Here is a 56,965-nt window from a genome sequence, read left to right as displayed (position 1 = left end):
GCCGAGGGCGTCCCCCGCGGCCTTGTAGTTGAAGTTCCAGCTGAGCTGGATGGGGCCGCGTCCGTAGTAGGCGGCCTGGCCGGCGGGGCAGCCGTACGGCCGGCTCCAGTCGCAGTAGTGGGGATAGTTGGCCTGGTTCTGCTCGACGATGTGGACCAGGCCGCCCGTCTCGTGGTTGACGTTGGCGAGGAAGGCGGCCGCCTCCTGCTTCTTGACCGTGTCGCTGCCGGTGTTGGCGAAGCCGGGGTAGGCGCTGAGGGCGGCGGTGAGGCCGCTGTACGTGTAGAAGGAATTCCGGTTCGGGAACATCTGGTTGAACTGCGACTCGCTGACGACGAAGCCGGCGGCGGACGCGCTCGGGGCCGGCTGGAGCAGCAGCGCGGCGCTTCCCAGGACGAGTGAGGACAGCAGTGCGGCTATGCGGCGCCTCGACACAGGATCAACTCCTTTGCGGAGCACGGCCGCACCCGGACAAGGGCAGGGCGAAGCAGAGCCTTGTGCGCACGCGCCGAACCAGGTCGGCCACGGCGTGGGGGCGGCCGTGGTGGGGGGTGTGGAGACACACTCAACCGCTTTGGTCTGCACCAGTCAATGGTCCGGACCAATCAACTCGGGTAGCTGTGCGAGGGAGTTGATGAGTGGCGGGGTCAGGTCGGGCTCTCCACTGCCGCTTGCTCCAGCGTGTCGACCAGCCGCCCGAGCAGGCCCCGCAGCAGCTCCTCGTCACCCTCGCTCAGCACCGGCCGGCCTGCGCGGACCTCGTGGCTGAGCCGCCGCCAGTAGGTCTCGCCGCGCGGGGTGAGGTGGGCGAGGATGCGGCGCCGGTCCAGCGGGTCGACGCGGCGGTAGACGAGGTTCTGGTCGACGAGCTGGTCGACCAGCTTGGTGAGGGTGGCCGGCGGCAGGAAGGCCGCTTCGGCCACCGCCGACATGTGGTGGCCCGCGCCGTCGGAGAGCAGGGAGAGCACCCGCCATGCGTCGAGCGAGCAGCCGTCCTCGTCGAGCACGCCCTGCAACCGGCGCGCGGCCAGGCGTTCGGCGCGCGTCAGCAACTGCATCAGATCCTGCGGCCGGCGCGGAGGTGGGGTAGGCATCCTGCTCCCTGGGTCCCGGGGTGCCGTCAATCGTACAAGTGACGCTTCACCCCATGGGTCGGCCACGTCGTCCAGGTCTCCACAACCCGTCGTGGAAGCCCGCCACTTCCACACCGACCGGCCCACGCGACGGACTGGAGTTCACCGTTCGGACCCGGAATCATGACCGCATGTTCCAGCTCGACCCCCATCCGCTCGACTGGTTCACCGTCGACGCCTCCGTGCTCAGCGTCGCTCTCGTGTTCCCCATGCAGGGCGCCGCCGGCATCTTCGGCCCGACCTGCGAGCTGTGCGCCCAGCTCGCCGCCGAGGAGGTCAACCAGGCGGGCGGTGTGCTCGGCAAGGAGCTGCGGCTGTTGCCGGTGGACGGCGGCGCCGAGCCCCATGAGATCGCCGACCGCATCGAGGCGCTGGTGGATCTGGGAGTCGTGCAGGGCGTCACCGGCTGGCACATCTCCTCGGTGCGCCAGACACTGGCCCCGCGCATCGCGCACCGGGTGCCGTATGTGTACACGGCGCTGTACGAGGGCGGGGAGCACACCACGGGCGTCTTCCTGACCAGCGAGACCCCGGACGACCAACTGCGGCCCGCGATGCGCCTGTTGGCGGCCGAGCGCAAGGTGCGCCGGTGGTTCGTCGTCGGCAACGACTATGTGTGGCCACGCCACACCGCGCGGGCCGCGCGCGCGTATGCGCACGAGTCGGGGGGCGGCATCTGCGGGCAGGCGTATCTGCCGCTCGGCGCCCATGACTTCGACGGGGTGCTGCGCCGGATCGAGCGGTCCGAGGCCGACGCCGTGCTGATGCTCCTGGTGGGCAACGACGCCGTCCGCTTCAACCGGGCGTTCGCCGCGGCCGGCCTCGACCAGCGGTGCCTGCGGCTGAGCACGCTCATGGACGAGAACATGCTGATGGCCAGCGGCCCCACGGCGACCGCCGGTCTCTACAGCACCGCCGGGTTCTTCGCCTCGCTCGCCAACCAGGACACCCTCGACTTCCACGGCCGGTACGCCGGGCGGTACGGCATCGAGGCGCCGGCACCCGGGAGTCTCGGCGAATCGTGTTACGAGGGCGTGCTGTTGCTCGCCGCGCTCATCGCCCGGGCCGGGACGCTGGACGTGACGGCGATCGGCGCGAGCGCCGAGTCGGTGTCGTACGAAGGACCGCGCGGCTTGCTGCGGCTCAGGGACAGCCATGTCAAGCAGCGCATCTACCTCGCGCAGGCGAACGGCGTGGACTTCGACGTGCTCACCCAGCTCGCCCTCGACGGCGCCCACTCTTGACATGCGCCTCACCACACCCAGATACTTCCCACAGGAAGTATCTAGAATGCCTCGGGCGAAGTGTGAATTCCGGTGCGGAATTCGTCCCGGGGCTTTTTTGTTTCCCGATTCGTTGCCTGCGGCGAGCCGGAAGATACAACCGGGAAAGTAACTCGAAACGCCTTGGAAACAGGGTGACTTGAGGCTGTGGACCGCACTTCAGGGACCCTGAAGGGCTGCTGATTCCTTCCTTCCTTTCAGGTGTCCTCGTCATGGGGACAAGGAGGTTCAATTGTCCAGCCTTCCCCACATCCACCGGCGCCGGTTCCTGGCCGGCACCGCGGCGCTCGCCGCCGTCGTCGCGCTCTCGGCGTGCGGCGCGAAGACCGACGCGGCCGGCTCGTCCGACAAGGCCGCCAAGATCGACGTCAGCGGTGACACGGTCAAGGTCGGCCTGCTCAACTCGCTGTCCGGCACGATGGCGATCAGCGAGGTCACCGTACGCAACTCGCTGACCCTCGCCATCGACGAGATCAACGCCTCCGGCGGCGTGCTCGGCAAGAAGATCAAGCCGATCAGCGAGGACGGCGCCTCCGACTGGCCGACGTTCGCCGAGAAGGCGACCAAGCTCATCAAGGAGGACGGCGTCGCGGCCACCTTCGGCTGCTGGACCTCCGCCAGCCGCAAGGCGGTCAAGCCGGTGTTCGAGAAGAACAAGTCGCTGCTCTTCTACCCCGTTCAGTACGAGGGCCTGGAGGAGTCGCCGTACATCTTCTACACGGGCGCGACCACCAACCAGCAGATCGTCCCGGCCCTCGACTACCTCAAGAGCCAGGGGCTGAAGAAGCTCTACCTGGTCGGCAGCGACTACGTCTTCCCGCGTACCGCCAACAAGGAGATCCGGGCGTACGCCAAGGCCAACGGCATGACGATCCTCGGCGAGGACTACGCGCCGCTGGGGTCCACGGAATTCAGCACCATCGCCAACAAGGTGAAGGCGTCCAAGGCGGACGCGGTCTTCAACACCCTCAACGGCGACTCGAACGTGGCCTTCTTCAAGGAGTACAAGTCGGCGGGCCTGACCGCGAAGAGCATGCCGGTCGTCTCGGTGTCGATCGCCGAGGAGGAGGTCAAGTCGATCGGCACGCAGTACCTGGACGGGCAGCTGACGGCCTGGAACTACTACCAGACCACGCCGGGCGCCGCGAACGAGAAGTTCGTGAAGGCGTACAAGGCCAAGTACGGCCAGGACAAGCCGACCAGTGACCCGATGGAGGCCGCGTACGTCTCGGTCTACCTGTGGAAGGCGATGGTCGAGAAGGCGAAGTCCTTCGACCCGGAGAAGGTGAAGGCCGCCTCGGACGGCATCACCTTCGACGCACCCGAGGGCAAGGTCACGATCGACGGTGCCTCGCAGCACATCTACAAGACGGCCCGGATCGGCAAGGTCGGCTCCGACGGTCTGATCGAGCAGGTGTGGGACTCCGGCAAGCCCATCAAGCCGGACCCCTTCCTCAAGGGCTACTCCTGGGCCTCCGGCCTGTCCTGACCGCTCGCTGCCTCGTGGGGCCCGGCACCCCCGCCGGGCCCCGCTCCCCCGCCTCCCCGGAGCCGCCGTATGACCGTGATCCTCGGTCAGACCTTCACCGGCATCAGCATCGGTGCCGTTCTGCTGCTCATCGCGCTCGGTCTCTCGCTCACCTTCGGCCAGATGAACGTCATCAACATGGCCCACGGCGAGTTCATCATGGCCGGCGCCTACACGACGTATGTCCTGCAGAAGTCCATTGCCGGCGCCGGAATTTCACTTCTGGTCGCTCTTCCCGTCGCATTTCTCGTCTCGGGTGCCCTGGGCGCACTTCTCGAATGGCTGCTGATACGACGTCTGTATCTACGGCCACTTGACACACTGCTCGTCACCTGGGGCGTCTCCCTGATGCTCCAGCAACTCGCCCGGGACGTTTTCGGCGCGCCGAACGTGCAGACCCGCGCGCCTGACATCCTCACCGGGAACATCACCCTCATCGGCGGCGACGACCCGCTCACCGTCGCCAACAGCCGCCTGTTCATTCTCGGGTTGGCGGTCGCGGCGGTCGTCGTCCTCTCCCTCACTCTGCGGCTGACGCCGCTGGGCCGCCGGATCCGGGCCGTGGTGCAGAACCGCGACCTCGCGGAGGTGTCCGGCATCTCGACGTCGACCGTGGACCGTACGGCCTTCTTCATCGGGTCGGGGCTCGCGGGCGTGGCCGGGGTGGCCCTGACCCTGGTCGGTCCGATCGGGCCGACGATGGGCACCAACGTCATCATCGACGCCTTCCTGGTGATCGTGGTCGGCGGCATCGGACAGCTCAAGGGCACGGTCATCGTCGCCTTCGTGCTGGGCGTGCTCCAGTCGGTGCTGGAGTACTCCACCACGGTCAGCGTCGCCAAGGTGCTGGTGCTCGTCGGCATCGTCGCGTTCCTCCAGTGGCGGCCCCAGGGGCTGTACACGCTGCGTACGAGGAGTCTCGTATGAACCTGCTCAAGGGGCCCTCGGCCCGGACCGCGGCCGGTTTCGCCGGGTCGGCCGTCCTGCTGTTCGCCCTCGCCCCGCTGCTGCTGTCCGACTTCCGCCTCGGGCTGCTCGCCAAGTACCTGTGCATCGCGATGGTCGCGGTCGGTGTCTGTCTGGCCTGGGGCCGCGGCGGTCTGCTGACGCTCGGTCAGGGCGTGTTCTTCGGGCTCGGCGGCTACGCCATGGCGATGCACCTGAAGATCGCCGACGCGGGGCCCGGCAACCTGCCCGACTTCATGCAGCTGTACGGCACCGCCACCGAACTCCCCTGGTGGTGGCAGCCGTTCGCCAATCCGCTGTTCGCCCTCGCGGCGACCGTGCTCCTCCCGATGGCCGTGGCCGCGCTGCTCGGCTCCTTCATCTTCCGGCGCCGGGTCAAGGGCGCGTACTTCGCGATCCTCAGCCAGGCCCTTGCGGCGGCCTTCGCCATCTGGCTGATCGGCCAGCAGGCCACGACCGGCGGCACCAACGGGCTCACCGACATCCAGGGCTTCTTCGGCTACGACCTCGACGACCCGGTCAACCAGCGGATGGTGTACTTCATCATCGCCGCCGCCCTGCTGCTGCTCATCGCCCTCGCCCGCCAGCTGATCCACAGCCGCTACGGCGAACTCCTCGTCGCCGTACGGGACTCCGAGGAGCGGGTGCGTTTCCTCGGCTACGACCCGGCGAACGTCAAGCTCGTCGCGTACGTGGTGGCGGCCGGCATGGCGGGCCTCGCGGGCGCGCTGTTCGTGCCGGCGGTCGGCATCATCTCGCCGGCGCTGATCGGCATCGTGCCGTCGATCGAGTTCGTCATCGGCGCGGCGGTGGGCGGCCGGGCCAGCCTGGTCGGCGCGGTGCTCGGCGCGGTCGCGGTGGCCTGGGCGAAGACCGCGCTGTCGGAGGAGTTCCCGGGAGCCTGGACCTACTTCCAGGGACTGCTGTTCATCGTGGCACTCGCCTTCCTGCCCGGCGGTCTCGCCTCGCTGGCGGGCATCGTACGGCGCCGCAGGGCCGCGGCGGAGAAGAAGGCGGCCGTCATCCCCGTAGGAGAGGCAGCATGAGCGGGCTGGAGATACGCCGACTGCGCGTGTCCTTCGACGGGTTCACCGCGGTCGACGGAGTGGACCTCGATGTCCACCCGGGCGATCTGCGCTTCCTCATCGGCCCCAACGGCGCGGGCAAGACGACCCTCGTCGACGCCGTGACCGGACTGGTGCGGGCGGAGGGCTCGGTGCGGTTCGGCGGTGAGGAGCTGCTCGGGCGGAGCGTGCACAGGATCGCTCGGTCGGGCATCGGGCGGACGTTCCAGACCGCCACTGTCTTCGAGGAGTTGACCGTCCTTCAGAACCTGGACATCGCGGCGGGGGCGGGGCGGAGCATGTGGACCATGCTGCGGCGACGCAAGGACGTCCCCGAGCCGGTCGCGAGGGCGTTGGAGACGGTCGGGCTCACCGAGCTCGCCGACTCCCCCGCCGGGACGCTCGCGCACGGTCAGAAGCAGTGGCTGGAGATCGGCATGCTGCTCGTGCAGGACGTGCGGCTGCTGCTGCTCGACGAGCCGGTGGCCGGGATGAGCCACGACGAGCGTCAGGCGACCGGCGAGCTGCTGCAACGCATCAGCGAGGAGCGGACCGTGGTCGTCATCGAGCACGACATGGACTTCATGCGGTCCTTCGCCCGCAGCGTCAGCGTGCTGCACGCCGGCAAGGTGCTCAGCGAGGGCACCGTCGCCGAGGTGCAGGCGGACCCGAAGGTGCAGGAGGTGTACCTCGGGCACGCGGCCGCCGAGGCCACCGCCGACGTGGCCGTACAGGAGGCGTGATGCTCCAGATCGACGACGTACGCGTCGGCTACCACCGCAGCTCCGTCCTGCACGGCGTCACCGTCGAGGTGCCCAAGGACGGCGTGGCGGCCGTGCTGGGGCACAACGGCGCGGGCAAGAGCACGCTGCTGCGGGCGGCCGTGGGACTGCTCACGCCGACCAGTGGCACGATCCGTCTGGACGGCGAGGACATCACCCGCCGCAAGCCGCACGAACGGGTCGCGCGTGGGATGGCGTACGTCCCGCAGGGCCAGCAGTCCTTCCCGCACCTGACCACCGCCGAGAACCTTCAGCTCGTCGCGGACGGGCGCAGGCGCGGCAAGGAGGCGGTCGCCGAGGCGCTGGACCTGTTCCCGGCGCTGCGGGCACTGTCCAACCGCCGCGCGGGTCTGCTCTCCGGCGGCCAGCGGCAGCAACTCGCCATCGCCCGCGCCCTGGTGACGGAGCCTCGGCTGCTGCTCCTCGACGAGCCGACCGAGGGCATCCAGCCGTCGGTGGTCGCCGAGATCGAGGAGACGATCCTCGCGCTGGCCGCGCGGGGCGGGCTGTCCGTGCTGCTGGTCGAGCAGCACGTCGGGTTCGCGATGCGGGCGGCGCAGCGGTACTACGTCCTGGAGGCCGGGCGGGTCACGTCCTCCGGTGAGGGCGGCGCGGAGGCCGAGGTGGCGGTGCGGGAGGCGCTCAGCGTGTGAGGTCGCGGCACCGGCGTTCGAGCCAGGCACGCTCTGCCGCCCCGCGGCGAGAGAGGCGAGGCGGGCCACGCGGTCGTACTCCCCGCGCAGCGGGGCGAGTTGGCGTACGGCGGTGGTCGCGCACGTGGACAGCCGGTCGAGCTCGGTGCAGCGTCGGGCCGCCGCGTCGCGCGCGGAGGCGGCGTCGCGGACGGCTCCCGGTGAGGGCGAGCGCGGCGTCGTACGCCCGAACCGCCTCCGCGTCCCGGCGAAGGCGGCGCAGCAGGTCGGCGCGGACCGCGTGGAAGACGTGGTAGCCGTCCAGGTCGAGGACGTCCACGAGGTCGAGGGCCATTCGCGCGCCCTCGACCTCGGCCACGGCCACCGCCCGGTTCAGGGCGACGACGGGACTGGGGGCGAGTGCCATCAGCTGGTCGTACAGCTGGAGAACCTGCCCCCAGTCCGTGGGCTCGACGGTGGGCGCGTCGCTGTGCACGGCCTGGATGGCGGCCTGGATCTGGTACGGCCCCGGCTGGTTCCGGCGCAGGCACCGCCGTACGAGGGCCTGTCCCTCCGCGACGAGGTCGCGGTCCCAGCGCTCCCGGTGCTGCTCGGGCAGCGGCACGAGCGCCCCGTCGGCGTCCTCCCGGGCGGGCCGACGGGACCCGACGAGAAGCATCAGCGCCAGCAGGCCGGTGACCTCGGGCTCGTCCGGCATCAGCTCGGACAGCAGCCGGCCCAGGCGTACGGCTTCCGCGCACAGCTCGGGCGAGCCGCCGTACCCCTCGTTGAAGATCAGGTAGACGACCGCGAGGACGCCGTTCAGCCGGTCCGGGAGGTCGGCGTCACGGGGCACGCGATACGGGATGCGCGCGTCGCGGATCTTCGCCTTGGCCCACCAGGCTCCCCCATAGCCCTGAACGGGCATGGGCGGTACCCCCACGGCCATGGTCGCCTCGGGGACCAGAAAGGCGCGGGCGATGCCGGCGGCGGTGAGTCCCCCGAGGAGACGCAGGGTGAGGGCGACCTGGGCCTGGGTGGCGAGGGCGGGGTGGCAGCAGGTGAAGATGAGCCGGAGCCGTTCGTCGCGCACGGGGCCCTCCTCGGGCGGTGCGTCGGGGGCGTGCAGCAGGGCGGCCTCGGCGTGCCGTTCGTGCCGCTTGGCCTCGCGGCGCAGCCGGTCGATCGCCCGGTTTCGGGCGGTCGTGATGATCCACCCGGCCGGGCTCGGCGGCACACCGGTCTCCGGCCGGCGCCGCACGGCCGTGGTGAAGGCGTCCTGGACCGCTTCCTCGGCGAGGTCGATGTCGCCGAGGAAGCGGACGAGGACGGCGACCGCCCGGCCGTACTCGGCACGGAAGACGTCCTCGATGTCCGGGGCCGTCATCAGTCCTCGGCCTCGCCCATGAACGGCCGCACCTCGATGGGCAGCGTGGTCGCCGGCGCCGCCTTGCGCCCCCACCCCAGGGCCGCATCCAGGTCGGGCGCCTTGATCAGGCAGATCCCGCCGAGCATCTCCTTGCCCTCGGCGTACGGTCCGTCGGTGATCAGGACGTCGCCGCCCCGGGGCCGCAGCACGGTGGACGACTCCGGTCCGTGCAGCCCCCCGGCGAAGACCCAGGCACCGGCCTGCCTCAGCTCCTGGTGGAAGACATCGAGGTCCTTTCCGATCTCGGCGAGCACCTCCGGCGGGGGCAGCTCGTCACCCACGGGCTGCATCACGCTGAGCAGGTAGTACTTCATGGCGGCCTCCTTGACCTCGGAGCATCCCTCTGTGGCGCTCTCTCACCTCCTACACGAACGGCCCGCCCTCGGATCGACACCCCGCAGGCCGGCACGGGCACGGGAGAGTTTTACGGACGGCGACCGCGCCCACATCGTCATGAACCCGACGAGCTCTACACATAAAGAAGAAATAAGCGCAGAATATGAACTAGGCGGCGCTAACCGCATACCGCACCAGACGCGGTCAGGCCTGCAAGTCAAAGGAGACGAGTCATGGCCAACGTGCAGCCCACCAGAGGCGACATAACCGCCCACCCCGACGCATCCGAAATGCGGGAACGCTACGACCGCGTGCTCGGAGGTCGTGACGTGGCGCTCGTGGACGGACCAGTGTTCCTGCTCGGTCTGTACTGTGCGGTGTCCCCCTGGATACTCCACTACACGACCAGCCAGCCTCCGCTCGTGGCCCACAACCTGATCGTGGGCATCGCGATCGGCCTGCTGGCCCTCGGGTTCACCCGGGCCCCGGAGCGTATGTACGGCCTCAGCTGGGCCTGCAGCGCGATGGGCGTCTGGATGATCATCGCGCCGTGGATCGTCGGCGACAGCCCGGACGCAGGGGTCGTCGTCAACAACATCATCATCGGCGCGCTGGCCGTGATACTGGGGCTGATCTGCGCCGGTACGGCGGCCAAGAGCACCACCAGGCCGTAAGGGCTCACCGGAGAGGAAGCCATGCCGGCCGGTCCGCACCCACGGACCGGCCTTCTCTCGCCCCCCACCCCCGCGAAGCAGCCTCGTTCAACGAGCCGGCATCAGCCACGGCTCCTGCGGCAGCACATGGCCGGTCTCCAGGAGCGACTTGAGGTTGGACAGCACCGCCGGCCAGCCGGACGACACATCGGCGCGCGCGCTCTCGTCCGGGAGGTCCTCGTGGGTCACGGTGAGGCGGACGATCTCGGCGTGCTGCTGGATGTCGAAGGTGACCCGGGAGTACTTGTCCTCCTGCCCCTCCTCGTCCGGCGCCGCCCAGGTGGTGACCAGGCGGCTCGGGCGCTCGCTCTCCACGACGGTGCCGACGACGTCGGCGATGCCGGAGCCGTCCGTACGCACGTGTTCCCAGCGGGATCCGGGCCGCCAGTCCGAGATGTTGCTGTGGCCCCAGTAGGCGGCGGTCAGGTCCGCGTCGGTGAGCGCGTCCCAGACCTTCTCGGGCGTGCTCTCGATGTAGGTGACGTACACGAAGGTGGGCTTGTCGGTCATGGCTTCCTCGGCTCGTCGTTTCACGGCGCCGAGCACGCGCAGGCGTGGGCGCTCGAACTTGTCGATCCACCGCTCCTGGATCTCCTGGAGCGGGACCGGATTGAGGTAGTGCAGCTTCTCCCGCCCCCGCCGCACCGTACCGACCAGGTTGGCGGCCTCCAGGACGGCCAGATGCTGGGTCACCGACTGGCGCGTCATGTCGATCCGCGCGCACAGCTCCCCCAAGGTCTGCCCGTTGTCCTCGTGCAGCCGGTCCAAAAGCCGTCTGCGCGTGTCGTCGGCCAGCGCCTTGAAGACCTTGTCCATCCCGGGGTCGCTCTCTGATCGCACACTCAACGTTATGCAGGCAAGTACCTGCATGTCAATCGGACGGGCCCCCACTGGCTCACGAGCAACCAGCATCAGGACAGGAACGCCCCCAGCTCGCGCCGGTGTCCAGCCACCCAGGCGTACGCGTTCCGCACCTCGTCCACGGCCCCGCGCTCCCGCAGCGCCGCCATGGCCGGTTCACCACGCTCCGCGCCGGCCTCGATGCCCCTCCAGCAGCGGTCCTGCCACCAAAGGATCACGTCGACGACGCCCTCACCGCCGCCACCCGGCCCGTACGCGTCACAGACGAGCGCGATGCGCCGGGCCGCTTCGGACACATCGGGGATGCGCGGTCCCAGATCCAGGTACTGCCAGCACACATGGGCGAGGTCATGAACGCGCTCGCCGGGCGCGGCGAGGTCCCAGTCGATGAAGGCGGTGGGCCACCACTCGGCGCCGTCCACCGCGTACACCGTGTTCTTCGGGGCGAGGTCGTTGTGGCATACGACGTCCCGCCCGCCCGCCCATGGCGTTCCGTGCGTCAAGTCATGGAAGCGACGGACGAGTTGAGCGACGCGCACCAGCGCCGCGTCGGTGCACGCCGCCGCCCGCTCCTGGGAAGTGACGGCCGCCCGGCCCTCGAGATACCCGAACACCTCCCGGCCCCGCCCGTCCGTCCCGAGGTGGCGCGGCGCTCCGTGCCAGCCATGGCTCTCGAAGAAGGCGAGCAACTCCCGCACATACCCGGACCGTTCGTGCGAGGTACGTCGTACGGTCGCCCCCACCCGTACGACCTCGTTGACGGCCCCGCCACCGAGCACCCACTCCTCCATCCACGCCTCCACCCATCAGCGTCAGCACCGGCCCGAGCCAAAACCACTCGCGAAGGGTGCCCGCTCCCGGGCACCCTGCCCGCATGGATCACGCGGAAGTACTGCTCATCGGAGGGCGGGCCGGGGTCGGCAAGACCACGGTGGGCTGGGAGGCCTCGGCTCGGCTGCGGGCCGCGCAGGTCGCGCATGCCGTGATCGACGGAGACTTCATGGGCTCCGTCCATCCGGCGCCGGCCGGGGACGCGCGCCGGGCCGGCATCACGGAGCGGAACCTGGCTGCCGTGTGGGCGAACTACGCGGAGCTCGGACACCGCCGTCTGGTCTACACGAACACCGTCAGCGTGCTCGACGAGGCGGCACCCATGTTCCGCCGGGCCATGGGTGACGGCGTACGGCTCGTACGGGTTCTGCTCACCGCCACCGACGAGACGGCCGAACAGCGGCTGGCCGGGCGCGAGCTCGGCTCCGAGCTGGAGCACGAGGTGAGGGGCAGCGCCCGCAAGGCACGGCTCCTGGACGAGCGGGCACCGGCGGACGTGGTGCGCGTGGTGACCGACGGCCGTTCGGTGATCGACATCGCCGCGGAGGCGGTGGCCGCCACCGGGTGGGGCACCACTGGTTGAAGCGGAACGGACTGTCCCTCCCTCCAGGGGGAACTCGCCTTACCGCGGGGGACAGGAGGAAGAGGGGCGAAATGGAGATCTCGGGCATCATCAGTGCCATCGTGATCGGCATCATCGTTGGTGTGCTGGGGCGGCTCGTGGTGCCGGGCCGTCAGCGCATCGGGGTCCTGTGGACCATCCTCGTCGGCATCGTGGCCGCGCTGCTCGGCTCCGCGCTCGCGGCCGGCCTCGACGTGGCCGACACCGACGGCGTCGACTGGGTCGAGTGGCTCATCCAGATCGGCCTCGCCGCACTGGGCGTCGCCGCACTGGACCGGACGAAGGCGCGCCGCTGACGCAGTACGCGGACAGCCGGACGCGTTGAGACGCAAAGAATCATGAAGACACGCAACCGCGAGGGAACGGCGCGCCGACGGCATGCGGCGCGCCGTTCACGTGAGTGCCGCGGCCCGCATCGCGGCGAGGCCGTCGCGGACCCCCGGGTGGACGGGCGTCCAGCCGAGTTCCCGCTCGGCCTTCGCCGTGGACACCCGGAGCGTCGTCGACATCACCGTGTGCGCGTACGGCATGGGCCTCATCAGCCACAGCGGTACGGTCAGCGGTTTCGGCTGCCCGAACTCCTCGGCCACGCAACGGACATGGGTCCCGAAGCCCATCGGGGTGCGGTCGGCGATGTTGTACGCCTGGCCGGGGCGCCCGCGCTCGACGGCGGCGGCCACCGCTCGGGCCGCGTCGGTGAGGTCGATCCAGGGCAGGACCCGGCCGTGATCGGCGGGGACGGGAAGTTGCCGCTTGCGGAGCATGGGCAGGAGGGCGTCGGTGCCGCCGGGGCCGTAGAACAGGCCGAAGCGCAGCGCGATGCCGTCCAATCCCGGGGTGCCGAAGGCGAGTTGTTCCTTGATGCGCATCGCCGCGATGTGCCGTTCCAGCTCCGGGGAGCGGCCGCGCGGGCCGAAGGGGTCGTCCTCGACGAGCACACGGTCGCCGTGGTCGCCGTAGCCGTATCCGAAGACCATGGACTCCGCCACGAAGCGTCGGGCGCCGGTGGCCTGCGCGGCCTCGATCAGATGGGCGGTTCCGTCGGTGCGCAGCGCGTTGGTGGCGTGCATGTCGCGGTGGCGCATGGGCGGCTCGCGCAGCGCGGTCGCGGCGTGGATCACGGTGTCGAAGTGGTGGCCGTCGACGGCACGCAGCAGGGCGTCGCGGTTCGTCAGGTCGGCCTGGATGCCGTTGCGTCCGCCACGGCCGAGGCCGGTGACCTTGTGCCCCGCCTGTGTCAGGGCGCGGGTGATGTGTCTGCCCAGGACGCCGCCGGCGCCCGCGAGGAGGATGCTCCGGCTGTGGCGGCTGTCGTGGCTCTGGTTCGTCGTCATGACCTTGCGACGGATCGAACGGGCGCGGATGTGACATGCCGGTGGGTGTGACATGCCGGTGGGTGTGACATGCCGACGGACGCGACATTCCGGTGGATGTGACTTTCCGGTGGCTGTGACACTCCGCCCGAGGTGACCACGCGGCGTGACCGGCCCCGCGTGTCCCTACGGCGTGTACACGTACGGCGTCGTCGTGGTCAGCGGTTCGAAGCCGAGCCGTTCCAGGATGGGCCGGCTCGTGCTCATGGCGTCGACCTGGAGGTAACGGTAGCCACGGTCCACGGCCGCGCGTGCCCGGTGTGCGACCAGCGCGCGGTAGATGCCCCGGCCCCGCCAGGCCTCGACGGTCCCGCCGCCCCACAGCCCGGCGAACCGCGCCCCCGGCACGAGCTCCATCCGGGCCGCGCTCACCGGAGTGTCACCGGCCAGCGCGACGACCGCGACCACGGTGTCCGGGTCGGCCGTGAGCTGGGCGAGCAGCTGATGGCGGAGCCGGGAGCCGTCGGTGCCGAAGGCCTTCGCGTGCACCTCCGCGACGAGGTCGACGCCCGCCCGGTCGGTCACGGTGAGCATGCGGATGCCTTCCGGCGGCTCCGCGTCCAGGTCCAGATCGGCGGCCTCGCCGATCATCAGCGTCTCCTCGGGCCCGGACGTGAACCCGGCGGCCCTGAGCCGCTGAGCGAGGTCGGCCGGGCGGTCATGACCGTAGACCTTCCACTCGAACTCGTGCCCGAGCCCGGAGAAGTGGGCGATGTGTGCGGCGACCGCCTCGTCGGCGCTCGCCTCGTCGAGGTCGGACCACACGACGCCGTTCCAGCCGAGTGCGGACGACACCTGGCGGATCACCCCGCCGACCCTCTCTACCAGCGCGTCGGGACCGTCCGGCCGCGCACCTTCACGCATGTCCCGGTCGAAGAGGGCGAGCACCGCAGCATGATCCATGGGATCACTCCAGCACCCGGGCACCGCCACGGCAACGCCTTTTCGACCCGACCGCACGCAAGCCGGGCGGCTATAGGGTGCGCAAGGCAAGCCTCATCGCGAGGAGGACCCAAGTCATGGTCGTGAAGTCATGGTCGTGAAGGACGACGAACTGCCGTACCTGCGCCGCTGCGTCGCACTCGCGGCGCAGGCGCTGGAGGCCGGGGACGAGCCGTTCGGTTCGGTTCTGGTGGGGGCGGACGGCGTCATGCTCGCCGAGGACCACAACCGGGTGGCCTCGGGCGACCGCACCCGGCACCCCGAGTTCGAGCTGGCACGCTGGTCCGCCGCCCATATGACGCCCGAGGAGCGGGCGGCCGCCACGGTGTACACCTCCGGCGAGCACTGCCCGATGTGCGCGGCCGCGCATGCGTGGGTGGGCCTGGGACGCATCGTGTACGTCGCCTCGTCGGAGCAACTCGCCGGGTGGCTGGGCGAGTTGGGGGCACCTGCCCCGCCCGTGCGAACCCTTGCGGTCCAGGAGGTCGCGCCCGGCGTGGTCGTGGACGGCCCGGTGCCCGAGCTGACGGACGAAATCCGGGCGCTGCACTTCCGCTTCCACCGGCGAACGGGCTGACGGGCCGGCGTCACGAGAGCGGGACGCCGAATCGGCGTAGTCGCTAACCGAGTTCCAGCGTGGTGACGCCGAAGACGCGTTCCCCGGCGTACGGCCGCACCGGGCCCGTGTACATGCGAGCCGTCTCGAAAGAGGGAGTGAATCCGGCCTCCTCGGCGAGAGCCACGCCCGCCGCGTTGGGCTCGGGCACGTCGATGGCGACCTCACGGCCGGCCGCCTCGGTGGTCAGGGCGGCGAACAGGGCCCGCGCGTCCTCGGCGGTGTCGGCGAAGAGCGGCCCGATACGCGGGCAGTCGTGGCCGGGGCGGATCACGCCGTAGCCGGTGACGCGGTCGCCGCTGCGGCGGACCACGGCGTGGTGTCCGGTGCCGGTGAGCCAGTGCGCGAGGAAGCGGGGGCGGTCGGCGGGGGTGCAGGTGCCGTCGTACGCGGTGATGTCCGCGATGTCCTCGGACCGTACGACCCGCACATCCGCCGGCACCTCGGAGGCGGGCGCGGTTCCGGTGAAGCGGACCGTGCGGTGGGCGAGTTCGAAGCCGGAGCGGCGGTAGTTGTCCTGCTGGGCGACGACGCCGTCGAGTCCGATCGTGCGGCTTCCGGCGTGCGCCAGCGCGGTCTTCCAGGTGGTGAGGCCGTGGCCGTGGCCGCGCAGGTCGGGGCGGACCAGGTAGCAGCCGAGGAAGGCGTAGTCCGTGCCGTAGTTGACGACCGAGATCGCCGAGACGGGCTCGCCGTCGATCCGGCCGAGGAAGAAGCCGTCGGGGTCCTCGGCGAAGAAGGCCGGTCCGTCGGCGAGCCCCGGGTTCCAGCCCTCGTCGGCGGCCCATCCGCTGATGACCGGCCAGTCGTCGAGGCCGGCACGGGTGACGACGAGGTCTTCGGGGGCCGAAGAGGCCATGGGTGCGCTCCAATCCTTGGGGGCTTCGCATGCGCACGGTGATCGACCATGCGCGCAGCATCCTTGCGGATCGTCCGGGAGGGCGCCACGGCGTGATCAAGCCGTTGACGCGTTCCAAAGCGCCATGGCCGTCCGGGTGTTCGGAGCTTCGGCACGACGAAGGCCCCACCGCTCGCCAGCCCGGTGGGGCCTTCCGTGCCGCGCGCGAACGCGGGGTCAGCGCACCGCCTGGGGACGGAAACGCCGGTACAGGATGGCCCCGCTCAGAACGAGAACCGTGCCGCCCGCCACGGCGGCGAGGGTCTGGTCCGCTCCCGTGTCAGCGAGGGCGGCCTCGGGCCCGTGCGGAACGAACGCGGACGGCACCGGACGCGGCTGGTGCCTCGTCGGCGGTACGGACGGCTTCGGCGCCGGCCTCGTGGTGTGCGGAGGCTGGTCGCCGGGGGTGTTCACGGACTCGTTGCCGGTCGCCGGGTTGCCGACGCCGACCACGTTCACCGTGTTGCCGCTGACGTTCACGGGGAGGTGGACCGGCAGTTGGATGGTGTTGCCGGAGACGACGCCCGGCGAATCCTTTCCGCGTCCCTCGGCCGAGGCCCCGCCGTTCGACGCGGCGCCCTTCTTGCTCCCACCGCCCTCGTTGGAGCAGCTGTTGCCCACGGCGGGGTTGAGCAGCCCCACCACGTTCACGGTGTTCCCGCACACGTTCACCGGGACGTGCACCGGGAGCTGGATGGTGTTGCCGGAGATCAGCCCGGGTGAGTCGGCCGCGGCACCGTCCGCCGCGGAGTCGGCAAACGCCGGCATCGTCACAGCCATCGCGCCGGTGGCGGCGAAGGCGATCACACCGTTTCGGGTAACCCGTCTCATAGGTTCCCTGCCTTCCAGACATGGTCGCGAGCACTCGCCCGCACCGGATAAAACGCCGATGAACCATTCGAGTTATGGCTTATCGGTCTTTCACCCCATCGAGCGGCATGGTTGTCGAACTGAGTAATGACTCCCCGTTCATCCGACTTGTTGTGCTCGCCCCGCCGCGCCACCAATGGTGAGCGCGCTCACCGCATCGCCGACGTCTGCCAGGCCGAAGTCACCGCGTCCACGCCTCGGGGCCGCCGCCGCGCCACTCGATCAGCCTGGACCGCCTCACGTACTCCTCGTCGGCGTCCTCGATCCCCGCCCGCCGCAGGAACTCGGCAATGTCCAGCAGCCCGTACGCCATGCCCAGGAAATGGTCACCGGCACGGACCCGCCGGCCGCCGTCCTCGGCGGGCGGGTAGATCGCGATGGGCTGCTCGCCGTCCATGGCACCAGGGTGCGGCCTGCGTCGGCTGCTCGCATGCGGGGCTGCTGCGCCGCCCGCGGGCGGACGCGCTCCGCGGGGCGCGTCGACGTCGTGGCCGGGCGCGGCACACACGGCCCGCACACACGGTCCGCTCGCAAGGCCCGCAGCATCCCGCACCCAAGCCGTCCCGCTCGTCCGGAGGCGTGCGTTCCGGGGCCCCCTTATCGTGATCGAGGACGCCGTATCCCGGTCCGCGACGGGCGTCCCTGGAGGCATTGATGCTGGCCAAGCTGTCAACGCGGCCCTCGCTGCGGCGCTGCGCGGTCACCGGCGCCGTCGGACTGGTCCTGCTCGGCACGGGGCTGCCGACGGCCACGGACGGTGCCGGGCCCGACCTCACCCGCTTCTACCGGCAGAAGGTCACCTGGGCCAAGTGCCCGGGCGAGGGCCTGCCGAAGGATCTGCAGTGCGGCAAGGTCACCGTCCCCCTCGACTACGCCCGCCCCCGGGCGGGAACGCTGGATCTGGCACTCGCCCGTTACCGGGCCACGGGCAAGAAGCAGGGCTCGGTGCTGCTCAACTTCGGCGGACCGGGCGGCGCCGGTATCCCCGAGTTCGCCGCCGGCGGCAAGGACTTCATGGAGCTGACGGACGGCTACGACATCGTGACCTTCGATCCGCGGGGCGTCGGCAGGTCCTCGCCGGTCAGCTGCGGGGACGGCGAGGAGGACATCTCCGTGGCGGACGACGGCACGGAGATCGGCCGCGATCCGCAGTCCGTCCTCAAGCAGTTGAGGAAGGCGGCCGACGCGTGCGCCCGGCACTCCGGGCCCGTGCTCCCCCACATCGGCACGGTCAACGCCTCGCGCGACATGGACGTGATGCGCCAGGCCCTCGGCGACAAGAAGCTCAACTACCTGGGCTTCTCCTACGGAACGCGGCTCGGCGCGGTGTACGCCGCCCAATTCCCGGAGAAGGTCGGCCGGTTGGTGCTCGACGGCGTGGACACGCTGACCGAACCGCTGACCGAGCAGGGGGTGGCGGGCGCCAAGGGACAGCAGGAGGCGCTGGAGGAGTTCATCAACTGGTGCGTGAAGGACATCGCCTGCCCCTTCGGACAGGACCCACGCGAGGCCCGCAAGCAGGTCGTACGACTCGTCGACTCGCTGGACGAGGACCCGGTGCCGTCGGCGTTCGGTGAGCCGTTCACCGGGCAGGACCTGGTCGGCGCCATCGGACAGGCGCTCTACAGCGAGGAGTTGTGGCCCTCCCTGGAGCGGGCCCTCGCCTCGCTGGTCGAGGACGGCGACACGCACGCCATCGAGACCTTCGCCACCGGCGGAGCCGCACCCACGGGCCGGGAGGAGACCGAGAAGACCCAGGACCCCAGCGGCGGTCTCGTCGACGAGGAGGAGGTCCCGCTCGACAACCTCCCCGCGGCACTGATGGCGATCAACTGCGCGGACGATCCGGACCGCCCGACGGACGAGCAGATCATCGGCAATCTCGACCGGCTGCGCGCCGAGTACGAGCAGGCGTCACCGGTGTTCGGCCCGTACCGGCTCACCGGAGTGCTGATGTGCTACGGCCGCCCCAAGGGCACGGACTTCATCCGCGACGACGTGAAGGACGTGCGCACGCCGAAGATGCTGCTCGTGGGTACCCGCGGCGACCCGGCGACGCCGTACCGCTGGACCGTGGAGACGGCGAAGCGACTCGGCCCCTCGGCCGTGGTCCTGGACAACAAGGGCAGCGGTCACACCGGGTACGCCTCCTCCAAGTGCGTGCACCGCAAGGTCGACACCTTCCTGCTGTACGGCACGCTGCCGGCCGACGGCAGCTCCTGCGGCCCGGAGGACGACGCAGAGTAGGCACGCGAGGGCGAGGGGATTGCCCCTAATGCCCGATCGGTGAATCGGTCCTATCGTGCTGTTATGGAGCACGCACTCAGTCCCACGACCCTCATCGAGCTGCGGCGCCCGCGCCCCTATCCGGCCGTGTCCGTGCTGACGCCCACGCATCCCCGAGAGCCCTATCGGGCCCAGGACCAGGTTCGGCTGCGCAATGTCGTGGCCAAGGCCAAGAAGCAGCTGGAGGCCGATCCCTCGGTCACCCGCGAGCGGCGGGCGGATGTCGAGCGACAGCTCGACCAGGCTCTCGCCGAGATCGATCTCACCTACGCCGAGGACGGCCTGGTGATCTTCGCCGCCCCGGGCGAGCACCAGGTGTGGTCGCTCGCCCGCACAGTGCCCGAGCGCGTGGTGCTCTCGGACACCTTCCTGACCCGCAACCTCGTCTCCGCGGAGGCCGCCGAGCGACCGTTCTGGGTGCTCTCGGTCTCCCCCGACCGTGTCACGCTGTGGGCCGGCAGCCTGGACCGCGTCACCGAGGCCCGCATCGGCGGCTTCCCGCTGACCAGGGCTTTCGACAACTTCGACGCCGAGCGCCAGGAACGGATCGGCGATATGCCGAGCACGTTCCGCGACGAGGGCACCCGCCACTTCCTCAAGGACGCGGACTCCGCCATGAGCGCGATCCTGCGGGACAACCCGCGGCCGCTGTACGTCACCGGCGAGCAGGCGGCGCTGTCCCTGCTGGACGAGATCGGCGGCGTCGCCAAGGACGCGGTGCACGTCCCGCACGGCGGGCTCGCGCACGGCACGCACGAGGCGGTGTGGCAGGCGATCCGTCCGCTGGTCACCGCCGAGGACCGCAGGAACGCCGTCACCGTGGCGCGGGAACTCGAGTCCGCCCGTGGCCGCAAGGCGTTCGCGGCCGGTGTCGACGAGGTCTGGCGCAGCGCCCGCGAAGGCCGGATCCGGCTGCTGGCCGTCGAGGAGAACTACCGGGTGACGGTGCGCGGCGAGGACGGCGACCATCTCATCCCGGCCGAGAGCGGCGACCTCGACGCCCGCGAGGACATCGTGGACGAGATCGTCGAGCAGTGCCTGGAGACCGGCGCCGAGGTCCGTTTCGTACCGGACGGCACACTGAGCGACGCCCAGGGGATCGCCGGGGTGCTGCGGTACTGACGCCGGGGCGATGAGGGGGCACAGCGGCGGCGGCCCGGTGGCCTCCTCATTCGGCCGGCTCCATCGGGTCGGCCTCATTCGGCCGGCCTCCTCTTCCGCCCGCCTTCCTCACACGCCGCCGAAGAGCGAGCTCAGGCCGCGCTCCACGACCGCCCCGAGGTCCTCCTCACCGGTCGCGACCACCGCGTACGTCCGCAGCAGGAAGCGGTTCAGGGCGGAGGTGTCGAACTGGAGCAGCGCCATGCCGTACGGCGAGTGCAACTCCACGACCGTACGCTCCGGGCCGCACGGCCAGATGTGCACGTCACCGTCCCCGGCCGGCCCGCGCAGGCCCCCCTCCAGCAGGCTCCGGGCGAAGGTCCAGGTGGCCCCATGGCCATCGAGGGAGACCTCGCCCGGGAAGTCCAGGTGCACCGCCAGCGGGTCCGTGGAGGCGTACCGCAGCTGGGCGAGCACGAGGAGTTCACGCTCCTCGCCGGTGATGAGACGGGCGCGGGCGGGCTGCTCGATGGCGATGTCCATGGGCGGTCTCCCCTGCGGGTCGGAGGTAGGACGGTTTTTGCCGCTGTGCTTTTACGACCCCACAGATGCCGTTTGCATTACGCCGGAGCGCCTATCATTTATGTGACCTGCATCACCCCCGAAGAGTGCATCGCCCCGACCGACGGCCACTGCCGCTCCACCCCTAGAACATTCGACCGTCGAACACTCGATTGAGCGACGCACAACTACCTCGACAGGACGCCAAATCACGTACGCCCCATACGACTTGACCCCTTCGCCGACCTACGGCAATCGCATGGCACGAGCCCGCTGTGAAGACTCTGGCATATGCCAGACGCACCACCGTATCGGGTGTTGCCAAATCCCTTACAGGGCGTCGCGGGCTGTGCAACAGTCGTAATGGTCCTTCCGTCAGCCTTGGTCGTACCGTCCTCGCATCGGAGTGCGTCATGCCGCCCCATCTCTCCGCGGACCGCCCCGCCGCTCAGCCGCCCGGACGCGGCTCGGTCGAAGCGCTCATATCGCAGACGCGGCGACTCAAGGGCGACGTCGACGCCGTACGCCGGGACACGGGCGGCGACGACGGTTCGGACCCGCAGGAGCGGTGGCAGCGGGCGCTGTACGACCTCGCCCTGCACCAACTCAACGACCTCGACGAGCACCTGGCGCAACTGCGGGACGGCCCGGCCCTGGTGGCCGCGGCTCCCACGGCCACGCCCGACGCCGCGCCCCCGCGCGACTCGCTGCTCAGCCGGGTCGGCAGCGCGGAGTGGAACCTGCTGACGGACGAGGCCAGTTGGTCCGGCGAGCTCTACCAGATCCTGGGTCGTGACCCCGCCGCTCCACCGCTCACCCTCGACGAGCTGCCGTCCCTGGTGCTCGACGAGGACCGTCCGAAACTGACGGCGATGGTCACGAACTGCCTCGTCGACGCCAAGCCCATCGACGGCGAGTTCCGCGTCGTCCGGCCGGACGGCGAGGTCCGCACCCTGCACATGATGGGCGAGCCCGTACTCGACGCCGACGGCAGCACCGCCTCCATGTGGGCCGTACTGCGGGACGTCAGCGAACTGCGCCTGAGCCAGCGGACGGTGAGCGAGACCCGTGACTCGCTCCAACGCCGGCAGCACCAGGCGCAGACCGAGCACCGGCTCGCGGTCGAGCTTCAGGAAGCCGTGCTGCCGCCGTGGCGCGGCTCCCTGCGGCTCCCGCACCGGGGCCCGGAGACCCTGGACCTCGCGGCTCACCGTCTGCCGTCGCCGACGAGCGCGATGATCGGCGGCGACTGGTACGACGCCCTCGAACTGGCCGACGGCGAAACGCTGTTGAGCATCGGCGATCTCACCGGGCACGGCGTCGCCGTGGCGTCGGGCATGGCGACCCTGCTGGGCGCCGTACGCGGCATGGCCATGGCGGGCACCCAGCCGGGACAACTGATGTCCTGGCTGAACCAGTTACTCGACGCCACCGTCCAGCCGGCCCTCGGCAGCGCCGTCTGCTGCCGCTACCGCCCCGACACCCGCACCCTGACCTGGGCGCAGGCCGGACACCCCGCCCCGCTGCTGTTCCGCGACGGGACGGGGCGCAGGCTGCACGCGCCGGACGGCGTCCTGCTCGGCGCCACCTCGGGTGCCGTCTACGCACAGGCCGAAGAGACCCTCGAGGTGGGCGACCTGCTCCTGCTGCACACGGACGGACTGGTGCCGGGGCACAGCGGCGCGGACCCCGTGCAGCGCCTCCTCGACCTCGGTCCCCGCGTCGGCGAGGCACGCACCGCACAGGACTGCGCACGGCTGGTCGTCGAGGAGTTCGGTGAGAGTGAGCGCGCGGACCATGCCTGCGTGCTCGTGGCCAGGGTGACGTCCTAGTAGATGCCTGTCCCTATGCCTGTGCGCTGTTGCCACCGCCCGGCTTCTTCACCTTGGGCAGCGCCAACCGGATCTCCTCCCGCAGTTCGTGGATCTTCGGGTAGCTGGAGTACTCGGCGGTGAGCCGGTACATCTGGCGCAGCCGGTCCCAGGTGCGGCCGGAGGAGTTCGAGCCCATCGACATCAGGGCCAGTCGCGCGTACCGGTCCGCCTGTTCGGGGTCGTCCGCGATGAAGCAGGCGGACGCCATGGACAGATGGTCGAAGATCTTCGACCGTTCGCGGCCGTCGACGCGCAGGGCCAGGGCCTTCTCCGCGTAGTGCTGGGCGTGCGCGGCCGCGCCGGGTTCGAACTCGGCCAGCGTGCGATAGGCCAGGGCCTGCATGCCGTACAGGTCCTCGTCCTTGAAGGTCTGCATCCAGCTCGGTGGCGGCACGTCGCTCTTGTCGGAGACGAAGAGGTCCTCCGCCTGTCCGAGGGTGCGGCGCATGGCCTGGCCCTTGCCCATGGACGCCTGTGCCCAGGCCTCGATGGTGTGGAACATGGCCCTGGTACGCGGCAGCACCTCGTCGCCGGAGCCGGACTGGGCGAGTTTCATCAGGTCGAGTGCGTCGTCGGGCCGGCCGAGGTGCACCATCTGGCGAGCCGCTCGGGAGAGCGCCTCCCCGGCGCGGGGCCGGTCACCGCCTTCTCTGGCCGCGTGGGCGGCGATGACGAAGTACTTCTGGGCCGTGGGCTCCAGGCCGACGTCGTGCGACATCCAGCCAGCGAGGACGGCGAGGTTGGCGGCGACGCCCCACAGGCGCCGCTGCAGATGTTCGGGGTGTCGGTAGGCGAGCATGCCGCCCACCTCGTTGAGTTGGCCTACGACCGCCTTGCGCTGGAGCCCGCCGCCGCGGGCCGCGTCCCAGGCCCGGAACACCTCGACCGAGCGCTCCAGTTCCTCGATCTCCTGCGATCCGATGGGGGCGGCCTCGTAGCGGTCGAACCCAGCGGGGTCGACATGCAACGGGTCGTCGAACTGGGGGGCGTCGGCCTTGAGGGCCGGGTCGGTGTGCAGCCAGTCGTGCATGGCGCTGCTGAGTGCGGATCCCGCGGCGAGCGCGGCACCCGCGCCCACCAAGCCGCGTCGGTTGAGCATGAGGTCCATTCCCGTGAATTCGGTGAGGACCGCAGCCGTCCGCTCGGGCGCCCACGGCACACCGTCGGGATGCTCCACACTCCCGCCGTCCTGCCGTTTCCCCGCACGCCCGTGCCGGACCAGACCGAGGTCCTCGATGGTCACGACACGGCCGAGACGCTCGGTGAACAGGGCCGCCAGCACCCGCGGCACGGGATCGCGCGGGATCTCTCCCATGTCGATCCACCGCCGCACCCGCGAGGTGTCGGTCGCCAGCTGGGGGTGGCCCATGGCCGCCGCCTGCCGGTTGACCAGCCTCGCGAGTTCGCCCTTGGACCAGCCGGCCAGGCCGAACAGGTCCGCCAGGCGGGTGTTGGGTTCTCCGCTCACGTCAAGCCCCCAGGTTCTCGGCTGAGTTGACAGTAGCCCGGTGAGGGTTGCCCCAGGACTATTCGCCAGGGTTCGCCAGGGTGCGCCAGATGGTGTGCCACTGGGCATCGGGTGTCAGGTAGGAACGCGCCACCCCGACCCGGTCGCCCTCCAGCTACGGCTGGTGCATTCCCCAGGGTGTACCCGGGCGGCCGGCTCGGGCGGCGCTTTGACTTCGCAGGCACACGAAGGGATCTGTTTCTCCCATGTACGCAGCATCGTCCTCCGTGTCCGCCCCGCCCAGGTCGCTGCGCCCCCGCCCGGCGGGCGGCGGCCCCTACCTCGACCCCGCGCGGCCGGCGGTCCCCCCGTACTCGGTGCGGGCCGACCGCGGCGCCCCGCGGGGCTCGGCACCCAACCGCTCAGCGGGAGACTCGACTTGTCCGGCCCCCAGGGCGCCCAGCTGCGCACGGCGATCGCGTCGGTGCACCGGATCTGCCCGGAGTTCGCTCCGGTGCAGGTGCTGCGCCGCAATGGGCGGTCCGTGCTCCTGGTCGGCACGACCGGACGCAGCACGGCCGTCGCCAAGTGTTTACTCGACCACTCGCCGGCGTGGGCCGAGCGGATCCGGCACGAAATAGCGGCATACCGCTCGTTCGTCCGGCACCGCCCACCGGTGCGCGTGCCGAGACTGATCGCAGCGGATCCGGACAACTGCACACTCGTCATCGAGCGGATGCCGGGCCGGGTGGCGGCACTGCAGCGGCACCCGTTGGAGGCGCCGCCGCGTGCGGACATCAGGGCGGCACTCGGAGCGATCTGCCGGCTCAACGCGTGGCGGCCACCGGCGGGCACGTTCGACGCTCCGCTGGACTACGCGACCCGGATCTCCCGGTTCCATGAGCTGGGGCTGCTCACCGACCGGGACATGGGCGATCTGCAGAAGCTGCTGCACGGCATCGCGGCGACCGCGGGCCGACAGGGCATGGGCCAGTTCTGCCACGGCGACGCACTGCTCTCGAACATCCTGCTCTCACCGGCCGGTCCAGTGCTGGTGGACTGGGAGCACGCGGGCTGGTACCTGCCGGGTTACGACCTGGCGACGCTGTGGTCGGTGCTCGGGGACGCACCGGCGGCCCGACGGCAGATCAGCCAGATCGCGCAGTCGGCGGGCCCGGCTTCACGGGACGCGTTCCTGGTGAACCTGATGCTCGTGCTGACCCGGGAGATCCGTACCTATGAGACGGCCGTGCAGCGTTCGATGCACGACGCTCCGACCCCGGCGGCACCGGGAATGGCCCACCCGGGTGCTGCGCCGTCCGGCGAGGAACAGCGGCTGTTGCTGAGGCGGCTGCACGACGACTGCCAGCTGGCCCGGAGGGCCGTGCGCGCGGCGGTCGGCACTCGTTGACGGGGACGGCAGTCCGCGGTGCGCGCTGGACAGCGGCGCACCGCGGACTGCCGTGTGTACGGCCACGAAGTCTTCCTCCCGCAGGCCGCGCCGCGAAACTCCCGGGACCCTCGATTTGCAGGGCTACTCACCTGCCGGTCGGCATGATTGGCGGATCGTCGGACAGCCGGTACCACAAACACACTCCCGGCCCCGCACGGCTCATCGCGCCCGACCGTCCCTGGAGGCTGCATTGCGAGGATCCGTCACCGCCATGGCCGCTGCGGCACTGCTGTTCCCGCTGCTGGGCGCGGCCCCGTCCGATGCCCGGAACTCGGAGGGCCGTCTGCAGTCGGCCTTCGCCTCCGCGGCCGCCGAGTACCACGTGCCGCAGAGCGTGCTGCTCGGCGTCTCCTATCTGCAGTCCCGCTGGGACGCGCATGCCGGGGCGCCCAGTGCGACCGGCGGTTACGGCCCGATGCACCTCACCGACGCCCGCACCGCGCTCGCCGAGGGGCCGCCGCACCACAGCGACGGCTCGGAGGACGCACGCGGCGACAGCGCCCGCGCGCCCCTGCTCCCCGAGGCGAAGCCGCCGAAGACCTCGGAGATCCCGGCCCGCCTCCGGACGTTGCCGAAGGCGGCCGAACTGACCGGACTGAGCGCCCAGCAGCTGCGTACGGACCCGGCCGCCAATGTGGCCGGCGGTGCCGCCCTGCTCGCCGCCGCGCAGAAGGAGCTGGGTGCACCGCTGAGTTCCGACCCGGCGGACTGGTACGGCGCGGTGGCCCGCTTCTCCGGCGCCGAGGACACGGCGACGGCGCGGGCGTACGCCGACGACGTCTACGACGTGCTGCGCACCGGCCAGAAGCGCGCCACGGACGCGGGCCAGCTGGTCGCCCTGGCCGCTCAGCCGCGCCTCTCCCCCGACACCGGGCAGCTGCGGCGGGCGGGGTTGCGGACGCTCGATTCCGCGGGGACGGAATGCCCGACGACGGTGTCCTGCGAGTGGATCCCGGCGCCCTACAAGCAGTTCGGGGACGGCGACTACGGCAACCACGACCTGGCCGATCGTCCGGCCTCCCCCGGCATCGACTACATCGTCATCCACGACACGGAGGGCGCCTGGGAGGGAGTCCTCACCATGGTGCAGGACCCGACCTATGTGTCGTGGCAATACACACTGCGCTCCACGGACGGGCACATCGCCCAGCATGTGAAGGCCAAGGACGTCGCCTGGCACGCGGGCAACTGGTACGTCAACGCCAAGTCGATCGGTCTGGAGCACGAGGGTTTCCTGGCGCGGCCGGACGCCTGGTACACGGAGGCGATGTACCGGTCCTCGGCACGCCTGGTGACGTACCTGGCGAAGAAGTACGGCATCCCGCTGGACCGGCAGCACATCCTCGGCCACGACAACGTGCCGGGTCCGACCGCGTCGACGGTCAGCGGCATGCACACCGACCCGGGCCCGTACTGGGACTGGCGGCACTACTTCGAACTGCTCGGCCGCCCCTTCGCGGCCACCGCGGGCCCGAACGGCGGCCTGGTGACGATCCGCCCCGACTACACCACCAACCGGCCCCGGTACACCGGCTGCGTCTCTGCGGGGCAGCCCTGCGCGGACCACGGTTCGAGCGCGGTGCGGCTGTACTCGGGGCCCGGCGAGTCGTATCCGCTGATCAAGGACGTCGGCCTGGGCTCGACCCCGACCACCGGGGTGAACGACCTGTCCTCGCGGGTTTCGACCGGTCAGCAGTACGCGGTCGCCGGCCGGGACGGCGACTGGACGGCGATCTGGTACCTGGGCCAGAAGGCATGGTTCAGGAACCCGAAGCAGAACCCGACCGCGGTGAACGCCACCGGCCTCGTGGCGACGCCCAAGGACGGCCTCAGGAGCGTCCCGGTGTACGGGCGCGCCTACCCCGAGGCCTCCGCCTATCCGGCGGACGTACCCGCCCAGGCGGTGTCGCCGCTGCCGTACACCTTGCCCGCGGGCCAGCGGTACGCGGTGGGCGACAGAGTGCCGGGCGAGTACTACTACGCCGTGACCTTCGCCGGGCCCCACCGGGTCGTGGTGGGCAAGGACCTCTACTACGAGATCCAGTTCGGCCACCGGGTGGGGTTCGTGCGGGCGGCGGATGTGCGGGTGGTGTCGTCGGGTTCCTAGCCGGGGTCAGTCCTCCTTCTTCCAGGTGTACCGTCGGCCGGCGACCGCCTTGAAGGTCAGTTCCCCGTTCTTGAACAGGTCGCTGCGTACGGTGAGTTCACGGGTCCGGGACGCCTTCAGGGCGATGCGGGTCGCCCGGCCGGCCGCCCACTCGATGTCGAGGGTGGCGCCGCCGCGCGCTCGCAGGCCGTGCACCGCGCCGGTCGGCCAGGAGGAGGGCAGGGCGGGCAGCACCTCGATGGCGTCGTACTGGCTCTGCAGGAGCATCTCCACGATGCCGGAGGTGGCGCCGAAGTTGCCGTCGATCTGGAACGGCGGGTGGGTGTCCCAGAGGTTGGGCAGCGTCGAGGACTTGAGCTGTTCGCCGAGCATCTTGTGGGCGTGGTCGCCGTCGCGCAGCCGCGCCCAGAAGTTGATCTTCCACGCCTTGGACCAGCCGGTGCCGCCGTCCCCGCGCGCGGTCAGGGAGACCTTGGCGGCCTCGGCCCACTCGCTGCCGGGTCCGATCTGCCGTCCGGGGTGGAGGGCGAACAGGTGCGAGACGTGCCGGTGGGTGTCGGTGGGGTCGTCCAAGTCCTCCTTCCACTCCTGGAGTTGGCCCCAGGAGCCGATGCGCAGACCGGGATCGAGCCGGTTCAGCGCGTCTTCGACACGGCGGCGGAAGTCGGGCGTGTCGCCCAGGATGCGGGCCGCTTCGAGGGTGTTGGTGAACAGGTCGTGGACGATCTGCTGCGACATGGCCGCGCCGGCGGTGAAGTCGCCGTGCTCGGGCGAGTAGCTGGGAGTGACGACGAGGGTTCCGTCGCGGGGGTCGGTGCACAGGGTGTCCAGCCAGAACTCGGCGGCCTCCTTCATCACGGGGTACGCGGTGCTGCGGAGGTAGGCGGTGGAGCCGCCGAATCTGTAGTGCTCGTACATCTGTTGGGTGAGCCAGGCCGCCGCCTCGGGGAACCAGAACGCGGTGGCCCAGTCGTGCACGCCGGTGAAGCCGTACGGGTTGGTCTCGTTGTGCACGACCCAGCCGCGCGAGCCGAACATCTCCTTGGCCGTACGGCGTCCGGGCGCGCGCAGGGCCTCGACGAAACGGTCGTACGGCGCCGTCGTCTCGGCGAGGTTCGCGGCCTCGGCGGGCCAGTAGTTCATCTGCATGTTGATGTTGGTGTGGTAGTCCGCCGACCACGGGGGTGTGGTGCTGTTGTTCCAGACGCCCTGGAGGTTGGCGGGCAGGGAGCCGGGGCGTGAGGAGGCGATGAGCAGATAGCGGCCGTACTGGAAGTAGAGGGCTTCCAGGGCGCGGTCGGCGGCGCTCGTGCCGCCGGTGTACGCGGCCAGGAGCGCGTCGGTGGGCACGTCTGCCGACAGTGACTGGCCGATGTCGAGGGCGACTCGGCGGAACAGGGCTCGGTGGTCGCGGGTGTGCCGGACGAGCAGTGCCTCGTAGTGGTCGCCCGCCTGCTGCACGGCACGGGCGACGGCGGCGTGCGGGTCCGGGCCACGGTGGTCGGGGTAGGTGTCGGCGTAGTCCGTGCCCGCGGCCAGCACGAACCATGCGCTGTCGGCCCCGGTCACGGTGATCGTGCCGTCGGCGTCGGACGTGACGGTGCCGCCCCGGCTGTGCACCCGGACCTGTGCCTCGAAGCGCAGTCCGTTGTCGGCGAGCGCGCCCCGCACGGTCAGGGTTCCGTCGGCCGCGGTCGTCGTGAAGTCGGCGCGTGGCGAGGTGTGGCGCAGGGTGAAGCTGACGTTGCCGGGGCGGTCGGCGCCGAGCCGGCCCACGATCGCGCCGTCGGGGTGGGAGGCGAAGAACTCCCTTTGGTGGCGGACGCCTTGGTGGGTGTAGGAGACCGAGGCGACGGCGTTGTCGAGGTCGAGTTCGCGGCGGTAGTCCTTCGGGGGCGTCGTCGGCGCACCGGGCAGGTCGAGGTGGAGGTCGCCGAACGTCTGGTGGGCGCCGTAGCCGATCCGTGGCTGGCCGAGCCGGTCGGCCACCGACTCGGGGGCGAGGGTGGTCCGCGCGTCGAGGTCGTCCTGGACGGCGGTGATCGCGTCGGGGCGGGGTGCGCGCCAGTTGCCGTGGTCGTAGCCCTGGGTGGAGCCGGGGCCGCCGGTCCAGAGGGTCTTCTCGTTGAACTGAAGCCGTTCGGAGGCGAGGGTGCCGAATACGGTGGCGCCGAGTGCGCCATTGCCGATGGGCAGGGCCTCGCGCTCCCAGTCGGCGGCGGGAGTGGCGTACCAGAGCACGGACGACTCCCTCGATACATCGGAGGAATCAGCGGCGACAGCTCCGGTGGTGCCGACCCCCAGAGCCAGTGCGCCGACCCCGCTGACCGCAGCCTTTAACGTGGTCCTTCGAGTGATCTCATGCGGCTCATGCGACATGACCCCGGACGCTAGAGGTCCGATGACTCTGCGACAAGGGTCATGACGATATGTGTGGTACCCCGAAGAGGGGGCTTTGAGGTGGGAGGACTCAGCCCTGCTGGAAGAGCTCCGCGGGCAGCGGCTTCAGGAGGGCGTACAGATCGTCGGTGATGGGGCGGTCCCACGCGGCGATAGTGACCAGGACGTTGTCACTGCGGTCGAACTGTACGCAGGAGATCCGGCTCTCGGAGAGCTTCAGACGGCGCACGATCAGGAGGTTGTCGCCCTGCATCACGGGCACGTCCTCGCTGCCGACGACGGTGACCTCCTCGTCGTTCTCCAGGGCCAGCAGCAGTTGCGCGACCTCGAACGGGATCTCGCCCTCGTCGACCTCGCGGGCCGGGGAGCCCTCGGGCAGATTGCCGATGATCATCGCGGGGCCGCGGCCGCCGAAGAGGTCGTAGCGCAGGAAGACGCCCTGGCAGCTGCCGTCGGGGGCGGGCAGCAGCCCGGCGCCCAGATTGCCGGGCCAGTCGCCCGGGTCCATGGCCAGTACGTCGAAGTCGGGCCCGGCGGGCGTGGCGCTGCGGCGGCGGAGGAACGACATGTCGCCATGGTACGTGGCCGGGCCTGCTCCGTGACGTGCGGGCATGGGTTCGGACGCTCCTCCCTGGCCCGCGGGCGGGACTTCCCGGCTGCTCCGCGAAACCGTCGCCGGCCGCGTAATTCCGTTGCCTGCCGGCAGAGGCGCGTCCTACGGTCCCGATCATGCTGCCCCCCGTGGAAACAGACGAGGAATGGGACGCCGTCGTCCCCGACGAGAAAGTGATGCGGGCCGGAGCGGAGGACCTGTGCGCCCGCCTGGGTCTGGCCGGCCTCCCGCTGACGCGGTTCCCGGACGGGTCGCAGCCGGTGTACGCCGTGGGCGACGAGCACGTCCTCAAGCTGTTCCCCGGGGCCGCCGCCCGGGACGGCATCGCCGAGGGCCGCGCCCTGTCCCATGTCCAGGGGCAGCTGCCCGTCCCGACGCCGCGCGTGCACGACGCCGGTCCCTACGAGAACGGCTGGCGGTACGTCCTGATGTCCCGGCTGCGCGGCGAGAACCTGGCCGGCGCCTGGGACCGCGTGCCGCGCGCCGACCGTGAGCGGCTCGTCGCCGAGATCGGCGAGGCGCTGGCCGTCCTCCACGCACTGGATGCCGCGCCACTCGAGGACGTCCTCGGTCCCGGGGACTGGGGCGCGTTCGTGGACCGGCAGCGGGAGGGGGCCGTGGAGCGGCAGCGCGAGCGCGGTCTGCCGGCCGCCTGGCTGGAGCAGATCCCCGAGTTCCTCGCCTCGGTCCCGCTGCCGCGTACCCCGCACCGCTCCCTGCTGCACACCGAGGTCATGCGGCAGCACTTGCTCGTCGATCCCGACGGTTGGCGCCTGACCGGGCTCTTCGACTTCGAGCCGGCCATGATCGGCGACCGCGCTTACGACTTCGTCGGTGTGGGCCTGTTCGTCACCCGCGGCGATCCGCGCCTCCTGGCCCGCCTCACCGAGTCGTACGGCACCGCCTTCGCCCCGGCCGAGCTGCTCGCGTACACCCTGCTGCACGTGTACAGCAATCTCCCTTGGTACCTACGGGAGTTGGGCGCACCGGCCGACGGAACTCTGCCGTCCCTGGCCGAGGCCTGGTTCGCCACCGCGTGACGCACCCCGGCATCCCCCTCACTCCCCCTCACTCCTGCGGCGGCGCGGGCGGTACCACGGCCACCGGGCTCGCGGCGTGCAGCAGGACCGCCTGGGTCACCGAGCCCATCATGCGGGCGGGGGCCAGCAGGCGGCGTCGGTGGCGGCCGACGACGACCAGGTTGGCGTCCCGGGAGGCGGCGACGAGGTGGCCTGCCGCGTCACCCGGGGCGACGTAGGGCTCGGCGTGGACGTCGGGGTGACGGTCGCGGTGCGGGGCGAGGAAGCCTTCCGCGAGGGTGCGGGTCTCGTTCTCGACGGCGTCCTGGTCGACGGGCGGCGGCACGATCTGGCTGGGGGCCGCCGTCCAGAGGTGGGCCGGCCACGCGTAGGCGGCGACGACCTGGAGTCGGGCGCCGCGCAGGGCGGCCTCGGCGAAGGCGAAGGACAGCGTGGCCTCGTCGGGGCTGTCGACCTGCAGGCCGACGACGACCCGCGGTCCCGGTTCGATCGGCATGCCGTCATGGACCTGGCGTCCCGGCTTGGGCACCACGACGACCGGGCACTCGGCGTCGCGTGCGGCCGCCATGCCGTTGGAGCCGAGCAGCAGGCCGGCGAAGCCCCCGCGCCCTCGGGAACCGAGTACCAACAGCTGGGCGGCGGAGCCCAGTTCGGGCAGGGCCACGGCGGGGGCACCCTCCAGGGCGAGGTACTCCGTCTCCAGCCGCTCGACGCGCCCCGCCAGATACCGGCGTACGCGGTCGAGCACCGGATCGTCCTCCGGTCGCGGTGGCCCGGCGGGCAGCATGTCGGGCTTGGCCCAGGCGGCGTACTGCTGCACGTGGACCATCCGCAGCGGCGCCTCGCGCACCAGGGCTGCCTCGAAGGCCCAGTCCAGCGCGACCAGGCTGTCGTCCGAGCCGTCGACCGCCGCGATGACCGGCAGGGTGCTCATGGGTTCCTCACCTCCGGATACGACCTTCCCCCTCCCGGGGCCAGCCTGGCTCAGGCCTCGGCCCCAGGGGGGTTCTCAAGGTCGCGTGTCCGGAAAAACGGGCGGAACAGACCCGGATCGGCCCGAAGACCGCGGTCAGGTCAGGTCGAACTCGCCCTCCCTCGCGCCCGACACGAAGGCACCCCACTCGGCGGGTGTGAAGATCAGGGAAGGGCTCTCCGGGCGGCCGCTGTTGCGCATCGCGATGAACCCCTCGACAAAGGCGATCTGGACATCCCCCAGGCCACGGCTGCTCGAGTGCCAGTCGGCGTTGCTGAGGTCGAGCTCCGGCTTGTCCCAGCCCGTGAGCGGCGGCTGCTGGATGGTGGTGCTCTCGGCCACGTCCGTGCTCCTCCCGATTCGCGTCGTCCGCGGGTCAGCCTAGCGATCGGTTACGAGTGTCGACAGGCCACGCGAGGGGGACCTTTGCCAAGTCGTCTCCACGGCCGTCCGGGGAGTCCGCTCAGGCGTCCGGGGGCTCGGAGCCCACGAGCCACATGGAGAAGAACTGGGACCCGCCGCCGTAGGCGTGCCCGAGCACCTTGCGGGCCCTGTCGACCTGGTGGTCCCCGGCCTGTCCGCGCACCTGGAGCGCCGCTTCCGCGAAGCGGATCATGCCGGAGGCCCCGATGGGGTTGGTGGACAGGACGCCGCCCGACATGTTGACGGGCAGGTCCCCGTCGAGCTCGGTCACCCGGGACTCGGTGAGTTTCCAGCCCTCGCCCTCGGCGGCGAAGCCGAGGTTCTCCAGCCACATGGGCTCGTACCAGGAGAACGGCACGTACATCTCGACCGCGTCGATGTCCCGGCGCGGATCGGCGATCCCCGCCTGCCGGTACACGTCGGCCGCGCAGTCCTTGCCCGCCTGAGGGGAGACGCAGTCCTTGCCCGCGAACATGGTGGGCTCGCTGCGCATCGCGCCGCCGAGCATCCAGGCGGGCGGGCGTGGCGCGCGGGCGGCTCCGGCGCGGTCGGTGAGGATCATGGCGCAGGCGCCGTCGGAGGAGGGGCAGGTCTCCGAGTAGCGGATCGGGTCCCAGAGCATGGGCGAGGCCTGCACCTTCTCCAGGGTGATGTCGTGCTCGTGGAGGTGCGCGTACGGGTTCTTCAGCGCGTTGCGGCGGTCCTTGTACGCCACCAGCGAGCCGACGGTGTCGGGCGCGCCGCTGCGCCGCATGTACGCGCGCACGTGCGGCGCGAAGAACCCGCCCGCCCCGGCCAGCAGGGGCTGCTGGAAGGGAATCGGCAGGGACAGGCCCCACATGGCGTTCGACTCGGACTGCTTCTCGAAGGCGAGCGTCAGCACGGTGCCGTGCACACGGGCCGCGACCAGGTTGGCGGCGACGAGGGCGGTGGATCCGCCGACGGAACCGGCCGTGTGCACCCGGAGCATGGGCTTGCCCACCGCACCGAGCGCGTCGGCGAGGTACAGCTCGGGCATCATCACGCCCTCGAAGAAGTCGGGCGCCTTGCCGATGACGACGGCGTCGATGTCGGCCCAGCTCAACTCGGCGTCCCTGAGGGCGCGTTGGGCGGCCTCCCGGACGAGCCCGGCGATGGACACGTCCCGGCGCGCCGCGACGTGCTTGGTCTGACCGACGCCTACGACGGCCACGGGCTCCTTGCTCATCGCGGATCCCCTTCGAGTACGGCGACCAGGTTCTGTTGCAGACACGGTCCGGACGTGGCGTGCGCGAGCGCCCGGTCGGACTCGCCCCGGTGGATGCGGGCGGCGGCCTCTCCGATGCGGATGAGCCCGGCGGCCATGACGGGGTTGGCGGCGAGCGCTCCGCCGGACGGGTTCACGCGCACGCTGTCGTCGAGCTTCAGCGCCTTGCGCAGGACGACCTCCTGGGAGGTGAAGGGCGCGTGCAACTCGGCGGTGTCGACGGGCCGTTCGAAGGCGCCGGCCTTCTCGGCGGCGAGGCGGGTCGAGGGCGAGTCGGTCAGGTCGCGCACGCCCAGGCCGTGCGCCTCGATGCGGTGGTCGACGCCGCGGATCCAGGCGGGCCGTGCGCACAGCTCACGGGCCCGCTCCCCCGCCGCGAGGATCACGGCGGCGGCGCCGTCGCCGATGGGCGGGCAGTCGCCGGTACGCAGCGGTCGTACGACGTACTCCCCCTGCGGCACCGAACCGCGAAGCTGAGCATGGGAGTTGGCGGTGGCGTCGGTGCGGCTGCGGGCGGCGACGGCGGCGAGCGCCGGTTCGTCGGTGGCGCCGGCGTCGATGAGGGCCTGGGCCTGGAGGGCGGCCAGGGCGACGGAGTCGGGCCAGAGGGGGGCGACGTAGTAGGGGTCGAGCTGCCGGGTCAGGACGTCGCGCAAGGGGCCGGGTGAGGACTTGCCGTAGGAGTAGACGAGCGCAGTGTCGGCGTCCCCTGTCAGCAGCTTGGTCCATGCCTCGTACAGCGCCCACGCGCCGTCCATCTCGACATGCGACTCGGAGATCGGCGGCCAGGCGCCGACGCCGTCGAGGGCGAGGGTGAAGGAGAAGGCGCGGCCGGCGAGGTAGTCGCTGGAACCGGAGCAGGTGAAGCCGATGTCGGCGGTCTTGAGACCGGTCTGTGCGAGCACCTCGTGCAGGACCGGCATGAGCATCTCCACCTCGGAGAGCTCCTCGCTGGTGCGCCGGTGGTCGGTCTGCGCGAAGGCGACGACGGCGATGTCCCTGACCGGCAGGTGCCTGGTCATCTACACCAGCTCCTTGTACGTGTCGTAGTCCGCGTCGGGCTCGCCGGTCGGCCGGTAGTGGTCGGGGTAGCGGGCACCCTCCGCCCACACCGGTTCGACGCGCAGGCCCATGCGCACCTGGTCGTACGGGATGCCGCCGATACGGCCGTGCAGGGCGAGGTCGGCGCCGTCGAGGGCGATGTGGGCGTAGACGTACGGCACTTCGATGTCGAGGTTCTTCGCCTTGATGTTGACGATGCAGAAGGTGGTGACTGTGCCGCGGGGACCTACCTCGACCTGTTCTGATGTGGCGACCCCACATGTGGGGCACGCACCCCTCGGGGGGACGTACACCTTGCGGCAGGAGGGGCAGCGTTCGCCGACGTTCCGACGGTCGGCCAAGGCATTGATGTAGGCGGTCTGGGCGCGGCCGGGTGAGTAGGTGTAGTCGAGCCGGGCGGAGGCGACGATGCCGGTGATCGGGTCCTCGAACTCGCCCGTGCGGCCCGTCGGTTCGGCCAGGCTGTCGTCGCCGCCGTGGTCGTCGCGGCCGCCCTTGTCGTCGTACGGCTCGAAGCAGGCGATGTCCGTGATGGCGCCGGTGCGTTCCTCGGCCCAGCGGACGCGGACGCGCATGCCGGTGTGCACGGCGTCGGGGCCGGGGGCGTCGAGGGCGTGCAGGAGGGCGGTGTCGGCGCCGTCGAGGCGGACCAGGGCCCAGGCGAAGGGGGTGCCGAGGGGCTGGTCGCGGCGTGGGGCGTGGTTCCAGGCCCAGGTGGTGACCGTGCCGGTGGGGGCGACCTCGACCAGGTCGCGGATCTCCTCGGCGGTGACGGGGTCGTACTCGACGGGTGGGACGAGGGTGCGGCCGTCACTGGTGCGCACCCCGAGCACGACGCGTTCGCGCAGGCCGGTGAGGAAGGCGCTCTGGACGGGGCCGAGGGAGCGGGTGAAGGGAAACTCTACGACGAGGGGAGCTTTGAGGACTTCGGGCATCGGGGGCGTGCCTCCTTGGGAGGTCGGGGGTGCCGGGGCGCGCCCTGTAAGGGGCGCGGGGCTGTGACATATGCGGCTCCGCCGCGTGGGCGCGACCAGCCACGGACGGCCCGCGGCTCTGAACCGGCCCAAGCCGGCGCAGCGCTACGCGCGCTTGTAGACGGGCGGTCGCTTCTCCGCGAAGGCGCGGGCCCCCTCCTTTGCGTCTGCGGTGTCGAAGATCGGCCAGCCGCGCGCGAGTTCGGCGGCGAGGCCGTCGGTCTCGGTCAGTTCGGCGGTCTCGTAGACGGACGCCTTGACGGCCTCGACGGCCAGGGGACCGCAGGCGTTGATCCGTTCGGCGATCTCCAAGGCCCTGGTCAGTGCCGTGCCGTCCGGGACGACGTGCCCGACCAGGCCGATGTCGGCGGCCTCGCGGGCGCTGTACGGGCGACCGGTGAGCAGCATCTCCAGGGCGTGGGTGCGTGGGATCTGGCGTGGCAGCCGGACCGTGGAACCGCCGATGGGGAACAGGCCGCGCTTGACCTCGAACAGTCCGAAGGTCGCCGACTCGCCCGCGACGCGGATGTCGGTGCCCTGGAGCATCTCCGTGCCGCCGGCGACGCAGTACCCCTCGACGGCGGCGATCACCGGCTTGCGGGGGCGGTGGTGGCGCAGCATCGCCTTCCAGTGCAGGTCGGGGTCGGCCTTCAGCCGGTCCCGGTACTGCTCTCCCTCCATGCCCTTGCCGGCCAGGGCCTTGAGGTCCATGCCCGCGCAGAACGAGCCGCCCGCGCCGGTGAACACGATCGAGCGGACCGAGTCGTCGGCGTCGGCCTCGAGCCAGCCGTCGTACAGGCCGACGAGCATCGCCAGTGAGAGTGCGTTCTTGGCCTCCGGCCTGTTGAGCGTGAGCACCAGTGTGGCGCCTTCGCGCCGCACGGTGAGGTGTTCCGTCCCACCCATCGCCCATCTCCCCTCTGAAAGAACGAGAACAGGTTGCAGGAGGCGCCGGGGCACTTCAAGGGTTTTCTGACAGGCAGTCAGATTTCTTGTGCGCGGACCCTTCCCAGTTGTGCCGCCCTTTGCTCTGATGACCGGCAGCCGGTGGAGAGCGAGGTCAGGAGGAGCGGTGGAGTACAACCTTGCCGACCTGTTCGAGTCGGTCGTCGACGCGGTTCCGGGCCGCGAGGCGCTCGTGCACATCGACCACCCGGGCACCGGCGCGGAGCGCCGCCTGACGTATGCGCAGCTGGACGCGGCCGCCAACCGGATCGCGCACCATCTGATCGACAGCGGGATACGTCCCGGCGAGCACCTCGGGCTCCACCTCTACAACGGCATCGAGTACCTGCAGACGGTACTGGGCTGCCTGAAGGCCAGGATCGTCCCGGTCAACGTCAACTACCGCTACGTGGAAGAGGAGTTGGTGTACCTCTACCGGGACGCCGATCTGGTGGCCCTGGTCTTCGAGGCGGAGTTCACGGACCGGGTGGCGGCGGCGCTGCCGCGAGTGGAAGGGCTACGGCATCTGGTGCGGGTCGGCGAGGTGGCGCCGGGTGCGGCCGCCGCGCCGGTCGTGCCTGCCGTGGCGTTCGCGGACGCCGAGGCCGCCGGGTCGCCCGAGCGGGGGTTCCCGGCGCGGTCGGGGGACGACCAGTTCATCATCTACACCGGCGGCACCACCGGGATGCCCAAGGGTGTGATGTGGCGCCAGGAGGATCTGTTCTTCTCGGGGCTGGGCGGCGGCGCGCCGACCGGTGAGCCGGTGAAGAAGCCGGAGGAGCTCGCCGAGCGGGTGGCGGCGGGCGGCGACGGGATCACCTTCTTCCCCACCGCTCCGCTGATGCATGGCACATCCACGCTGACCGCGTTCATCGGCTTCAACTTCGGCCAACGCGTTGTGATCCACCGCAAGTTCGTGCCCGAGGAGGTTCTGCGCACGATCGAGAAGGAGAAGGTCACCAGCGTGTCGCTGGTCGGCGACGCGATGCTGCGGCCGCTGGTCGACGCGCTCAGCGGGCCGATGAAGGGCACGGACTGCTCGTCGATGTTCAGCGTGTCGTCGTCCGGGGCCATCATGTCCGACACGGTGCGCCGGCAGTTCCAGGCACTGGTCCCGAACGTGATGCTGCTGAACAACTTCGGCTCCTCGGAGTCCGGCTTCAACGGCACCGCCACCGAGGACTCCGGGCCCGACCGGGGCTTCCGTATCCGCGTCAACTCCCGTACGCGGGTGGTCGATCCGGCCACGCACGAGCCGGTCGCCGCGGGCGAGGTGGGCCGGATCGCGCAGTGCGGTCACGTGCCGCTCGGCTACTACAACGACCCGGGGAAAACCGCCGAGACCTTCTTCGAGCAGGACGGCGAGCGGTGGGTGCTGCTCGGCGACATGGCCACGGTCGACGAGGAGGGCGTCGTCACCGTGCTGGGCCGCGGCTCGCAGTGCATCAACACCGGGGGCGAGAAGGTGTACCCCGAGGAGGTCGAGCAGGCGCTCAAGTCCCATCCCGACGTGTACGACGTGCTGGTGGCCGGGGTGCCGGACCCGAAGTGGGGCCATCATGTGGCGGCCGTGGTGCAGTTGCGCGCGGGTGCGGTACGGCCGTCGCTGACGGACATCCAGACCCACTGCCGCTCCCACCTCGCGGGGTACAAGATCCCCCGCCAGCTGGTGATCACGGACTCGATCCGGCGCTCGCCCAGCGGCAAGGCGGACTACCGGTGGGCGCGGGAGACGGCGGTGGCGGCGGTGGCAGCGGCGGACGGGTGGATTCCGGGCAGGTCCGATTGAACCTAAGGTGACGTGCGGACGTACTCGTGGGGGCAGGCCCGATCTTCGGGCGCTGTTTGCCATGCCATCGCAAGACCGCACGGGAGGACCTCCGGGTGTCGCAGGAGGCAACAGACGCAGTAACGCGGGAGACGGAAGAAGCGGGGACGACAGAGGAAGTCGAGGAAGTCGAGGAAGTCGAGGAAGTCGAGGAAGTCGAGGCTGCCGACGCATCTGACGCACGTGACGCGGCCGAGACGGCCGACGAAACGACGGCCCGCCCCTCCGCGGAGCCGCCCGACTCCCCCTCCCCCGGCTGGTTCGGCTGGCGTCGCCGCTACCCCCGTACCGCACGCGGCGTCACCGTGGGAACGACGGTCCTGGCCGGCGTGCTGCTGCTCTTCGCCCTCCTCGTGCCGAACCGCCTCGAACGGCTCAACCCCGAGGCGTTCTTCCGCCTCCCGGCCGAGGGCATCCTGCTCGCCGGCCTGTTGCTGGCGCTGCCGACGCGGTCACGGCGGCTGATGGCGGTGGCCTCGGGCGCGCTCCTCGGTCTGCTCACCGTCCTGAAGTTCGTGGACATGGGCTTCTACCAGGTCCTGGCGCGCCCCTTCGACCTGGTCCTGGACTGGATCCTGCTCGACGACGCGGCGGAGTTCGTGCGGGAGTCGTTCGGGCGTACCGGTCAGGTGCTAGCGGTGGTCGGGATGTGCGTCCTGGTCGTCGCGGTGCTCGTCCTCATGACGCTCGCGATGGTGCGGGTGACGAACCTGATGGTCCGCCATCGCGCCGTCGCCGCCCGCACGACACTGATCCTCGGCACCGCGTGGATCACCTGCGTGACGCTGAACATCCAGATCACCAGCGTTCCGCTCGCGACCAAGGGCAACGCCGACCTCGTCAACAACCGCATCGAGCAGGTGCGCGCGGGCCTCGCGGACGGACGGGTCTTCGAGAAGCAGGCGGCGGTGGACGCCTTCGCGAAGACGCCGCCGGACCAGTTGCTGACGGGGCTGCGCGGCAAGGACGTGCTGTTCACGTTCATCGAGAGCTACGGCCGGGTCGCGATCGACGACCCGGCGATGGCGCCGCAGATCGACGCGGTGCTCAAGGAGGGGACGAGCTCGCTCAAGGCGGCCGGGTTCCAGTCGCGCAGCGCCTGGCTGAAGTCCCCGGTGACGGGAGCGGGCAGCTGGCTCGCCCACTCCACGTTCCTGTCCGGTCTCTGGATCAAGAACCAGCAGCGGTACCGGAGTCTGACCACGAGTGACCGCGCCACGCTGAACAGCTACTTCCGCAAGACCGGCGCGTGGCGCACGGTCGGCGTCGTGCCCGGGGTGCGGCGGGCCTGGCCGGAGGGCAAGTACTTCGCCCTCGACCACATCTACGACTCCGAGCACCTGGGCTACCACGGCCCGTACTTCAGCTGGACGCCCGTGCCCGACCAGTTCAGCCTGGAGGCCTTCCAGCGTCTGGAGCACGGCAAGAAGGACCGCGAGCCGATCACGGCGGAGATCATCCTGGCCTCCAGCCACAACCCCTGGTCCCCCATCGCCCGCATGGTCGACTGGGACGACCTCGGCGACGGCTCGGTCTTCCACCAGATCAAGAAGGAGGGCACGGACCCCAAGGAGGTCTGGAAGGACCCCGAGCGGGTGCGCACCGAGTACCGCCGCGCCATCGAGTACTCGCTGCACAGCCTCACCGAATGGGTCGAGCGCTACGGCACCGACGACACGGTCCTCGTCTTCCTCGGCGACCACCAGCCCGTCCCGACCGTCACCGCCGGCAACACGAGCAAGGACGTCCCCGTCACCATCGTCGCCCGCGACCAGAAGGTCCTGGACCGGATCGCCGACTGGCACTGGACCGACGGCCTCAAGCCCGCCGAGAACGCGCCGACCTGGGGCATGGACAAGTTCCGCGACCGTTTCCTGACGGCGTACGGGCCGCAGAGGGACTGAGCACGCGGGGTTGGGCCGTTCGGGCACCGCCGAGGTGCGGAGCAGTCGTATGGCGTAGCAGGACGCGCCGGTGAGCGGATGGCGTCCCTACGGTCGCAATGACGGTCGTCGAGACCGCAGGACCGAAAGGGAGCGCCCGTGAAGAGACGCGTCCACGCCATATGCACAGCCGCCATCACCGTCCTGGTCACCGCCGGCCCGGCGGCCCACATCGCCCACGCCAACAGCGACATGGACTGCAACGACTTCGCCTTCCAGGAAGACGCGCAGGCGGAGTTCAACCGCGACCCCGGTGACCACGATCGCCTGGACGAGGACCGGGGCAGACACGACGGCATCGCCTGTGAGGTCCTGCCGCGCCGCCACGCTGCCGTCCCCACACCGCTCCCCACACGCTCCCCCCTCCCCACCCAGGGCGTCAGGGGCGGCCTGGGCGGAAGCACGGGGCCGGCGGACTTCGAGGTGGCGCTGGGAGCCGGCCTGGCCGTCGGTGCGGTGGGTCTGACCGTCGGTTACGTCGTGTACCGGCGTCGGGTCAGCCGCTGAAGCCCATCCTGTGGTCGAGGATCCCGCAGCGCGTCGCAACGTGCCCATGGCTGTCGTAGGGGCTCCTGGCCGGTTGTCGTACGGCGGTCGACCGCCGGCCGTGCCCTTCGCTCAGGGCCGGCCGACGACGCCCTGTCCCTCCACCACATCGTGCGGTGCGTCCGCCGACGGATCGGCCTCGCCCCCGGCCTCGCCGTCGGTGGCTGCCGCGCCCCTCGGCGCACGCCTGCCCAGACGCTCCGTCAGACGGGTCGCCAGCGGTTCGGTGTAGCGGGCGGTGAGCGGGCCCAGGATCACCAGGATCAGTACGTAGGCGGTGGCCAGCGGGCCCAGCGACGGCTCGATGCCGGCGGTGACGGCGAGCCCGGCGATGACGATGGAGAACTCGCCGCGAGCCACCAGCGTTCCACCCGCCCGCCAGCGGCCCTTGGCGGAGATCCCGGCGCGTCGTGCGGCCCAGTAGCCGGTGGCGATCTTCGTCAGCGCGGTGACTACGGCCAGGGTGAGCGCGGGCGCCAGCACTGGCGGGATGCTCGCGGGGTCGGTGTGCAGGCCGAAGAAGACGAAGAACACGGCGGCGAACAGGTCCCGCAGGGGCGCTAGAAGGTTGTGCGCCCCCTCGGCCACCTCACCGGACAGCGCGATGCCGACCAGGAACGCGCCGACGGCGGCGGAGACCTGGAGTTGCTGGGCCAGCCCGGCCACGACGAGGGTCAGGCCGAGCACGACGAGCAGCAGCTTCTCGGGGTCGTCGCTGGAGACGAACCGGGAGATGTGGCGGCCGTAGCGCACCGCGAGCAGGAGGACGAGCCCCGCGACGCCGAGCGCGATGGCAAGGGTGGCGCTGCCCGCGGCGAGACCGGCACCGGCGAGCAGGGCGGTGACGATCGGCAGGTAGACGGCCATGGAGAGGTCTTCCAGGACCAGGATGCTCAGGACGACCGGCGTCTCGCGATTGCCGAGCCGCCCAAGGTCGCCGAGGACCTTCGCGATGACGCCGGAGGAGGAGATCCAGGTGACGCCGGCCAGTACGACGGCGGCGACCGGGCCCCAGCCGAGCAGCAGCGCCATCGCGGCACCGGGCAGGGCGTTGAGCGCGGCGTCGACGAGACCGGCCGGGTACTGGGTCTTGAGGTTGGAGAGCAGATCGCTGGCCGTGTACTCGAGGCCGAGCATGAGCAGCAGCAGGATCACGCCGATCTCGGCGCCGATGGCGACGAAGTCCTCGCTGGCGCCCAGAGGAAGCAGCCCGCCCTTGCCGAAGGCGAGCCCGGCCAGCAGGTACAGGGGGATGGGCGAGAACTGGAAACGCCCGGCGAACCGGCCCAGCAGACCCAGGGCGAGGATGATCGCGCCGAACTCGATGAGGAAGACCGCGGAGGAGTGCATCGCGGCTCACTCCCGTCCGAGTATCGCGGCGGCCGTCTCCACACCCTCGCGGGTGCCGATCACGATCAGGGTGTCGCCGCCGGCCAGCCGGAAGTCGGGCGTCGGCGAGGGGATGGCCTCGGCGCGGCGCAGCACGGCCACGATGGACACGCCGGTCTCGGTGCGCATCCGGGTCTCGCCGAGCAGCCGCCCGTTCCAGTGCGAGGTGGCGGACAGCTCGATCCGCTCGGCGACGAGGCCCAGTTCGGTGGTGGACAGCAGGTTGGGGCTGTGGTGCGCCGGCATCAGCGCGTCGATCAGCGTGGCCGCCTCACCGGAGGTGAGCCGTACCGACAGCGCGCAGGCGTCCGGGTCGTCCTTGCGGTACGCGCTCAGCGTCCGTGATCCGTCCCGGTGGGCGACCACCGACAGACGGCGCTGCTCACGCGTGGTGAGGTCGTAGCGGACCCCGATGCCGGGCAATGGCGTACTGCTCAGGCGTGGAGCGCTCACGTGGTCCCCTGTTCGTTCAGGCGTCCGGTTCTTTGCCAAACCCTAACCATTGCCGAGATTCGGGCCGCCGGGTGCTCCCCCGTCCAGGAAGGTCACGACGCGCCGTACGAACCACTCCGCGTCGTCCAGCCACGGATGGTGCCCGGCGCCGGGCTCCACGGCGACCTCGGCGTTCGGGAAGACGTCGGCGGTGCGGTGGGCGAGCTCGGGGCCGGGGGCGACGTCGAGTTCGCCCGCGAGGACGAGGACCGGGGCGGCGAGCCGGGAGAGCGCGGAGCGGGTGGCGGGCGGGTCGTAGGCGCCCTCGGAGCCGTAGATGCCGGCGGCCTCGTCGTTGAACTCGTCGTCGCCGCGTGCGTCGTGCTCCTTGGCCGCGCCGTCCCAGCGCCCGTAGAAGAAGGGCGCGAACACCGGGTCGAACTCGCCCGCTCCCGCCAGCGAGGCCTGGTACGCCGGGAAGGCCTCCGCGAACCACGGCTCGCCCTCCCTCAGCCGAGCGGCGGCCAGCCGGTCCTCGGCGGTGGCCGGCATCCCCAGCGCCCACGGATTCGCGGTCACCAGGGCCAGCCGCGACACCCGCTCCGGGTACCGGGCGGCGTACAGCATGGCGAGGCTGCCGCCCGCCGAGTGCCCGAGCACATCCATGTGGGCCAGCCCCATGTGGGCGCGCAACACCTCTACGTCGTCCACCAGGTGGTCGCAGCGGTACGTCGCCGGGTCCGCCGGTACGGCCGAGTTCCCGGTGCCCCTGAGGTCGAGCAGCACGAGCTGTCGGTGCGCGGCGAGTCCGCCCAGGTCACCCAGGTAGGCGGAGGCCCGCATCGGTCCGCCGGGGAGGACGACGAGCGGTTCGCTCTCGCCCCGCAGGTGGTAGGCGATCTCGGTCCCGTCGGTCGCGGTGAAGAACGGCATGGTGCCGATCTTGGTCGTCGAGGCGCTTTCACCGCAACGGAGTTGCCGGAAAGTACGGCCCGCCCCCTTGCCTGATCATTCGCCGCCTGGATTGCTGATCCCGAACACCCGGACCGAATGATCGGTCGTCCGGATTGACGCGGTTGGCGAGGGAGAACTCCCCATGGCGGATGCGACGGAGCTGCTGGACGCTGGGGAACGGCTCGACCCGGAGGCGTTGCGGGCATTGCAGCTGGAGCGGTTGCGGGCGTCGCTTCGGCACGCGTACGACAACGTGCCGTTCTACCGGGAGTCCTTCGACAAGGCAGGCGTACGGCCCGGCGACTGCCGCTCGCTCGCCGATCTGTCCCGCTTCCCGTTCACCACCAAGGCCGACCTGCGCGAGAACTACCCGTACGGGATGTTCGCCGTGCCCCAGGACCGTATTCGCCGCATCCATGCCTCCAGTGGCACCACCGGACGTCCCACGGTCGTCGGCTACACCGACGCCGACCTTTCCCTGTGGTCCGACATGGTGGCCCGCTCCATCCGGGCGGCGGGCGGACGGCCCGGAGACAAGGTCCATGTGGCGTACGGCTATGGGCTGTTCACCGGTGGGCTCGGCGCACACTATGGTGCCGAGCGGCTCGGCTGTACGGTCATCCCGGCGTCCGGCGGTATGACGGCCCGCCAGGTCCAGCTGATCCAGGACCTGAGGCCCGAGATCATCATGGTGACGCCCTCGTACATGCTCACCCTCCTCGACGAGTTCGAGCGGCAGGGCGTCGATCCGCGCGGTACCTCCCTGCGTGTCGGCATCTTCGGTGCCGAGCCCTGGACCGAGCAGATGCGTCAGGAGATCGAGGAGCGGTTCGCGATCGACGCCGTCGACATATATGGGCTGTCCGAAGTGATCGGGCCCGGGGTCGCGCAGGAGTGTGTGGAGTCCAAGGACGGCCTGCATGTGTGGGAAGACCACTTCTTCCCGGAGATCGTCGACCCGTTCACCGGCGAAGTGCTGCCCGACGGTCAGGAGGGCGAGCTGGTCTTCACCTCGCTCACCAAGGAGGCGATGCCCGTCGTCCGGTACCGCACGCGGGACCTGACGCGGCTGTTGCCGGGGACCGCTCGGGTGTTCCGGCGGATGGAGAAGATCACCGGGCGCAGTGACGACATGGTCATCCTGCGCGGGGTCAACCTCTTCCCCACGCAGATCGAGGAGATCGTGCTCCGGACGCCGGGCGTGGCACCGCACTTCCAGTTGCGTCTCACCCGGGAGGGCCGTCTCGACACCCTCACGGTGCGGGCGGAGGCCCGCCGCGACGCGTCGCCCGAGACGCGGGACGCCGCCGCGCAGGCCATCGCGGCGGCCGTGAAGGACGTCATCGGGGTGTCGGTCGCGGTGGAGATCGTCGAACCGGAGTCGCTGGAGAGGTCCGTGGGCAAGATCCGGCGGATCGAGGACCTGCGTCCCCGCTAGGTAGGACCTGCGTCCGCGCTGGTCAGGTCCTGCGTCCGCGCTGGTCAGGTCCTGCGTCCGCGCTGGGCAGGACCTGCGACCCCGCTATCCCTCGGCAAACCGGTCCCGCAGCTCCCGCTTGAGGATCTTCCCGCTCGCGTTGCGTGGCAGCCCGTCCACGAACACCACCCGCTTCGGCGCCTTGAAGTGGGCGAGCTTCTCGCGCGCGTGCTCGATCAGTTCGGCCTCGGTCACCTCGCCGCGTGGGACGACGACCGCTGTGACCGCCTCGATCCACCGCTCGTCGGGCAGGCCGATGACGGCGACCTCGGCGACGCCCTCGTGCGTGTACAGCGCATCCTCGACCTGGCGTGAAGCGACCAGTACGCCACCGGAGTTGATGACGTCCTTCACCCGGTCGACGATGGTGAAGTAGCCGTGTGCGTCGCGCACCGCGAGGTCGCCGGAGTGGAACCAGCCGTCCCGGAAGGCCTCGGCGGTCTCCTCGGGCTTGTCCCAGTAGCCCTCGCACAGCTGCGGGGAGCGGTAGACGATCTCGCCGGGCGTGCCGTCGGGCACGTCCTCGCCGTTCTCGTCGACCACACGGGCGTCGACGAAGAGGACGGTACGGCCGCAGGAGTCCATGCGGCCCTTGTGTTCGTCGGGGGCCAGCACCGTGGCCAGGGGGCCGATCTCGCTCTGCCCGAAGCAGTTGTAGAAGGCGAGCTTGGGCCATCGCTCACGCAGCCGCTCCAGTACCGGGACCGGCATGATCGAGGCGCCGTAGTACGCCTTGCGCAGGCCGTCCAGATCGCGGGTCGCGAAGTCGGGGCGGCCCGCCAGGGCGATCCACACGGTGGGCGGGGCGAACAGGCTGTCCGCGCGGCCCGCTTCGATCAGATCGAAGAGCTGATCGCCGTCGGGCCCGTCCAGGATGATGTTCGTGGCGCCGACCGCCAGGTACGGCAGGAGGAACACGTGCATCTGCGCCGAGTGGTACAGCGGCAGCGAGTGGACGGGGCGGTCACCGGCACTCAGGTCGAGGGCGGCGATCGCGCTCAGGTACTCGTGGACCAGGGCGCGGTGGGTCATCATCGCGCCCTTCGGCAAGGCGGTCGTGCCCGAGGTGTAGAGCAGTTGCACCAGGTCCTCGCTGCGCGGCTCGGGGCCGTCGTAGACGGCTGCCGTGGCCTGCCGCGCCAGCAGTGAGTCGTCGGCGCCGCGCAGGGGCAGCGTAGGGACGCCGTCCGGGAGTCGATCCGCCAGGTCCGGGTCCGTGAGGACCAGGGAGCTGCCGGACTGGCCGACGATGTACGCGAGGTCGTCGCCGGTGAGGTTGTGGTTGACCGGGACGTGGACGAGGCCCGCGCGGGCGCAGGCGAGGAAGGCGATCAGATAGGCGTCCGAGTTGTGGCCGTAGGCACCGACCCGGTCGCCGGGGGTGAGTCCCTGGCCGAGCAGGACGCTCGCCGCGCGCGACACGGCCTCGTCGAGTTCCTCGTACGTCCAGGTGCGGCCGCGGTGGTCGACCGCGACGCGCGCAGGGGTGCGTCGGGCGCTGCGGCTCAGTACTCCGTCAACCGTGCTGCCGTGTCCTGGCGTCATGACACATGATCCTCGGTGTGCCGCACAGACAGGTCAAGCAGGACGGCAGGTCACCTCACCGGGGGCACATACCCGTTGGTATGCTCAACGGTTCCTTCCCTCGATGACGTTGGGAGGCACGATGCGCACCCGCCCCAGACGCCGCGTCGTCGCGGCCGTCGCCCAGCTCGCCGCCACGGCCGGACTGCCCGCGACCGCGGCCGAGCGGCCGGACCGGCACGACCGGCAGCCGGCGGCAGACCTGGCCGCGGCCGACACGGCGACGGCGTGTGCCGCGCTGCCTGGCGGCACGGCAACAGGCAGCGACGGCAAGGCCGTTGACGTCACCGAGGCCTGTTCGGTGCTCGCGACCTGGGATCGCACCATGGACACCGGCAGCCGGGGCGCCCTGCTCTTCGACCGGTTCTGGCGGAAGCTGACGGCGAAGATGCCGGCCGCCCAGCGCTGGAAGGTGCCCTTCTCGGCGGCGGACCCGGTGCGCACACCGAACACCCTCAACACCCTCAACACCGCCGCCGCCGGCTTCGCCGTGGCCCTCGCGGAGACGGTCGCCGAACTCCGGGCGGCGGGCATCGCGCTCGACTCCCGCCTCGGCGAGCACCAGTTCGTCGTACGGAAGGGCCAGCGCATCCCCGGTCCGGGCGGCACGGAAGGGCTCGGCGTGTGGAACAAGATCGAGCCGGTGTGGGACCAGGCGCGCGGCGGCTATCGGGAGGTGACGACCGGCTCCAGCCACATCCAGGCGGTGGGCTGGGACGACAGCCGCTGCCCGGTCGCACGTACGCTGCTGACGCACTCCCAGTCCTCGAACCCGCACTCGCCCCGCTTCAGCGACCAGGCCCGGTTGTTCTCGGGTGAGAAGTGGGTGACCTCGCGGTTCTGCGAGAAGGACATCGCGGCTTCGCCCGCTCTGAAGGTCGTGCGCGTGCGCGAACGCTGAGTCGATGTGGCCCCGTCCCCATGGGGCGGGACCACATGGTGCGAGACCACATGGTGCGAGACCACACTTGAGTGACGAGTGAAAATCGCCGTCGTTGCATGATGCAACAACAACCGTTCACCGAATGCTTCTTTTGCTACTCCGTGCTTCTGTGCGCCCCATTGGAGAAAGGTTTCCGGAAGCCGAGCGCCGCTTGAACTGGGCAGGACTTGTCTCAAGTGTCAAGTCCGTGGCACGTTCAGCCACTTCACGTGTCGCGCTTTGAGGGGGAGGTTTCCATGAGCCGTGCTGTGCCTGAACGAGAACACGCCTGGAGGGTGGGTACTGCGCCGGGCATATTCCCATTCATCGGCCACGGTATCGCCTTGTACCGTCGCCCGTTGGCTTTTCTGAATTCTTTGCCCACTCATGGGGACCTGGTCGAGATACGACTGGGTCCCCAACGCGCCTGGATGGTGTGTCACCCGGAGTTGGTCCACCAGGTGCTCATGGACTCGCGCACCTTCGACAAGGGGGGCCCGCTCTACGACAGGCTGCGATCGTTTCTGGGTGACGGGGTCGGCACCTGCCGGCACCAGGAGCACCGGCGGCAGCGCAGGATGCTCCAACCCGACTTCCGCCCGGCCCGTGTCACCGACCACTCGGCGCTGATGGGTGGGGAGGTGAAGTCGGTGTGCCGTGAGTGGCGAGCCGGCGAGCAGGTCGACGTCAGCGCGGCCATGCTGGCACTGACGACGCGGGTGATGAGCCGTGTGCTCTTCTCCGACTCGCTCGACGCCGCGACGGGCGCCGAATTGCGCAGCTGCCTCGCCACCATCGTCCGCGGCCTCTTCGTCCGGACGGTGGTGCCGGTCGACGCCCTGTTCCGCGTCCCCACGCCCGCGAACCGTCGTTACCGGCGTGCTGTCGACCGCCTGCACGCGATCGTCGACGCGGCCATCGCAGAGCGCCGACAGGGCACTGCGTGCAGCGACCGGACCGACGTGCTGGGCACTCTCCTGGCGGCCAGGCAGGACCATGGCGGAGCGGCGATCACCGAACAGGAAGTCCACGACCAGCTCATCACGCTCCTGTTCGCCGGAGCCGAGACCACCGCCCTGTGCCTCACCTCCGCCCTCGACCTGCTGGCGCGGCATCCGGAGGAGGAGCGCCGGCTGCATGCCGAGGTCGACGCCGTGCTCGCCGGAGGCCGGCTGCCCGGTCCCGACGAGCTGCCGCGCCTCGTCCGCACCCGGCTCGTCCTCACCGAGACGCTTCGCCACCGCCCGCCCGGCTGGCTCTTCACCCGCGTCACCACCAAGGAAACGGACCTGGCCGGTCACCGCCTCCCGCCGGGCGCCACCGTCCTGTACAGCCCGTACCTCCTGCACCACGACCCGGCCTCGTTCCCCGAGCCCGACCGCTTCCTCCCCGACCGCTGGCAACCGGGGCAGACCGCCGGCGTCCCGCAGGGAGCGATGATTCCGTTCGCAGCGGGCAGCCGTAAATGCATCGGCGACTCTTTCGCCATGGCGGAAGCCACCATGACCCTCGCGTACGTCGCACGGAATTGGCGGCTGCGCCACGTGCCCGGACACGTCGAACACGTGCGTCCCGCGGCAACGTTGGGGCCGAGGTCGTTGGTGATGGTCTGCGAACCGCGAGCGCAACAGCCTCTCGGCACACCGTCTCGTACACGACTCCCGAACGGAAGGTGACAACGGTGTCGACGACGCATGAGGAAGTCGGTCTCGCCACGCAAGGCGGAATTCCCGCCTCCAATCTCACGGAACTGATCGACGCCCATCTCTATATGCCCTTCCCGTTTCTGAGCAATGCCCACGCATCCGAAGCGGCCGACGGCGTCGACGCGTGGTTACGCACGTGCGGGCTCACCGACGAACTGGGGGTGGAGGCGATGATCGCCTTCACCGGCCCGCCGAACTCGCGTCCCGCATCAGCCCGACGGTGGAGTTGGATCTCCTCCAGATCGTGGCGAACCAAATCGCCTATCAATTCGTCTTCGACGACCGGGCGGAAGAGATGGGTCGGCGGTCACCGGACCGGCTCCTGCCCATGCTGAGCGAGAGCATCGGCATCCTGCGCGACGACGCCCGGCCCGGCACGCTCCTCGGGGCGGCGCTGGCCGATCTCCACCGGCAGGTCCGAGAGCGGTGCACCCCCGCACAAGCAGCGCGCTGGGCGTGGAAGAGCCGCGAATACGTGCACGGCCTGCTGTACGAGGCGGTGGCCCAGGCGCAGCCCCTCCCCCCGCACATGGCACTGAGCACCTCCATACGTTCGCTCACCGCGGGCGTCGAGCCCTTCTACCCGCTGGCCGAAGCGGCGCAACCGCGCGAGCTGTCCCCCGAGGAGCTCCATCACCCCGTAGTGCAACGTCTGAGCCGGCTGTCGGCCGATGCGGCGGTGTGGATACCCGACCTCTTCTCCGCGGTGAAGGAGCAGCGGACGGGCGGCGTGATCAATCTGGCCCTCGCCCACCAGCGGGCCCACGGGTGCTCCCTTCCGGCGGCCGTGATGCTGGCCATCCGGCAGATCAACGGCACGATCAGGGAGTTCGAGCGGCTCTACGAAGAGATCAAGCCGGAGTTGAGCCCTGCCGGGATCGGCTACGTGGACGGCATGGTCGGCTGGATCCGTGGGTGTTACTACTGGTCCCGCAGCGTGCCGCGCTATGCGGACGCGGCGCTGGCTCCCGCTCTGCTGTGAGAGATCGTGCGCCCGTCGGCGCCACGCCGCGGGCGCACGGCTCCCGGCCCACCCACGATCGGTATTCCTCAACGGCCGAGAGCACTTGTCGAGGGCCGAGAGCACTTATTCGGGGCTCCCTACCCGAAGAGCGGACAATCGAACCACTTGGGCGCGGAATTCATCCTTCTCTGTCATCCTCGTGCCCGAACAGGGCCACTGGGCGCTCACCCGCGGCGTACGCTCTGCGCTGTCCTCCGGATCGACGACAGGAAGCGGTAGGGCACATGGCGCATGGGTCGTGGCAACCGAACTCCGAGCCCCGCCCGTTGCTGGAGCGCCAACGGGAACTCCAGGCTCTCGACTCCGCCTTGTCGGACCTCCGCGACGCAGCCGGCGGCGTGCAGCGAGCGCGCCCCACCGAGCTGCTCGCCTTCACCGGTCCGGCCGGGCTGGGCAAGACGGCACTCCTCACGAAGGCACGCGCCCGCGCCGCGGCACACGGATTCCATGTGCTCTCGGCCCGGGCCGGCGAGAAAGATCAGGAGCTGGCGTTCCGTCTGGTGCGCCAGCTCGTCCAGCCCACGCTGGCCACCATGGACGAAACGGAACGCCGTACTTTCCTGGGCAGTTGGTACGACATCGTCGCCGCCGCGCTCGGCCTGGAGGCGACGGACACCGCCCAGGCGCCGGACCCGACCGGGGTGCGCGACGGCCTCGACTGGGTCATGACGCGTCTCGCGGCGATGAAGGCGCCCCTCGTCCTGCTCCTGGACGACCTGCACTGGGCCGATCTCGAGTCACTCGGCTGGCTCGCCTCGTTCGCTCCGCGGGCCGCCGATCTTCCGCTTCTGCTCGTCGTGGCCTACCGGCCCGACGAACTGCCGCCCGAGGCGGCCCCCTTCCGCACGGTCGTCGAGCGTCACGAGAACCGCCCGTACCCGCTGGCGCGGCTCAGCGCCGCCGGCGTGGCCCAGATCGTCCGGGACGCACTGGGAGAGGGTGTCGAGGACGCGTTCTGCGACGAGTGCTGGTCGGTGACCGGCGGCAGCCCGTTCGAGACCGTCGAACTCGCCATCAGGCTCGGCGAACGGAACCTGAAGGGCGCACAGGACGAGTTGCCCGCGATGCGGGACCTGGCCGCAGCGGTCAAGGGCCCTGGACTGATCGAGAGCCTGCGCGCGCTCGGCACCACCACCGTCCGTTTCGCCCATGCCGCGGCCGTACTGGGTCCACCGGTGTCACGGGAGCTCGCCGCCACTCTCGCGGTGATCGGTAGCGAGGAGGCCGTGGAGGTCACCGAGAAGTTGCGCGCCGCCCGAATCCTTTCCGACGCCGAGGGACCCGGGGGCGGCATCGAGTTCGTCCACCCGCTGATCGCCACGACGATCTACCGGTCCATCCCCTCGGGCCTGCGGGTCGGCATGCACGACAGGGCCGCGGAGGCCGTCCGCGCGGCAGGGTACGGTCCGACCGTCGCCGCCCGGCATCTGCTGGAGGTTCCCTGCGAGGGCAGGCCGGAGGTGGTCGCATGCCTGCGCGAGGCCGCCCGTGAGCACCTTCGGGCCGGGGCTCCGGAGGCCGCCCGGCGCGTCCTGTCCCGAGCGTTGCAGGAGCCACCGCGTCCGCAGGACCGGGCCGCACTCCTGCACGAGCTCGCGTGCTCGACCTTCCTGATCGAACCGACGGCGACGGTCAGCCATCTCCAGGAGGCGCTGGCGGAGTCCGACGTGGAGCCCCATCTGCGGGCCTCCATCGTCTACCGGCTGACCCAGGCGCTGGCCCACACCGACCGGCTGGCCGAGGCGGCGACCGTGTCCGCCGACGCGGCGCGGCTTGCCACCCATCCGCGCATCCGCCTGCGCATACAGGCCGACCACTTCGTCTGGAGCGCCTTCCGCACCGATGAGCCCGACTCGTTCGCCCGCTCGCGCAGGCTGGCGCGGCTGGCCGAGCGGTTGGCCGGCCGTGGTCTGGAGGAGCGGTACATCCTGGGGCTGCGGGCCTGGGACGCCATGGTGCGCGGCGAGCCCCGGCAGACCGTCTTCGCGTGTGCGGAGGAGGCCCTGCGCGGTGGACTGAGCTGGACGGACGAGAACCGGGGCTTCGAGGTACCCGTCTCGGTCGCCCTGGTGTTCATGTACTGCGACCAGCCGCGGCGGGCCGAAGAACTGTTCACCGAGGGCATGGCCGAGTGCGAGCGCATGGGCTGGCGCGGCTCCCACCTGGCGCAGGGACAGACTCTTTTCGGCTACATCCGCTACCGCCGCGGCTGCCTCCCCGAGGCGGAGGAACTCGTACGGTCCGGGCTGCGCACCGCCGACCGTGTGGCAGGTGCGGTCCCCGCCCAGTGGTTCGCCGTCGGCATCCTCATCCAGATCCTGCTCGCCCGCGGCCGCATCACCGACGCGCGTCGCCTCGCCGACTCCTACCGCTACGGCGAGGTCGTCCCGAACGCCGTCATCTACCCCGATCCCCGCACGGTGTACGCCGAACTGCTCCTGGCCGAGGGCCGGCATGCCGAGGCCGAGAGCCTGTTGTCCGCCGTCGGGGACTGGCTGGACGCGCGGGGCGTGCGCAACCCCTCCTGGTGCCCGTGGCAGCTGCACCTGGCGGCCGCCCTCGCCTCCACCGCCCCGGAGGCGGCGGTCGGTCACGCCCAGGACGCGGTCAAGCGTGCCCGGGACTTCGGCGCCGCCTCCACGATCGGCCAAGCCCTCCACACCCTCGCCGAGGTGACCGGCGGTCCGGCGGCGGTCGACCTGTACGCCGAGGCCGTGGACCACCTGGAGCAGTCGCCCGCCTCCTACGAGCTCGCCCGTGCCCTGATCGGCCACGGCGCCGCCCTGTCCCTGGACGGCCGAGTCCAGGAGGCCGCCGATCGGCTCTACCGGGGTCTGGAAGGTGCCGTCCACTGTGGGGCGGAGGCGCTCGCCGCCCGGGCCAGGGAGGAACTCTCGGCGGCCGGACTGCGCCCGCTGCCGCTTCGGTACACGCAGGCGGACACACTGACGGCTCAGGAGCGCCGTACCGCCGAACTGGCGGTCCAGGGCCAACCGGTGGCAGTGATCGCCAAGGAACTCCGGCTCACCGAGCAGGGCGTGCGGCAGTTGCTGTCCAGCGTCTACCGCAAGGTCGGCACCGACGCCACCGGCCTCGCCAAGGCCCTGGAGACCTTTCCTCGCCCTCGCTCCTGAGGCCCCCGGCCGGCCGCCGATCCCGGACGAGCGGCCGGGCCGTGGTCACACGGGTCGCGCCCGCCCCTCCCAGTACGGGTCCCGCAACCGCCGCTTGTACAGCTTGCCGTTGGGATCGCGCGGCATCTCGGTGATGAAGTCGACGCTCTTGGGCCGTTTGTAGCCGGCGAGTTGATCGGCGCAGTGGTCGAGGATCGCCGCGGCGAGGGCAGGGCCCGGTTCGTGACCGGGGGCGGGCTCGACGACGGCCTTGACCTCCTCGCCCCAGTCGTCGTGCGGGATGCCGAAGGCGGCGGCGTCGGCGACGGCGGGGTGTTGGAGCAGCACGGACTCGATCTCGGCGGGATAGATGTTCACCCCACCCGAGATGACCATGTCTATCTTGCGGTCGCGGAGGAAGAGGTAGCCGTCCTCGTCGAGGTAGCCGAGGTCGCCGACGGTGAAGAAGTCGCCGATCCGGTTCTTCTGCGTCTTGGCCTCGTCCTTGTGGTAGGCGAAACCGCCGGTGTTCATCTTCAGGTAGACGGTGCCGAGTTCGCCGGGCGGGAGCCGGTTGCCGTCGTCGTCGAAGACGGCGAGTTCGCTGATGGGCCAGGCCTTGCCGACCGTGCCGGGCTTCTTCAGCCAGTCCTGCGCGGTGGCGAAGGCGCCGCCGCCCTCGCTGGCCGCGTAGTACTCCTCCACGCAGGGGCCCCACCAGTCGAGCATCGCCCGCTTCACGTGGTCGGGGCAGGGGGCGGCGCCGTGGATGGCGTGCCGCATGGAGGAGACGTCGTAGCGGGCCCGGACCTCCTCGGGCAGGGCGAGCAGGCGGTGGAACTGGGTCGGGACCATGTGGGTGTGGGTGCACCTCTCACGGTCGATCAGCCGGAGCATCTCCTCGGGCGTCCACTTGTCCATCAGCACCAGCCGGTGACCGATGTGCAGGGACGCCCCCGCGAACTGGAGGACGGCCGTGTGGTAGAGCGGCGAGCAGACCAGGTGCACGTTGTCGCCGAACGGGCGGATGCCGAAGATGCCGAGGAAGCCGCCGAGGTACGCCTCCTCGGGGACCTTGCCCGGCAGCGGCCGCCGGATGCCGCGCGGTCGGCCGGTGGTGCCCGAGGTGTAGTTCATGACCCAGCCCAGCTCGCGGTCCGTCGGCGCCGACTCCGGTTGCCCGTCGAGGAGTTCGGCGTACGGCCGGAAGCCCTCGACGGTGCCGATCGCGTATCGGTGGGTGCCGGGGAGGCCGGCTTCCTCGGCGGCGTGGCGGGCGGGGGCGGCGAAGCGTTCGTGGGCGAGGAGCACCTTGGCGCCGGAGTCGGCGACGATCCAGGCGATCTCGGGGCCGACGAAGTGGTGGTTGATGGGGACCAGGTAGAACCCGGCCTGGCTGGCGGCGAGGTACGCGGTGAAGAACTCGACGCTGTTGGGCAGCACGACGGCGAAGGCGTCGCCGCGTTCCATCCCGGCCGCGCGCAGGCCGTGGACGAGTCGGTTGGCGGCGGCGTGCAGTCGGCCGGCGGTCCACTCCTCGCCGTCGGGGGCGACGAGGACCGTGGGGTCGGGGTCGGCCGCTGCCTGGGCCCAGAAGCCCGCGGGGGGTGTGCTCGTCACTGGCCGCTCCTTCCGGCGATGCGGTTGATGCGATCGACGGCTCGCTCGAAGCCGCGGGTGAGGTCGTCGACGACGGCCTGGACGCTGCGTTCGCTGTTCATCCGGCCCACGATCTGGCCGACGGGGGTGCCGAGCAGCGGCTCGACCTCGTACTTCTGGATGCGCGAGACGGCCTCGGCGACCAGCAGGCCCTGGAGTGGCATGGGGAGGGTGCCGGGTCCGTTCGTGTCGTCCCAGGCGTCGGTCCACTCGGTGCGCAGCTGGCGTGCGGGCTTGCCGGTCAGGGCGCGGGAGCGCACGGTGTCGCCGGAGCCGGCGGCCAGCAACTTCTCGATGAGCTTGGGTGAGGGGAGTTCGGCCTCTGTGGTGGTCAGCCATATGGAGCCCAGCCACACGCCCTGGGCGCCGAGGCTGAGTGCGGCAGCCATCTGTTGACCGCTGCCGATCCCCCCGGCCGCCAGCACGGGCAGCGGATCGACCGCCTCCACCACCTCCGGCGTGAGCACCATGGAGGCGATCTCACCGGTGTGGCCACCCGCCTCATAGCCCTGGGCGACCACGATGTCGATTCCGCCCTCCATGTGCTTGACGGCATGCCGGGCACTACCCGCGAGCGCGGCGACCAGCACACCGCGGTCATGGGCACGTTGCACGACGTCCGCGGGCGGCGAGCCCAGGGCGTTGGCGAGCAGCTTGATCGGGTAGTCGAAGGCGACGTCGAGCTGGCTGCGGGCGACCTGCTCCATCCACCCGGTGATGCGCCACCCGGACGCCTCCCCCTCGGCCAGCTCGGGCACGCCGTACTTGGCGAGGGTGTCCTGGACGAACTGCCGGTGCCCTTCGGGGATCATCGCCTCGACGTCGGCTTCTGTGACGCCCTCGACCTTCTTCGCGGGCATGACGACGTCCAGACCGTAGGGCCTGCCGTCGACATGGGCCTCGATCCAGTCGAGGTCGCGTTTGAGCTCGTCGGGGGCTGTGTAGCGGACCGCGCCGAGCACTCCGAAGCCGCCGGCCCGGCTGATGGCCGCGGCGACGGCGGG

The 56,965-nt window shown here is 70.7% G+C and carries 49 protein-coding genes and 2 pseudogenes (2 of these 51 running past the window's edge); 24 read left to right on the top strand and 27 right to left on the bottom strand.

Features of this window, described 5'->3' with window-relative positions; all coding sequences use genetic code 11:
- Window positions 1-435: the 5' portion of a chitinase gene (locus QQM39_RS44505; RefSeq protein WP_302003253.1), read on the bottom strand. It extends 276 nt beyond the left edge of the window; 435 of the gene's 711 nt are visible here — the first part of the coding sequence; the start codon lies at window positions 433-435; its stop codon lies off the left edge, out of view.
- A gap of 212 nt (window positions 436-647) precedes the next feature.
- Window positions 648-1,094 (bottom strand): MarR family winged helix-turn-helix transcriptional regulator, encoded by a 447-nt coding sequence (locus tag QQM39_RS44500; protein WP_302003252.1) that lies wholly within the window; start codon window positions 1,092-1,094, stop codon window positions 648-650.
- 170 nt (window positions 1,095-1,264) lie between these two features.
- On the opposite strand from QQM39_RS44500, the gene QQM39_RS44495 reads away from it, so the two are divergent.
- The 6 genes from QQM39_RS44495 to urtE all read left to right on the top strand — a co-directional run bounded on the left by QQM39_RS44495 (window position 1,265) and on the right by urtE (window position 7,409).
- Window positions 1,265-2,377 (top strand): substrate-binding domain-containing protein, encoded by a 1,113-nt coding sequence (locus QQM39_RS44495; RefSeq protein WP_302003251.1) that lies wholly within the window; start codon window positions 1,265-1,267, stop codon window positions 2,375-2,377.
- Between the two features lie 271 nt (window positions 2,378-2,648).
- Window positions 2,649-3,905, top strand: a complete 1,257-nt coding sequence (urtA, locus tag QQM39_RS44490; RefSeq protein WP_302003250.1) for an urea ABC transporter substrate-binding protein — start codon at window positions 2,649-2,651, stop codon at window positions 3,903-3,905.
- Window positions 3,906-3,974: 69 nt separating this feature from the next.
- The gene (urtB, locus tag QQM39_RS44485; RefSeq protein ID WP_302003249.1) at window positions 3,975-4,871 is read left to right on the top strand and encodes an urea ABC transporter permease subunit UrtB; all 897 of its coding nucleotides are present in this window, start codon (window positions 3,975-3,977) and stop codon (window positions 4,869-4,871) included.
- Complete coding sequence (gene urtC / locus QQM39_RS44480) at window positions 4,868-5,956, top strand: urea ABC transporter permease subunit UrtC (protein WP_302003248.1); 1,089 nt, start codon at window positions 4,868-4,870, stop codon at window positions 5,954-5,956. Before urtB ends, urtC begins: the two co-directional genes overlap by 4 nt.
- Window positions 5,953-6,717 (top strand): urea ABC transporter ATP-binding protein UrtD, encoded by a 765-nt coding sequence (urtD, locus tag QQM39_RS44475; RefSeq protein ID WP_302003247.1) that lies wholly within the window; start codon window positions 5,953-5,955, stop codon window positions 6,715-6,717. The genes urtC and urtD overlap by 4 nt, the downstream gene beginning before the upstream one ends.
- Window positions 6,717-7,409: an urea ABC transporter ATP-binding subunit UrtE gene (urtE, locus tag QQM39_RS44470; RefSeq protein ID WP_302003246.1), complete on the top strand. Its 693-nt coding sequence runs from the start codon at window positions 6,717-6,719 to the stop codon at window positions 7,407-7,409. Before urtD ends, urtE begins: the two co-directional genes overlap by 1 nt.
- Here urtE and QQM39_RS44465 read toward each other — a convergent pair.
- On the bottom strand, window positions 7,399-8,775 hold the full coding sequence (locus tag QQM39_RS44465; RefSeq protein WP_302003245.1) for an RNA polymerase sigma factor: 1,377 nt from the start codon (window positions 8,773-8,775) through the stop codon (window positions 7,399-7,401). The genes urtE and QQM39_RS44465 overlap by 11 nt on opposite strands.
- Window positions 8,775-9,131 (bottom strand): YciI family protein, encoded by a 357-nt coding sequence (locus QQM39_RS44460; RefSeq protein ID WP_302003244.1) that lies wholly within the window; start codon window positions 9,129-9,131, stop codon window positions 8,775-8,777. Before QQM39_RS44460 ends, QQM39_RS44465 begins: the two co-directional genes overlap by 1 nt.
- Window positions 9,132-9,386: 255 nt before the next feature.
- Between QQM39_RS44460 and QQM39_RS44455 the strand changes: the two genes are divergently transcribed.
- Window positions 9,387-9,827, top strand: coding sequence for an SPW repeat protein (locus QQM39_RS44455; protein WP_302003243.1), 441 nt, complete (start codon window positions 9,387-9,389; stop codon window positions 9,825-9,827).
- An 87-nt stretch (window positions 9,828-9,914) separates the two neighbouring features.
- Here the strand turns inward: QQM39_RS44455 and QQM39_RS44450 are convergent, their stop codons facing one another.
- A complete protein-coding gene (locus QQM39_RS44450) occupies window positions 9,915-10,682 on the bottom strand; it encodes a metalloregulator ArsR/SmtB family transcription factor (protein ID WP_302003935.1) in 768 nt (255 codons plus the stop codon).
- A gap of 95 nt (window positions 10,683-10,777) precedes the next feature.
- On the bottom strand, window positions 10,778-11,518 hold the full coding sequence (locus tag QQM39_RS44445) for a phosphotransferase family protein (protein ID WP_302003242.1): 741 nt from the start codon (window positions 11,516-11,518) through the stop codon (window positions 10,778-10,780).
- Window positions 11,519-11,601: 83 nt separating this feature from the next.
- On the opposite strand from QQM39_RS44445, the gene QQM39_RS44440 reads away from it, so the two are divergent.
- Both QQM39_RS44440 and QQM39_RS44435 read left to right on the top strand, forming a co-directional pair.
- Complete coding sequence (locus QQM39_RS44440) at window positions 11,602-12,141, top strand: zeta toxin family protein (protein WP_302003241.1); 540 nt, start codon at window positions 11,602-11,604, stop codon at window positions 12,139-12,141.
- Between the two features lie 71 nt (window positions 12,142-12,212).
- Window positions 12,213-12,476 (top strand): GlsB/YeaQ/YmgE family stress response membrane protein, encoded by a 264-nt coding sequence (locus tag QQM39_RS44435; protein WP_302003240.1) that lies wholly within the window; start codon window positions 12,213-12,215, stop codon window positions 12,474-12,476.
- Window positions 12,477-12,572: 96 nt separating this feature from the next.
- Here QQM39_RS44435 and QQM39_RS44430 read toward each other — a convergent pair whose 3' ends face one another.
- Entirely contained in the window at window positions 12,573-13,514 is a 942-nt protein-coding gene (locus tag QQM39_RS44430) for an NAD(P)-dependent oxidoreductase (protein WP_302003239.1), read from the bottom strand.
- A 165-nt stretch (window positions 13,515-13,679) separates the two neighbouring features.
- Window positions 13,680-14,456, bottom strand: coding sequence for a GNAT family N-acetyltransferase (locus QQM39_RS44425; RefSeq protein ID WP_302003238.1), 777 nt, complete (start codon window positions 14,454-14,456; stop codon window positions 13,680-13,682).
- Window positions 14,457-14,586: 130 nt separating this feature from the next.
- Between QQM39_RS44425 and QQM39_RS44420 the strand changes: the two genes are divergently transcribed.
- Window positions 14,587-15,072: a nucleoside deaminase gene (locus QQM39_RS44420; protein ID WP_302003237.1), complete on the top strand. Its 486-nt coding sequence runs from the start codon at window positions 14,587-14,589 to the stop codon at window positions 15,070-15,072.
- A gap of 43 nt (window positions 15,073-15,115) precedes the next feature.
- Here the strand turns inward: QQM39_RS44420 and QQM39_RS44415 are convergent, their stop codons facing one another.
- The 3 genes from QQM39_RS44415 to QQM39_RS44405 all read right to left on the bottom strand — a co-directional run bounded on the left by QQM39_RS44415 (window position 15,116) and on the right by QQM39_RS44405 (window position 17,276).
- The gene (locus QQM39_RS44415; RefSeq protein ID WP_302003236.1) at window positions 15,116-15,970 is read right to left on the bottom strand and encodes a GNAT family N-acetyltransferase; all 855 of its coding nucleotides are present in this window, start codon (window positions 15,968-15,970) and stop codon (window positions 15,116-15,118) included.
- Between the two features lie 216 nt (window positions 15,971-16,186).
- Complete coding sequence (locus QQM39_RS44410) at window positions 16,187-16,840, bottom strand: chaplin (RefSeq protein ID WP_302003235.1); 654 nt, start codon at window positions 16,838-16,840, stop codon at window positions 16,187-16,189.
- A 220-nt stretch (window positions 16,841-17,060) separates the two neighbouring features.
- Entirely contained in the window at window positions 17,061-17,276 is a 216-nt protein-coding gene (locus QQM39_RS44405; protein WP_302003234.1) for a hypothetical protein, read from the bottom strand.
- Window positions 17,277-17,533: 257 nt separating this feature from the next.
- Between QQM39_RS44405 and QQM39_RS44400 the strand changes: the two genes are divergently transcribed.
- On the top strand, window positions 17,534-19,126 hold the full coding sequence (locus tag QQM39_RS44400; protein ID WP_302003233.1) for an alpha/beta hydrolase: 1,593 nt from the start codon (window positions 17,534-17,536) through the stop codon (window positions 19,124-19,126).
- A gap of 63 nt (window positions 19,127-19,189) precedes the next feature.
- Window positions 19,190-20,287: a chemotaxis protein gene (locus QQM39_RS44395; RefSeq protein ID WP_302003232.1), complete on the top strand. Its 1,098-nt coding sequence runs from the start codon at window positions 19,190-19,192 to the stop codon at window positions 20,285-20,287.
- Window positions 20,288-20,395: 108 nt separating this feature from the next.
- Here QQM39_RS44395 and QQM39_RS44390 read toward each other — a convergent pair whose 3' ends face one another.
- Window positions 20,396-20,809 (bottom strand): SsgA family sporulation/cell division regulator, encoded by a 414-nt coding sequence (locus tag QQM39_RS44390; protein ID WP_302003231.1) that lies wholly within the window; start codon window positions 20,807-20,809, stop codon window positions 20,396-20,398.
- 431 nt (window positions 20,810-21,240) lie between these two features.
- Here QQM39_RS44390 and QQM39_RS44385 point away from each other — a divergent pair, with 431 nt between their 5' ends.
- On the top strand, window positions 21,241-22,659 hold the full coding sequence (locus QQM39_RS44385; RefSeq protein ID WP_302003230.1) for a PP2C family protein-serine/threonine phosphatase: 1,419 nt from the start codon (window positions 21,241-21,243) through the stop codon (window positions 22,657-22,659).
- 13 nt (window positions 22,660-22,672) lie between these two features.
- Here QQM39_RS44385 and QQM39_RS44380 read toward each other — a convergent pair whose 3' ends face one another.
- Window positions 22,673-24,169: a hypothetical protein gene (locus QQM39_RS44380; RefSeq protein WP_302003229.1), complete on the bottom strand. Its 1,497-nt coding sequence runs from the start codon at window positions 24,167-24,169 to the stop codon at window positions 22,673-22,675.
- Between the two features lie 245 nt (window positions 24,170-24,414).
- Here QQM39_RS44380 and QQM39_RS44375 point away from each other — a divergent pair.
- Window positions 24,415-25,559 (top strand): annotated as a pseudogene (locus tag QQM39_RS44375) (aminoglycoside phosphotransferase family protein).
- A gap of 253 nt (window positions 25,560-25,812) precedes the next feature.
- Window positions 25,813-27,708 carry an N-acetylmuramoyl-L-alanine amidase gene (locus QQM39_RS44370; RefSeq protein ID WP_302003228.1) on the top strand — a complete coding sequence of 632 codons (1,896 nt, stop codon included), beginning with the start codon at window positions 25,813-25,815 and terminating at the stop codon, window positions 27,706-27,708.
- Window positions 27,709-27,714: 6 nt separating this feature from the next.
- On the opposite strand, the gene QQM39_RS44365 is transcribed toward QQM39_RS44370, so the two are convergent.
- Together QQM39_RS44365 and QQM39_RS44360 are read right to left on the bottom strand one after the other, a co-directional pair.
- Entirely contained in the window at window positions 27,715-29,949 is a 2,235-nt protein-coding gene (locus tag QQM39_RS44365) for a glycoside hydrolase family 95 protein (protein ID WP_302003227.1), read from the bottom strand.
- Between the two features lie 229 nt (window positions 29,950-30,178).
- Window positions 30,179-30,676 (bottom strand): hypothetical protein, encoded by a 498-nt coding sequence (locus QQM39_RS44360; protein WP_234767165.1) that lies wholly within the window; start codon window positions 30,674-30,676, stop codon window positions 30,179-30,181.
- Between the two features lie 161 nt (window positions 30,677-30,837).
- Here QQM39_RS44360 and QQM39_RS44355 point away from each other — a divergent pair, with 161 nt between their 5' ends.
- Entirely contained in the window at window positions 30,838-31,761 is a 924-nt protein-coding gene (locus QQM39_RS44355; protein ID WP_302003225.1) for a phosphotransferase, read from the top strand.
- A 28-nt stretch (window positions 31,762-31,789) separates the two neighbouring features.
- Here QQM39_RS44355 and QQM39_RS44350 read toward each other — a convergent pair whose 3' ends face one another.
- The 6 genes from QQM39_RS44350 to QQM39_RS44325 all read right to left on the bottom strand — a co-directional run bounded on the left by QQM39_RS44350 (window position 31,790) and on the right by QQM39_RS44325 (window position 37,345).
- Entirely contained in the window at window positions 31,790-32,695 is a 906-nt protein-coding gene (locus tag QQM39_RS44350) for a universal stress protein (protein ID WP_302003224.1), read from the bottom strand.
- A gap of 135 nt (window positions 32,696-32,830) precedes the next feature.
- The gene (locus tag QQM39_RS44345; protein WP_031480132.1) at window positions 32,831-33,076 is read right to left on the bottom strand and encodes a DUF397 domain-containing protein; all 246 of its coding nucleotides are present in this window, start codon (window positions 33,074-33,076) and stop codon (window positions 32,831-32,833) included.
- A 121-nt stretch (window positions 33,077-33,197) separates the two neighbouring features.
- On the bottom strand, window positions 33,198-34,364 hold the full coding sequence (locus QQM39_RS44340; RefSeq protein WP_302003223.1) for a thiolase domain-containing protein: 1,167 nt from the start codon (window positions 34,362-34,364) through the stop codon (window positions 33,198-33,200).
- Window positions 34,361-35,425 carry a thiolase domain-containing protein gene (locus tag QQM39_RS44335; RefSeq protein WP_302003222.1) on the bottom strand — a complete coding sequence of 355 codons (1,065 nt, stop codon included), beginning with the start codon at window positions 35,423-35,425 and terminating at the stop codon, window positions 34,361-34,363. The genes QQM39_RS44340 and QQM39_RS44335 overlap by 4 nt, the downstream gene beginning before the upstream one ends.
- Window positions 35,426-36,400: a Zn-ribbon domain-containing OB-fold protein gene (locus QQM39_RS44330; protein ID WP_302003221.1), complete on the bottom strand. Its 975-nt coding sequence runs from the start codon at window positions 36,398-36,400 to the stop codon at window positions 35,426-35,428. It abuts the gene before it with no gap.
- 144 nt (window positions 36,401-36,544) lie between these two features.
- Window positions 36,545-37,345, bottom strand: coding sequence for a crotonase/enoyl-CoA hydratase family protein (locus QQM39_RS44325; RefSeq protein ID WP_302003220.1), 801 nt, complete (start codon window positions 37,343-37,345; stop codon window positions 36,545-36,547).
- Window positions 37,346-37,511: 166 nt separating this feature from the next.
- Here QQM39_RS44325 and QQM39_RS44320 point away from each other — a divergent pair, with 166 nt between their 5' ends.
- The 3 genes from QQM39_RS44320 (at window position 37,512) to QQM39_RS44310 (ending at window position 41,662) form a co-directional block, all read left to right on the top strand.
- Entirely contained in the window at window positions 37,512-39,173 is a 1,662-nt protein-coding gene (locus QQM39_RS44320; RefSeq protein ID WP_302003219.1) for an acyl-CoA synthetase, read from the top strand.
- Window positions 39,174-39,268: 95 nt separating this feature from the next.
- Window positions 39,269-41,116, top strand: coding sequence for a sulfatase (locus tag QQM39_RS44315; protein WP_302003218.1), 1,848 nt, complete (start codon window positions 39,269-39,271; stop codon window positions 41,114-41,116).
- Window positions 41,117-41,254: 138 nt separating this feature from the next.
- A complete protein-coding gene (locus QQM39_RS44310; RefSeq protein ID WP_302003217.1) occupies window positions 41,255-41,662 on the top strand; it encodes a hypothetical protein in 408 nt (135 codons plus the stop codon).
- A 111-nt stretch (window positions 41,663-41,773) separates the two neighbouring features.
- On the opposite strand, the gene QQM39_RS44305 is transcribed toward QQM39_RS44310, so the two are convergent.
- From QQM39_RS44305 to QQM39_RS44295, 3 genes are read right to left on the bottom strand one after another with little or no spacing between them, the layout of a single operon-like run.
- Window positions 41,774-43,051: a cation:proton antiporter gene (locus tag QQM39_RS44305; RefSeq protein ID WP_302003216.1), complete on the bottom strand. Its 1,278-nt coding sequence runs from the start codon at window positions 43,049-43,051 to the stop codon at window positions 41,774-41,776.
- A 6-nt stretch (window positions 43,052-43,057) separates the two neighbouring features.
- Window positions 43,058-43,543 carry a cation:proton antiporter regulatory subunit gene (locus QQM39_RS44300; RefSeq protein ID WP_302003215.1) on the bottom strand — a complete coding sequence of 162 codons (486 nt, stop codon included), beginning with the start codon at window positions 43,541-43,543 and terminating at the stop codon, window positions 43,058-43,060.
- A 42-nt stretch (window positions 43,544-43,585) separates the two neighbouring features.
- The gene (locus QQM39_RS44295; protein WP_302003214.1) at window positions 43,586-44,455 is read right to left on the bottom strand and encodes an alpha/beta fold hydrolase; all 870 of its coding nucleotides are present in this window, start codon (window positions 44,453-44,455) and stop codon (window positions 43,586-43,588) included.
- Window positions 44,456-44,618: 163 nt separating this feature from the next.
- On the opposite strand from QQM39_RS44295, the gene paaK reads away from it, so the two are divergent.
- Complete coding sequence (paaK, locus tag QQM39_RS44290) at window positions 44,619-45,914, top strand: phenylacetate--CoA ligase PaaK (RefSeq protein ID WP_302003213.1); 1,296 nt, start codon at window positions 44,619-44,621, stop codon at window positions 45,912-45,914.
- 84 nt (window positions 45,915-45,998) lie between these two features.
- Here the strand turns inward: paaK and QQM39_RS44285 are convergent, their stop codons facing one another.
- Window positions 45,999-47,498 carry an acyl-CoA synthetase gene (locus tag QQM39_RS44285; protein ID WP_302003212.1) on the bottom strand — a complete coding sequence of 500 codons (1,500 nt, stop codon included), beginning with the start codon at window positions 47,496-47,498 and terminating at the stop codon, window positions 45,999-46,001.
- A gap of 220 nt (window positions 47,499-47,718) precedes the next feature.
- On the opposite strand from QQM39_RS44285, the pseudogene QQM39_RS44280 reads away from it, so the two are divergent.
- The 4 genes and pseudogenes from QQM39_RS44280 to QQM39_RS44265 form a co-directional block, all read left to right on the top strand.
- Window positions 47,719-48,438 (top strand): annotated as a pseudogene (locus QQM39_RS44280) (penicillin acylase family protein); the annotation flags it as partial.
- Between the two features lie 278 nt (window positions 48,439-48,716).
- Window positions 48,717-50,135, top strand: coding sequence for a cytochrome P450 (locus QQM39_RS44275; RefSeq protein WP_302003211.1), 1,419 nt, complete (start codon window positions 48,717-48,719; stop codon window positions 50,133-50,135).
- 250 nt (window positions 50,136-50,385) lie between these two features.
- Window positions 50,386-51,147 carry a sesquiterpene cyclase gene (locus QQM39_RS44270; RefSeq protein WP_302003210.1) on the top strand — a complete coding sequence of 254 codons (762 nt, stop codon included), beginning with the start codon at window positions 50,386-50,388 and terminating at the stop codon, window positions 51,145-51,147.
- 266 nt (window positions 51,148-51,413) lie between these two features.
- Window positions 51,414-54,323: an AAA family ATPase gene (locus QQM39_RS44265; protein WP_302003209.1), complete on the top strand. Its 2,910-nt coding sequence runs from the start codon at window positions 51,414-51,416 to the stop codon at window positions 54,321-54,323.
- A 45-nt stretch (window positions 54,324-54,368) separates the two neighbouring features.
- Here the strand turns inward: QQM39_RS44265 and QQM39_RS44260 are convergent, their stop codons facing one another.
- Window positions 54,369-55,922, bottom strand: a complete 1,554-nt coding sequence (locus QQM39_RS44260; RefSeq protein WP_302003208.1) for an acyl-CoA synthetase — start codon at window positions 55,920-55,922, stop codon at window positions 54,369-54,371.
- Window positions 55,919-56,965 carry the 3' portion of a nitronate monooxygenase family protein gene (locus QQM39_RS44255; protein ID WP_302003206.1) on the bottom strand. Its footprint extends 63 nt past the window's final position, so the window shows 1,047 of its 1,110 coding nt (coding positions 64-1,110); the start codon falls outside the window, past its right edge; its stop codon occupies window positions 55,919-55,921. Before QQM39_RS44255 ends, QQM39_RS44260 begins: the two co-directional genes overlap by 4 nt.

The sequence above is a fragment of the Streptomyces sp. DT2A-34 genome, from assembly GCF_030499515.1.
Taxonomy (GTDB): Bacteria; Actinomycetota; Actinomycetes; order Streptomycetales; family Streptomycetaceae; genus Streptomyces.
This window is presented reverse-complemented; position numbering and strand designations above follow the sequence as displayed.

Coding starts and splice junctions, on each gene's coding strand:
- QQM39_RS44355 (WP_302003225.1), top strand. CDS start 30,838: ATGCTGCCCCCCGTGGAAACAGACGAGGAATGGGACGCCGTCGTCCCC.
- urtB (WP_302003249.1), top strand. CDS start 3,975: ATGACCGTGATCCTCGGTCAGACCTTCACCGGCATCAGCATCGGTGCC.
- QQM39_RS44400 (WP_302003233.1), top strand. CDS start 17,534: ATGCTGGCCAAGCTGTCAACGCGGCCCTCGCTGCGGCGCTGCGCGGTC.
- QQM39_RS44410 (WP_302003235.1), bottom strand. CDS start 16,840: ATGAGACGGGTTACCCGAAACGGTGTGATCGCCTTCGCCGCCACCGGC.
- urtE (WP_302003246.1), top strand. CDS start 6,717: ATGCTCCAGATCGACGACGTACGCGTCGGCTACCACCGCAGCTCCGTC.
- QQM39_RS44370 (WP_302003228.1), top strand. CDS start 25,813: ATGGCCGCTGCGGCACTGCTGTTCCCGCTGCTGGGCGCGGCCCCGTCC.
- QQM39_RS44450 (WP_302003935.1), bottom strand. CDS start 10,682: ATGGACAAGGTCTTCAAGGCGCTGGCCGACGACACGCGCAGACGGCTT.
- QQM39_RS44350 (WP_302003224.1), bottom strand. CDS start 32,695: ATGAGCACCCTGCCGGTCATCGCGGCGGTCGACGGCTCGGACGACAGC.
- QQM39_RS44440 (WP_302003241.1), top strand. CDS start 11,602: ATGGATCACGCGGAAGTACTGCTCATCGGAGGGCGGGCCGGGGTCGGC.
- QQM39_RS44445 (WP_302003242.1), bottom strand. CDS start 11,518: ATGGAGGAGTGGGTGCTCGGTGGCGGGGCCGTCAACGAGGTCGTACGG.
- urtC (WP_302003248.1), top strand. CDS start 4,868: ATGAACCTGCTCAAGGGGCCCTCGGCCCGGACCGCGGCCGGTTTCGCC.
- QQM39_RS44415 (WP_302003236.1), bottom strand. CDS start 15,970: ATGGCCTCTTCGGCCCCCGAAGACCTCGTCGTCACCCGTGCCGGCCTC.
- QQM39_RS44425 (WP_302003238.1), bottom strand. CDS start 14,456: ATGGATCATGCTGCGGTGCTCGCCCTCTTCGACCGGGACATGCGTGAA.
- QQM39_RS44385 (WP_302003230.1), top strand. CDS start 21,241: ATGCCGCCCCATCTCTCCGCGGACCGCCCCGCCGCTCAGCCGCCCGGA.
- QQM39_RS44435 (WP_302003240.1), top strand. CDS start 12,213: ATGGAGATCTCGGGCATCATCAGTGCCATCGTGATCGGCATCATCGTT.
- QQM39_RS44405 (WP_302003234.1), bottom strand. CDS start 17,276: ATGGACGGCGAGCAGCCCATCGCGATCTACCCGCCCGCCGAGGACGGC.
- QQM39_RS44295 (WP_302003214.1), bottom strand. CDS start 44,455: ATGCCGTTCTTCACCGCGACCGACGGGACCGAGATCGCCTACCACCTG.
- QQM39_RS44495 (WP_302003251.1), top strand. CDS start 1,265: ATGTTCCAGCTCGACCCCCATCCGCTCGACTGGTTCACCGTCGACGCC.
- QQM39_RS44360 (WP_234767165.1), bottom strand. CDS start 30,676: ATGTCGTTCCTCCGCCGCCGCAGCGCCACGCCCGCCGGGCCCGACTTC.
- QQM39_RS44430 (WP_302003239.1), bottom strand. CDS start 13,514: ATGACGACGAACCAGAGCCACGACAGCCGCCACAGCCGGAGCATCCTC.
- QQM39_RS44275 (WP_302003211.1), top strand. CDS start 48,717: ATGAGCCGTGCTGTGCCTGAACGAGAACACGCCTGGAGGGTGGGTACT.
- QQM39_RS44325 (WP_302003220.1), bottom strand. CDS start 37,345: ATGGGTGGGACGGAACACCTCACCGTGCGGCGCGAAGGCGCCACACTG.
- QQM39_RS44340 (WP_302003223.1), bottom strand. CDS start 34,364: ATGAGCAAGGAGCCCGTGGCCGTCGTAGGCGTCGGTCAGACCAAGCAC.
- QQM39_RS44265 (WP_302003209.1), top strand. CDS start 51,414: ATGGCGCATGGGTCGTGGCAACCGAACTCCGAGCCCCGCCCGTTGCTG.
- paaK (WP_302003213.1), top strand. CDS start 44,619: ATGGCGGATGCGACGGAGCTGCTGGACGCTGGGGAACGGCTCGACCCG.
- urtD (WP_302003247.1), top strand. CDS start 5,953: ATGAGCGGGCTGGAGATACGCCGACTGCGCGTGTCCTTCGACGGGTTC.
- QQM39_RS44460 (WP_302003244.1), bottom strand. CDS start 9,131: ATGAAGTACTACCTGCTCAGCGTGATGCAGCCCGTGGGTGACGAGCTG.
- QQM39_RS44500 (WP_302003252.1), bottom strand. CDS start 1,094: ATGCCTACCCCACCTCCGCGCCGGCCGCAGGATCTGATGCAGTTGCTG.
- QQM39_RS44465 (WP_302003245.1), bottom strand. CDS start 8,775: ATGACGGCCCCGGACATCGAGGACGTCTTCCGTGCCGAGTACGGCCGG.
- QQM39_RS44330 (WP_302003221.1), bottom strand. CDS start 36,400: ATGCCCGAAGTCCTCAAAGCTCCCCTCGTCGTAGAGTTTCCCTTCACC.
- QQM39_RS44335 (WP_302003222.1), bottom strand. CDS start 35,425: ATGACCAGGCACCTGCCGGTCAGGGACATCGCCGTCGTCGCCTTCGCG.
- QQM39_RS44390 (WP_302003231.1), bottom strand. CDS start 20,809: ATGGACATCGCCATCGAGCAGCCCGCCCGCGCCCGTCTCATCACCGGC.
- QQM39_RS44285 (WP_302003212.1), bottom strand. CDS start 47,498: ATGACGCCAGGACACGGCAGCACGGTTGACGGAGTACTGAGCCGCAGC.
- QQM39_RS44420 (WP_302003237.1), top strand. CDS start 14,587: ATGGTCGTGAAGGACGACGAACTGCCGTACCTGCGCCGCTGCGTCGCA.
- QQM39_RS44305 (WP_302003216.1), bottom strand. CDS start 43,051: ATGCACTCCTCCGCGGTCTTCCTCATCGAGTTCGGCGCGATCATCCTC.
- QQM39_RS44455 (WP_302003243.1), top strand. CDS start 9,387: ATGGCCAACGTGCAGCCCACCAGAGGCGACATAACCGCCCACCCCGAC.
- QQM39_RS44395 (WP_302003232.1), top strand. CDS start 19,190: ATGGAGCACGCACTCAGTCCCACGACCCTCATCGAGCTGCGGCGCCCG.